The 57,369-nt window shown below is 63.3% G+C and carries 48 protein-coding genes, 1 other RNA gene and 1 pseudogene (1 of these 50 only partly in view); 35 read left to right on the top strand and 15 right to left on the bottom strand.

All coding sequences use genetic code 11. The features are described from left to right. The 18 genes from rsmI to lpxC form a co-directional block, all read left to right on the top strand. Window positions 1-343, top strand: partial view of a 16S rRNA (cytidine(1402)-2'-O)-methyltransferase gene (gene rsmI, locus RR51_RS06630; protein WP_039613000.1) — the 3' portion only. Its footprint begins 533 nt before the window's first position; the window shows 343 of its 876 coding nt (coding positions 534-876); its start codon lies beyond the left edge, outside the window; its stop codon occupies window positions 341-343. Between the two features lie 67 nt (window positions 344-410). Continuing rightward, an RNA gene (rnpB, locus tag RR51_RS28490) (RNase P RNA component class A) lies at window positions 411-770 on the top strand. 308 nt (window positions 771-1,078) lie between these two features. Continuing rightward, the gene (gene mraZ / locus RR51_RS06625; protein ID WP_004575120.1) at window positions 1,079-1,534 is read left to right on the top strand and encodes a division/cell wall cluster transcriptional repressor MraZ; all 456 of its coding nucleotides are present in this window, start codon (window positions 1,079-1,081) and stop codon (window positions 1,532-1,534) included. Further along, window positions 1,531-2,478: a 16S rRNA (cytosine(1402)-N(4))-methyltransferase RsmH gene (gene rsmH / locus RR51_RS06620; RefSeq protein ID WP_003260788.1), complete on the top strand. Its 948-nt coding sequence runs from the start codon at window positions 1,531-1,533 to the stop codon at window positions 2,476-2,478. The genes mraZ and rsmH overlap by 4 nt, the downstream gene beginning before the upstream one ends. Continuing rightward, window positions 2,475-2,768, top strand: a complete 294-nt coding sequence (gene ftsL, locus RR51_RS06615; RefSeq protein WP_003260787.1) for a cell division protein FtsL — start codon at window positions 2,475-2,477, stop codon at window positions 2,766-2,768. The genes rsmH and ftsL overlap by 4 nt, the downstream gene beginning before the upstream one ends. Further along, window positions 2,768-4,510: a peptidoglycan D,D-transpeptidase FtsI family protein gene (locus tag RR51_RS06610; protein ID WP_161551483.1), complete on the top strand. Its 1,743-nt coding sequence runs from the start codon at window positions 2,768-2,770 to the stop codon at window positions 4,508-4,510. The genes ftsL and RR51_RS06610 overlap by 1 nt, the downstream gene beginning before the upstream one ends. After that, on the top strand, window positions 4,507-5,997 hold the full coding sequence (locus RR51_RS06605; protein WP_177328645.1) for a UDP-N-acetylmuramoyl-L-alanyl-D-glutamate--2,6-diaminopimelate ligase: 1,491 nt from the start codon (window positions 4,507-4,509) through the stop codon (window positions 5,995-5,997). Before RR51_RS06610 ends, RR51_RS06605 begins: the two co-directional genes overlap by 4 nt. Next, window positions 5,990-7,357 carry a UDP-N-acetylmuramoyl-tripeptide--D-alanyl-D-alanine ligase gene (locus RR51_RS06600; RefSeq protein WP_039612999.1) on the top strand — a complete coding sequence of 456 codons (1,368 nt, stop codon included), beginning with the start codon at window positions 5,990-5,992 and terminating at the stop codon, window positions 7,355-7,357. Before RR51_RS06605 ends, RR51_RS06600 begins: the two co-directional genes overlap by 8 nt. Beyond that, a complete protein-coding gene (gene mraY, locus RR51_RS06595) occupies window positions 7,357-8,439 on the top strand; it encodes a phospho-N-acetylmuramoyl-pentapeptide-transferase (protein WP_023661969.1) in 1,083 nt (360 codons plus the stop codon). The genes RR51_RS06600 and mraY overlap by 1 nt, the downstream gene beginning before the upstream one ends. Window positions 8,440-8,445: 6 nt before the next feature. After that, on the top strand, window positions 8,446-9,792 hold the full coding sequence (gene murD, locus RR51_RS06590; protein WP_039613069.1) for a UDP-N-acetylmuramoyl-L-alanine--D-glutamate ligase: 1,347 nt from the start codon (window positions 8,446-8,448) through the stop codon (window positions 9,790-9,792). Beyond that, a complete protein-coding gene (gene ftsW / locus RR51_RS06585) occupies window positions 9,789-11,003 on the top strand; it encodes a putative lipid II flippase FtsW (protein ID WP_015271709.1) in 1,215 nt (404 codons plus the stop codon). Before murD ends, ftsW begins: the two co-directional genes overlap by 4 nt. Next, entirely contained in the window at window positions 10,993-12,072 is a 1,080-nt protein-coding gene (gene murG / locus RR51_RS06580) for an undecaprenyldiphospho-muramoylpentapeptide beta-N-acetylglucosaminyltransferase (protein ID WP_039612998.1), read from the top strand. Before ftsW ends, murG begins: the two co-directional genes overlap by 11 nt. After that, on the top strand, window positions 12,065-13,513 hold the full coding sequence (gene murC, locus RR51_RS06575; protein ID WP_003260781.1) for a UDP-N-acetylmuramate--L-alanine ligase: 1,449 nt from the start codon (window positions 12,065-12,067) through the stop codon (window positions 13,511-13,513). Before murG ends, murC begins: the two co-directional genes overlap by 8 nt. Further along, window positions 13,510-14,466, top strand: coding sequence for a D-alanine--D-alanine ligase (locus tag RR51_RS06570; RefSeq protein WP_015271707.1), 957 nt, complete (start codon window positions 13,510-13,512; stop codon window positions 14,464-14,466). Before murC ends, RR51_RS06570 begins: the two co-directional genes overlap by 4 nt. A 4-nt stretch (window positions 14,467-14,470) precedes the next feature. Continuing rightward, window positions 14,471-15,340 (top strand): cell division protein FtsQ/DivIB, encoded by an 870-nt coding sequence (locus RR51_RS06565; RefSeq protein ID WP_012274056.1) that lies wholly within the window; start codon window positions 14,471-14,473, stop codon window positions 15,338-15,340. Between the two features lie 14 nt (window positions 15,341-15,354). After that, window positions 15,355-16,611, top strand: coding sequence for a cell division protein FtsA (gene ftsA / locus RR51_RS06560; RefSeq protein ID WP_015271706.1), 1,257 nt, complete (start codon window positions 15,355-15,357; stop codon window positions 16,609-16,611). Between the two features lie 55 nt (window positions 16,612-16,666). Then, on the top strand, window positions 16,667-17,863 hold the full coding sequence (ftsZ, locus tag RR51_RS06555) for a cell division protein FtsZ (protein WP_003260772.1): 1,197 nt from the start codon (window positions 16,667-16,669) through the stop codon (window positions 17,861-17,863). A gap of 112 nt (window positions 17,864-17,975) precedes the next feature. Next, window positions 17,976-18,887, top strand: coding sequence for a UDP-3-O-acyl-N-acetylglucosamine deacetylase (lpxC, locus tag RR51_RS06550; protein WP_003260771.1), 912 nt, complete (start codon window positions 17,976-17,978; stop codon window positions 18,885-18,887). A gap of 47 nt (window positions 18,888-18,934) precedes the next feature. On the opposite strand, the gene RR51_RS06545 is transcribed toward lpxC, so the two are convergent. Further along, complete coding sequence (locus RR51_RS06545; RefSeq protein WP_023661964.1) at window positions 18,935-19,390, bottom strand: DUF721 domain-containing protein; 456 nt, start codon at window positions 19,388-19,390, stop codon at window positions 18,935-18,937. Window positions 19,391-19,780: 390 nt separating this feature from the next. On the opposite strand from RR51_RS06545, the gene secA reads away from it, so the two are divergent. The 4 genes from secA to RR51_RS06525 all read left to right on the top strand — a co-directional run bounded on the left by secA (window position 19,781) and on the right by RR51_RS06525 (window position 25,647). Then, on the top strand, window positions 19,781-22,516 hold the full coding sequence (secA, locus tag RR51_RS06540; RefSeq protein WP_039612997.1) for a preprotein translocase subunit SecA: 2,736 nt from the start codon (window positions 19,781-19,783) through the stop codon (window positions 22,514-22,516). 196 nt (window positions 22,517-22,712) lie between these two features. Next, window positions 22,713-23,930, top strand: coding sequence for a bifunctional glutamate N-acetyltransferase/amino-acid acetyltransferase ArgJ (gene argJ / locus RR51_RS06535; protein ID WP_023662147.1), 1,218 nt, complete (start codon window positions 22,713-22,715; stop codon window positions 23,928-23,930). 143 nt (window positions 23,931-24,073) lie between these two features. Continuing rightward, complete coding sequence (locus RR51_RS06530) at window positions 24,074-24,706, top strand: glutathione S-transferase family protein (protein WP_039612996.1); 633 nt, start codon at window positions 24,074-24,076, stop codon at window positions 24,704-24,706. Next, on the top strand, window positions 24,703-25,647 hold the full coding sequence (locus RR51_RS06525; protein WP_039612995.1) for a Nudix family hydrolase: 945 nt from the start codon (window positions 24,703-24,705) through the stop codon (window positions 25,645-25,647). Before RR51_RS06530 ends, RR51_RS06525 begins: the two co-directional genes overlap by 4 nt. 120 nt (window positions 25,648-25,767) lie before the next feature. Here RR51_RS06525 and RR51_RS06520 read toward each other — a convergent pair whose 3' ends face one another. Genes RR51_RS06520 through RR51_RS06510 form a run of 3 tightly spaced genes read right to left on the bottom strand, consistent with a single transcriptional unit; the run spans window position 25,768 to window position 29,322 of the window. Further along, window positions 25,768-26,334 carry a cob(I)yrinic acid a,c-diamide adenosyltransferase gene (locus RR51_RS06520; RefSeq protein ID WP_039612994.1) on the bottom strand — a complete coding sequence of 189 codons (567 nt, stop codon included), beginning with the start codon at window positions 26,332-26,334 and terminating at the stop codon, window positions 25,768-25,770. A gap of 1 nt (window position 26,335) precedes the next feature. Next, on the bottom strand, window positions 26,336-28,366 hold the full coding sequence (locus tag RR51_RS06515; RefSeq protein ID WP_039612993.1) for a sensor histidine kinase: 2,031 nt from the start codon (window positions 28,364-28,366) through the stop codon (window positions 26,336-26,338). Window positions 28,367-28,404: 38 nt separating this feature from the next. Then, window positions 28,405-29,322: a putative 2-dehydropantoate 2-reductase gene (locus RR51_RS06510; protein ID WP_003260762.1), complete on the bottom strand. Its 918-nt coding sequence runs from the start codon at window positions 29,320-29,322 to the stop codon at window positions 28,405-28,407. Between the two features lie 100 nt (window positions 29,323-29,422). Between RR51_RS06510 and RR51_RS06505 the strand changes: the two genes are divergently transcribed. The 3 genes and pseudogenes from RR51_RS06505 (at window position 29,423) to RR51_RS06495 (ending at window position 32,313) form a co-directional block, all read left to right on the top strand. After that, on the top strand, window positions 29,423-29,908 hold the full coding sequence (locus RR51_RS06505) for a YajQ family cyclic di-GMP-binding protein (RefSeq protein WP_013974099.1): 486 nt from the start codon (window positions 29,423-29,425) through the stop codon (window positions 29,906-29,908). Between the two features lie 114 nt (window positions 29,909-30,022). Beyond that, window positions 30,023-30,865 (top strand): mechanosensitive ion channel family protein, encoded by an 843-nt coding sequence (locus RR51_RS06500; protein WP_015271698.1) that lies wholly within the window; start codon window positions 30,023-30,025, stop codon window positions 30,863-30,865. Window positions 30,866-31,069: 204 nt separating this feature from the next. Continuing rightward, a pseudogene (locus RR51_RS06495) lies at window positions 31,070-32,313 on the top strand (MFS transporter). Between the two features lie 114 nt (window positions 32,314-32,427). On the opposite strand, the gene RR51_RS06490 reads toward RR51_RS06495, so the two are convergent. Beyond that, entirely contained in the window at window positions 32,428-33,975 is a 1,548-nt protein-coding gene (locus RR51_RS06490; RefSeq protein ID WP_013974096.1) for an AmpG family muropeptide MFS transporter, read from the bottom strand. A gap of 43 nt (window positions 33,976-34,018) precedes the next feature. Next, window positions 34,019-34,372 carry an MGMT family protein gene (locus RR51_RS06485; protein ID WP_039612992.1) on the bottom strand — a complete coding sequence of 118 codons (354 nt, stop codon included), beginning with the start codon at window positions 34,370-34,372 and terminating at the stop codon, window positions 34,019-34,021. Window positions 34,373-34,538: 166 nt separating this feature from the next. Between RR51_RS06485 and RR51_RS06480 the strand changes: the two genes are divergently transcribed. The 5 genes from RR51_RS06480 (at window position 34,539) to groL (ending at window position 39,307) form a co-directional block, all read left to right on the top strand. Beyond that, a complete protein-coding gene (locus RR51_RS06480; RefSeq protein ID WP_023662443.1) occupies window positions 34,539-35,549 on the top strand; it encodes a DUF481 domain-containing protein in 1,011 nt (336 codons plus the stop codon). Window positions 35,550-35,730: 181 nt separating this feature from the next. Further along, window positions 35,731-36,462 carry a HugZ family pyridoxamine 5'-phosphate oxidase gene (locus RR51_RS06475; RefSeq protein WP_039612991.1) on the top strand — a complete coding sequence of 244 codons (732 nt, stop codon included), beginning with the start codon at window positions 35,731-35,733 and terminating at the stop codon, window positions 36,460-36,462. Window positions 36,463-36,529: 67 nt separating this feature from the next. Further along, window positions 36,530-36,991, top strand: a complete 462-nt coding sequence (locus RR51_RS06470) for an FxsA family protein (RefSeq protein ID WP_039612990.1) — start codon at window positions 36,530-36,532, stop codon at window positions 36,989-36,991. A 333-nt stretch (window positions 36,992-37,324) separates the two neighbouring features. Continuing rightward, window positions 37,325-37,618: a co-chaperone GroES gene (locus tag RR51_RS06465; RefSeq protein WP_003260750.1), complete on the top strand. Its 294-nt coding sequence runs from the start codon at window positions 37,325-37,327 to the stop codon at window positions 37,616-37,618. A gap of 48 nt (window positions 37,619-37,666) precedes the next feature. Beyond that, window positions 37,667-39,307, top strand: a complete 1,641-nt coding sequence (groL, locus tag RR51_RS06460) for a chaperonin GroEL (RefSeq protein ID WP_013974091.1) — start codon at window positions 37,667-37,669, stop codon at window positions 39,305-39,307. 159 nt (window positions 39,308-39,466) lie between these two features. Here the strand turns inward: groL and RR51_RS06455 are convergent, their stop codons facing one another. Then, the gene (locus RR51_RS06455) at window positions 39,467-40,195 is read right to left on the bottom strand and encodes a phosphatase PAP2 family protein (protein ID WP_039612989.1); all 729 of its coding nucleotides are present in this window, start codon (window positions 40,193-40,195) and stop codon (window positions 39,467-39,469) included. 183 nt (window positions 40,196-40,378) lie between these two features. Here RR51_RS06455 and colR point away from each other — a divergent pair, with 183 nt between their 5' ends. The 5 genes from colR to RR51_RS06430 all read left to right on the top strand — a co-directional run bounded on the left by colR (window position 40,379) and on the right by RR51_RS06430 (window position 44,091). After that, window positions 40,379-41,062 carry a two-component system response regulator ColR gene (gene colR / locus RR51_RS06450; protein ID WP_003255215.1) on the top strand — a complete coding sequence of 228 codons (684 nt, stop codon included), beginning with the start codon at window positions 40,379-40,381 and terminating at the stop codon, window positions 41,060-41,062. Continuing rightward, complete coding sequence (locus RR51_RS06445) at window positions 41,052-42,362, top strand: sensor histidine kinase (protein WP_039612988.1); 1,311 nt, start codon at window positions 41,052-41,054, stop codon at window positions 42,360-42,362. Before colR ends, RR51_RS06445 begins: the two co-directional genes overlap by 11 nt. Window positions 42,363-42,469: 107 nt before the next feature. Further along, window positions 42,470-43,153, top strand: coding sequence for a class I SAM-dependent methyltransferase (locus RR51_RS06440; RefSeq protein ID WP_013974088.1), 684 nt, complete (start codon window positions 42,470-42,472; stop codon window positions 43,151-43,153). A 6-nt stretch (window positions 43,154-43,159) separates the two neighbouring features. Further along, window positions 43,160-43,861 carry a lipopolysaccharide kinase InaA family protein gene (locus RR51_RS06435; protein ID WP_013974087.1) on the top strand — a complete coding sequence of 234 codons (702 nt, stop codon included), beginning with the start codon at window positions 43,160-43,162 and terminating at the stop codon, window positions 43,859-43,861. Next, a complete protein-coding gene (locus tag RR51_RS06430) occupies window positions 43,858-44,091 on the top strand; it encodes a hypothetical protein (protein WP_025340525.1) in 234 nt (77 codons plus the stop codon). The genes RR51_RS06435 and RR51_RS06430 overlap by 4 nt, the downstream gene beginning before the upstream one ends. 168 nt (window positions 44,092-44,259) lie before the next feature. On the opposite strand, the gene RR51_RS06425 is transcribed toward RR51_RS06430, so the two are convergent. From RR51_RS06425 to RR51_RS06390, 8 genes are all read right to left on the bottom strand, one after another. Further along, on the bottom strand, window positions 44,260-47,304 hold the full coding sequence (locus tag RR51_RS06425) for a multidrug efflux RND transporter permease subunit (RefSeq protein WP_039612987.1): 3,045 nt from the start codon (window positions 47,302-47,304) through the stop codon (window positions 44,260-44,262). 12 nt (window positions 47,305-47,316) lie between these two features. Beyond that, a complete protein-coding gene (locus tag RR51_RS06420) occupies window positions 47,317-48,465 on the bottom strand; it encodes an efflux RND transporter periplasmic adaptor subunit (RefSeq protein ID WP_039612986.1) in 1,149 nt (382 codons plus the stop codon). 233 nt (window positions 48,466-48,698) lie between these two features. Beyond that, window positions 48,699-49,796 (bottom strand): DUF1513 domain-containing protein, encoded by a 1,098-nt coding sequence (locus RR51_RS06415; protein ID WP_013974083.1) that lies wholly within the window; start codon window positions 49,794-49,796, stop codon window positions 48,699-48,701. Window positions 49,797-49,798: 2 nt separating this feature from the next. Then, window positions 49,799-50,863 carry an imelysin family protein gene (locus tag RR51_RS06410; RefSeq protein ID WP_039612985.1) on the bottom strand — a complete coding sequence of 355 codons (1,065 nt, stop codon included), beginning with the start codon at window positions 50,861-50,863 and terminating at the stop codon, window positions 49,799-49,801. A gap of 20 nt (window positions 50,864-50,883) precedes the next feature. Further along, the gene (locus RR51_RS06405) at window positions 50,884-52,311 is read right to left on the bottom strand and encodes a di-heme oxidoreductase family protein (protein ID WP_039612984.1); all 1,428 of its coding nucleotides are present in this window, start codon (window positions 52,309-52,311) and stop codon (window positions 50,884-50,886) included. Between the two features lie 316 nt (window positions 52,312-52,627). Beyond that, window positions 52,628-53,965, bottom strand: a complete 1,338-nt coding sequence (locus RR51_RS06400; protein ID WP_013974080.1) for an imelysin family protein — start codon at window positions 53,963-53,965, stop codon at window positions 52,628-52,630. A gap of 158 nt (window positions 53,966-54,123) precedes the next feature. Next, window positions 54,124-56,178: a putative bifunctional diguanylate cyclase/phosphodiesterase gene (locus RR51_RS06395; protein WP_015271685.1), complete on the bottom strand. Its 2,055-nt coding sequence runs from the start codon at window positions 56,176-56,178 to the stop codon at window positions 54,124-54,126. A 351-nt stretch (window positions 56,179-56,529) separates the two neighbouring features. After that, window positions 56,530-57,126: a superoxide dismutase gene (locus RR51_RS06390; protein ID WP_039612983.1), complete on the bottom strand. Its 597-nt coding sequence runs from the start codon at window positions 57,124-57,126 to the stop codon at window positions 56,530-56,532. Between the last annotated feature and the right edge of the window lie 243 nt (window positions 57,127-57,369).

Raw genomic sequence — 57,369 nt, 5'->3', positions numbered from 1 at the left:
ATGCCTTGAAGACATGGAAGCGGTATTCGGTGGCGAGCGCCCGGCGCTGTTGGCGCGTGAACTGACCAAGACCTTCGAGACCCTCAAGGGCCTGCCCCTGGCCGAGCTTCGCGCCTTCGTTGCTGGTGACAGCAACCAGCAGCGCGGTGAGTGCGTGGTACTGGTTGGTGGCTGGAGTGCGCCGGAGGGCGAACAGGCGATCAGTGCCGAAGCGCAACGGGTGCTCGACCTGCTGCTGGCCGAGCTGCCACTCAAGCGGGCGGCGGCGCTGGCTGCGGAAATTACCGGGGTGCGCAAGAACCTGCTGTATCAACTTGCACTGGAAAAGCAGAAAACCGAATAGTGGCATATTGATATAAATGCCGGTATTGCTTGTTCTTGGGCGCGCGTGCCGTTAATCTTGGCGGTGGAGAGTCGATCGGACAGTCGCTGCCTGCTTTTGTTCCGCAACAGCAGGGGGAGGAAAGTCCGGGCTCCATAGGGCAGAGTGCCAGGTAACGCCTGGGAGGCGCGAGCCTACGGAAAGTGCCACAGAAAATAACCGCCTAAGCACTTCGGTGCCGGTAAGGGTGAAAAGGTGCGGTAAGAGCGCACCGCACGGCTGGCAACAGTTAGTGGCTAGGTAAACCCCACTCGGAGCAAGACCAAATAGGGTTCCATCAGGCGTGGCCCGCGTCGGAACCGGGTAGGTTGCTAGAGGCGTCCAGTGATGGCCGTCGTAGAGGAATGACTGTCCTCGACAAAACCCGGCTTACAGATCGACTCTCCACCTTTCCCTCCCTGCTTTATTCGATAGCAGATGCCCTCTGGTAATACCGAAAAAATCTTACTCTTAATAAATCACTTTAACTTCGAACTCCATTCGCCTGCGCGGGTTTGATTTTTCTCGTGTTTTTTTCTGCTCGGTAGTCCTTCCGCATTCCTTTATTGCGCTAAATCTCGGTCCTGTAAGGCTTTTCCTTCCGAACGTGCCTTGACGGTGCTGCGGGCGGATTCCTATAGTGTGCGCAAGTGGCAGAAAGTGGGATGAAGTGGGTTTTCTGGCACAAAAAAGCTAACATTGTGGGGAATCGCAGCCGTGTTCCGCGGAGCCAACGCCGTCAGCCTCGATGCCAAGGGCCGTCTCGCCATGCCGAGCCGGTACCGTGACGAGCTCGATTCGCGTTGCAATGGTCAGCTGATCGTGACCATCGACGCCGTTGACCCCTGCTTGTGTGTTTATCCCCTCGATGAGTGGGAACAGATAGAAGCCAAGTTGCGTGCCTTGCCATCGTTGCGTGAGGAAAACCGCCGCCTTCAGCGTTTGCTGATCGGTAACGCGGTTGACCTGGAGCTCGATGGCAGTGGGCGTTTCCTGGTACCGCCCCGTCTGCGTGAGTACGCCAAGCTCGACAAGAAGGCGATGCTGGTAGGGCAACTGAACAAATTCCAGCTGTGGGATGAAGATGCCTGGAACGCGGTTTCGGCAGCAGACCTTGCAGCTATTCAACAACCGGGCGCCATGCCCGACGAATTGCGTGACCTGATCCTGTGACCATAGATAGCGGCTTCAACCACATTACCGTCCTGCTCGACGAAGCTGTCGAGGCATTGGCCCTGCGCGCCGACGGTTGCTATCTGGACGGCACCTTTGGCCGTGGCGGGCACAGCCGGCTGATTCTCAGCAAGCTCGGGCCGCAAGGGCGGCTGCTGGGTTTCGACAAAGATCCACAGGCGATTGCCACGGGGCAAGCGCTGGCGGCCGAAGACGGCCGCTTTGTCATTGTGCAGCGCAGCTTTGCCGAGCTGGGCGCGGAAGTGGCCGAGCGTGGCCTGGATGGCAAGGTCAGCGGCGTATTGCTGGATCTGGGCGTTTCCTCGCCGCAGCTGGATGACCCCGAGCGGGGCTTCAGCTTCCTCAATGATGGCCCGCTGGACATGCGCATGAACCCGGACCAGGGCATCAGCGCCGCCGAGTTCATCGCCACTGCACCTGAAGAAGAAATAGCCCGTGTGTTCAAGGAGTACGGCGAAGAGCGTTTCGCCAAGCGCATGGCTCGCGCCGTGGTGCAGCGCCGCGAACAGCAACCGTTCACCCGCACCGGCGACCTCGCCGAGGTGCTGAAGGTGGCCAACCCGGCCTGGGAGAAGGGCAAGAACCCGGCGACCCGCGCCTTCCAGGGCCTGCGCATTCACGTCAACAACGAACTGGGTGATCTCGAGACAGGCCTGGAGGCCGCGATCGATGCGCTGGAAGTGGGCGGCCGCCTGGCAGTGATCAGCTTCCATTCTCTGGAAGACCGCATCGTCAAGCTGTTCATGCGCAAGCTGGCCAAGGGCGAGGCTGACAACCTGCCGCGCAACCTGCCGGTACAGCACAAGGTCTTCGAGCCGAAAATCAAGCTCATCGGCAAGGCTCAGTTCGCTTCCGACGCCGAGCTCAAGGCCAACCCGCGGGCGCGCAGCGCCGTTATGCGGGTGGCGGAGAAGCTGCGGTGAGCAGGCTGTTTGCCAAACCTTTGCCAGGCGGAAGCTTCCTGATGCTTCTGCTGTTCGTTGCCGTGCTGGTTTCGGCCATCGCCGTGTCCTACAGCGCGCACTGGAACCGTCAGTTGCTCAACACGCTGTACGGCGAATTGAACGAACGTGACAAGGCCCAGGCCGAATGGGGCCGGCTGATTCTCGAACAAAGCACCTGGACCGCCGCCAGTCGCATCGAGAACCTGGCTTCCGAGCAACTGAAGATGCGCGTACCTTCGGCTGACGAAGTGCGGATGGTGGCGCCATGATGAAGCTCGAAGGCGCACTCTACCCCTGGCGCTTCCGCGTGGTGATCGGCTTGCTGGCGCTGATGGTCGGTGCCATCTGCTGGCGCATCATCGACCTGCAGGTAGTCGACCGTGACTTCCTCAAGGGGCAGGGCGATGCGCGCAGCCTGCGTCACATCCCTATCCCGGCTCACCGCGGCCTGATCACCGACCGTAACGGTGAACCGTTGGCGGTCAGTACCCCGGTCACCACCCTGTGGGCCAACCCCAAGGAAATGCAGGCCTCCAAGGACCGCTGGCCGCAGCTGGCAGCAGCACTGGGGCAGAACCCGCAGCAGCTGACCGAGCGCCTGACCCAGCAGGCCAGCAAAGAGTTCATCTACCTGGTCCGCGGCCTGACCCCGGAGCAGGGCCAACATGTGCTCGACCTGAAAGTGCCGGGCGTGTATGGCCTGGAAGAATTCCGCCGCTTCTACCCGGCCGGTGATGTCACCGCGCACATGGTCGGCTTCACCGACCTTGACGACCACGGTCGCGAAGGGGTGGAGCTGGCCTATGACGAATGGCTGGCTGGCGTACCCGGCAAGCGGCAGGTGATCAAGGACCGGCGCGGCCGGCTGATCAAGGACATCCAGGTAACCAAGAACGCCAAGGCCGGGAAGACCTTGGCGTTGTCGATAGACCTGCGCCTGCAGTACCTGGCCACCCGCGAGCTGCGCAACGCCATTGCCGAACAGGATGCCAAGGCGGGCAGCCTGGTGATCATGGACGTCAAGACCGGTGAGGTCCTGGCCATGGTCAACCAGCCGACCTACAACCCCAACAACCGCCGCAGCATGTTCCCGGCCGCCATGCGTAACCGCGCGATCATCGACGTGTTCGAGCCGGGCTCCACGGTCAAGCCGATCTCCATGAGTGCGGCACTGGAAAGTGGCCGCTGGAAGCCGACCGACAAGGTCGAGGTGTACCCGGGCAGCCTGCAAATTGGTCGCTACACCATCAAGGACGTGTCCAGGAGCGAAGGCCCGATCCTCGACCTGACCGGTATCCTGATCAACTCCAGTAACGTCGGCATGAGCAAGATCGCCTTCGACATCGGCGGCGAGGCCATCTACCGGGTCATGTCCCAGGTCGGTCTGGGCCAGTACACCGGCCTTGGCTTCCCCGGCGAGCGCGTCGGCAACCTGCCCAACCATCGCGAGTGGCGCAAGGCCGAGACTGCGACCCTGTCCTATGGCTATGGCGTGTCGGTGACCGCCCTGCAGCTGGTGCATGCATACGCGGCGCTGGCCAACGACGGCAAGATGGTGCCGCTGTCGATCCTCAAGGTCGACAAGGCCCCGGAAGCGGTGCAGGCCATTCCGAAGGAAACCGCCGAAACCATTCAGGGCATGCTGCAACAGGTGATCGAAGCACCGCGCGGCGTGTTCCGCGCCCAGGTGCCGTTCTACCACGTGGCCGGCAAGTCAGGTACCGCCCGTAAGGCCACCGTCGGCTCCAAGGGCTACACCGAAAACGCCTACCGCTCGCTGTTCGCCGGCTTCGGGCCGATGAGCGACCCGCGCTACGCCATCGTCGTGGTGATCGATGAGCCTGGCAAGGGCGGTTACTTCGGTGGTCTGGTTTCGGCACCGGTATTCAGCAAGGTCATGTCCGGCACTCTGCGCCTGATGAACGTTCCGCCAGACAACCTGCCTCCACCGGCGCCCGTAGAACAATCGCAAGTCAATGCTGCTGCAACCGCCAAGGGAGGGCGTGGATGATGACAATGCCATTGAGCAAGCTTTTCGCTCACGCCAGCCGTGACCCGTTGATCCGTGAACTGACGCTGGACAGCCGCAATGTGCGCCCGGGTGATCTGTTCCTGGCTGTTCCGGGCGCCAAGGTCGATGGCCGCGAGCATATCGCCGATGCTCTGGCGCGTGGCGCTGCCGCCGTAGCCTATGAAGAGCAGGGCACGAGCGTCCTGCCAATCACCGATGTGCCGCTCATCCCGGTCAAGGGCCTGATCGCCCAGCTTTCGGATATCGCAGGTCGCTTCTATGGCGAACCGAGCCGCCAGCTGAACCTGGTGGGCGTTACCGGTACCAACGGCAAGACCAGCGTCACCCAGCTGGTGGCCCAGGCGCTGGACTTGCTTGGCCAGCGTTGTGGCCTGATCGGCACCTTGGGTACCGGCTTCTATGGTGAGCTGCAGAGTGGCCGCCTGACCACGCCCGACCCGATCGCCGTACAGTCGACCCTCAATGACCTCAAGAAAGGTGGCGCCAAAGCCGTGGCCATGGAGGTTTCCTCCCACGCGCTGGAGCAGGGCCGGGTCGCCGCTCTGGAATTCGACATCGCGGTCATGACCAACCTGTCCCGCGACCACCTGGACTACCACGGCAGCATGGAGGCCTATGAGGCCGCCAAGGCCAAGCTGTTCGCCTGGCCGAGCCTGCGTTGCCAGGTGGTCAACCTGGATGACGATTTCGGCCGTCGCCTGGCCGCCGATTTTGCCCGCCGCCCGAGTGTCGACCATATCGAGACCCGGTTGCTCAGCTACAGCCTGGAGAACCCGGAGGCCTCGCTGTTCTGCCGCGAAGCCGTGTTCAATGACGATGGCGTGCGCGCCACCCTGGTCACCGCCCAGGGCGAACGTACCCTGCGCAGCCAGTTGCTGGGCCGCTTCAACCTGAGCAACATGCTCGCCGCCGTGGCGACTCTGTTGGCGCTGGACTATGCGCTGGACGAAATCCTCAAGGTTACCCCGAAACTGCAGGGGCCTATCGGCCGTATGCAGCGCCTGGGTGGGGGCGACAAGCCGTTGGTGGTGGTCGACTATGCGCACACCCCGGACGCCCTCGAGAAAGTGCTCGAAGCCCTGCGCCCGCATGCGCACGGCAAGCTGCTGTGCCTGTTCGGCTGCGGCGGCGACCGAGACCGCGGCAAGCGCCCGCTGATGGCCGAAGTGGCCGAGCGCCTGGCCGACCGCGTGCTGGTCACCGACGACAACCCGCGTACTGAGGACCCGCTGCGCATCTTTGACGACATCCGCCCGGGTTTCGCCAAGCCTGCCGAGGTCGAGTTCGTTGCCGGTCGTGGCGAAGCCATAGCGCACCTGATTGCCACCGCCGCTGCCGACGATGTGATCGTGCTGGCCGGCAAGGGGCACGAGGATTACCAGGAGATCAATGGCGAGCGTCATGATTTCTCCGATTTGACCGAGGCCGAAAAGGCACTTGCAGGCTGGGAGGCTCCACATGCTTAAGCCGATGTCACTCAGCCAGCTGACCAAAGCGCTGGGTGGTCAACAAGTCGGTGCCGACGCCTCCTTCACCGGCGTCAGCATCGACAGCCGCAGTGTTGGCGCCGGGCAACTGTTCGTCGCCCTGGCCGGCCCGCGCTTCGATGGCCACGACTACCTGGCCGATGTGAAGGCCAAGGGCGCTGTCGCGGCCCTGGTCGAGCGTGAAGTGGCCGATGTCGACCTGCCGCAGTTGCTGGTCGCCGATTGCCGCCTGGCCCTCGGCCAGCTTGGCGCGCTGAACCGTGCTGCCTTCGACAAGCCGGTGGTGGCCATCACCGGTTCCAGCGGCAAGACCACGGTCAAGGAGATGCTCGCCAGCATCCTGCGCACCCGTGGCCTGGTGCACGCCACCCGCGGCAACCTGAACAACGACCTCGGCGCGCCGCTGACCCTGCTGGAGATCGCCCCCGAGCACAGCGCCGCGGTGATCGAGCTGGGCGCCTCGCGCATTGGCGAGATCCGCTACACCGTCGGCCTGACCCGGCCCCAGGTGGTCATCATCAACAACGCCGGCACCGCCCACGTTGGCGAGTTCGGCGGCCCGGAAAAGATCGTCGAAGCCAAGGGCGAGATTCTCGAAGGCCTGGGCGAGGGCGGTATCGCCATCCTCAACCTGGACGACAAGGCCTTTGATATATGGAAGGCACGTGCCGGCGCGCACAAGGTCTTCAGCTTTGCCCGCAACAATCCAATGGCCGACTTCCATGCCTCTGACATCGGCCGCGATGCCCGTGGTTGCCCGTCGTTCAAGCTCCATGGCGCTGGCGACACGGTAGACGTGCAACTCAATGTGCTCGGTGAGCACAACGTCAGCAATGCCCTGGCTGCCGCTGCGGCTGCCCATGCCGTTGGTCTGAGCCTGAGCGGCATCGCCGCAGGCCTGGCTGCCGTGCAACCGGTCAAGGGCCGTACCGTGGCGCAGATTGCGCCGAACGGCGTGCGGGTGATCGACGACAGTTACAACGCAAATCCCACCTCCATGTGCGCGGCCATTGATATACTCGCCGGCTTTTCCGGGCGCACCGTCTTGGTGCTTGGGGATATCGGCGAACTGGGGCAATGGGCGGAAGAAGGCCACCGTCAGGTGGGTGACTACGCGCGTGGCAAGGTCGACGCCCTGTACGCAGTGGGTTCCAACATGACACACGCGGTCAAGGCGTTCGGAGCCAATGGCCGCCATTTCGCTACTCAAGCTGAGCTGATCGACGCGGTTGGCGCCGAGAATGCCAGCGACACCACTATCTTGATCAAGGGCTCGCGCAGCGCTGCGATGGAAAACGTCGTGGCGGCATTGTGCGGTGCCAGCGGGGAGAAACATTAATGCTGCTGCTGTTGGCCGAGTATCTGCAACAGTTCCACAAAGGCTTCGCGGTCTTCCAGTACCTGTCCCTGCGCGGGATTCTGGGTGTGCTGACCGCGTTGTCCCTGGCGCTGTGGCTGGGGCCGTGGATGATCCGTACCCTGCAAATCCGCCAGATCGGCCAGGCCGTGCGTAACGACGGCCCGCAATCGCACTTGTCCAAGTCCGGCACCCCGACCATGGGTGGGGCGCTGATCCTGTCCGCCATCGCCGTCAGCACGCTGCTGTGGGCCGACCTGACCAACCGCTATGTGTGGGTGGTGCTGATCGTTACCCTGGCATTTGGTGCCATCGGCTGGGTCGATGACTACCGCAAGGTGATCGAAAAGAACTCGCGTGGCCTGCCAAGCCGCTGGAAGTACTTCTGGCAGTCGGTATTCGGCCTGGCTGCAGCCATCTTCCTGTACAAGACCGCGCCGACCAGCGTCGAAACCACGCTGATCCTGCCGTTCATCAAGGATGTCACCATTCCGCTGGGCATCGGCTTCGTCGTGCTGACCTACTTCGTCATTGTCGGTTCGAGCAACGCGGTCAACCTCACCGATGGCCTCGACGGCCTGGCGATCATGCCGACGGTGATGGTCGGCGGCGCCCTGGGCATCTTCTGTTACCTGTCGGGCAACGTTAAGTTCGCCGAATACCTGCTGATCCCCTATGTGCCGGGCTCGGGCGAGCTGATCGTGTTCTGCGGCGCGCTGATCGGTGCCGGCCTGGGCTTCCTGTGGTTCAACACCTACCCGGCGCAGGTATTCATGGGTGACGTCGGCGCGCTGGCGCTGGGCGCCGCGCTGGGCACCATCGCCGTGATCGTCCGCCAGGAAATCGTGCTGTTCATCATGGGCGGCGTGTTCGTCATGGAAACCCTGTCGGTGGTGATCCAGGTTGCCTCCTTCAAGCTGACCGGCAAGCGCGTGTTCCGCATGGCGCCGATCCACCACCACTTTGAACTCAAGGGCTGGCCAGAGCCACGGGTGATCGTCCGCTTCTGGATCATCACCGTGATCCTGGTGCTGATCGGCCTTGCAACCCTGAAACTGAGGTAGATGAGCGTGTCCTTGATCGCTTCCGACCAATTCCGCATCGTTGTCGGCCTCGGCAAGAGCGGCATGTCCCTGGTTCGCTTCCTGGCGAGCCGGGGCATTGCCTTTGCGGTCGCCGACACCCGCGAGCAACCGCCGGAACTGGACACCCTGCGCCGTGATTACCCGCAGGTGGAAGTGCGCTGTGGTGAACTGGACGTGGACTTCCTGTGCCGCGCCAACGAGCTGTACGTCAGCCCCGGCCTGGCCCTGGCCACCCCGGCCCTGCAGCAGGCGGCCGCGCGTGGGGTGAAGTTGTCCGGTGACATCGAACTGTTCGCCCGCCACGCCAAGGCCCCGATCATTGCCATCAGTGGCTCCAACGCCAAGAGCACCGTCACCACCCTGGTTGGCGAAATGGCCGCCAAGGCGGGCAAGCGCGTGGCGGTGGGCGGCAACCTCGGTACCCCGGCGCTGGACCTGCTGGCCGATGACGTCGAGCTTTACGTGCTGGAACTGTCCAGCTTCCAGCTGGAAACCACCGATCAGCTCAACGCCGAAGTGGCCACCGTGCTGAACATCAGCGAAGACCACATGGACCGCTACAGCGGCCTGCCGGCCTACCACCTGGCCAAGCACCGGATCTTCCGTGGTGCCCGCCAGGTCGTGGTCAACCGCCAGGACGCCCTGAGCCGGCCGCTGCCGGTGGAAGGCCGCCCATGCTGGACCTTCGGTCTCAACCAACCGGATTTCAAGGCCTTCGGCCTGCGCGAAGTGGACGGCGAGAAATACCTGGCGTTCGAGTTCCAGGCGCTGATGCCGGCGCGTGAGCTGAAGATTCGTGGCGCCCACAACCAGAGCAACGCCCTGGCGGCACTGGCCCTGGGGCATGCTGCCGGCCTGCCGTTCGAACCGATGCTCGAGGCGCTGCGCGAGTTCGGCGGCCTGGCCCACCGTTGCCAGTGGGTGCGCGAGCGCAACGGCGTGAACTGGTACGACGATTCCAAGGCCACCAACGTCGGTGCTGCCCTGGCCGCGATCGAAGGCCTGGGTGCCGACATCGAAGGCAAACTGGTGCTGATCGCCGGTGGCGACGGCAAGGGCGCCGACTTCGCCGCGTTGCGCGAGCCGGTCAAGCGCTTCTGCCGTGCCGTGGTACTGCTTGGCCGTGATGCCGAGCGCCTGGCCGAAGCCCTGGGTGACGGCGTGCAACTGGTCCGCGTCAAGACCCTTGACGACGCCGTGCAGCAATGCGCCGAACTGGCCCAGGCGGGTGATGCCGTGCTGCTGTCGCCGGCGTGCGCCAGCCTCGACATGTTCAAGAACTTCGAAGAGCGCGGGCGCCTGTTCGCCCAGGCAGCGGGAGGTCTTGCATGATCTTTGGCATCCTCAAGCCCTATCCGTCGCCGCTGATCAGCGGCCGTGGCATCGACCTGGACTTCGCGATGCTCGCCGGCTGCCTGGCTTTGCTGGGCCTGGGCCTGGTGATGATCACCTCGGCGTCCTCGGAAGTGGCTGCGGTGCAGTCTGGCAACCCGCTTTACCACATGTTCCGCCACTTGGTGTACGTGTTCCTTGGGCTGGTCGCCTGTGGCGCCACCATGCTGGTGCCGATCGCCACCTGGCAGCGTATGGGCTTCCTGATGCTCCTGGGGGCCTTCGGCCTGCTGGTGCTGGTGCTGGTGCCGGGTATCGGCCGCGAAGTGAACGGTTCCATGCGCTGGATCGGCTTCAGCTTCTTCAACGTGCAGCCTTCGGAAATAGCCAAGGTGTTCGTGGTCATCTACCTGGCCGGCTACCTGGTGCGCCGGCAGACCGAGGTACGCGAAACCTGGATGGGCTTCTTCAAGCCATTCATCGTGCTGCTGCCCATGGCTGCCCTGCTGCTGATGGAGCCGGACTTCGGTGCCACCGTGGTGATGATGGGCGCGGCGGCGGCCATGCTGTTCCTCGGCGGGGTGGGGCTGTTCCGCTTCAGCCTGATGGTGGTGTTGGCGGTGGTTGCGGTGTTCGTCCTGGTACAGGCGCAGCCTTACCGTATGGCTCGCCTGATTACCTTTACCGACCCGTGGTCCGACCAGTTCGGCTCGGGCTACCAGCTGACCCAGGCGCTGATTGCCTTCGGCCGTGGCGAGTGGTTCGGCGTTGGTCTGGGCAACAGCGTGCAGAAGCAGTTCTACCTGCCTGAAGCGCACACCGACTTCGTGTTCTCGGTACTGGCCGAAGAACTTGGCGTGGTCGGCTCGCTGCTGACTATCGCGCTGTTCGTATTCGTGACTGTGCGTGCCCTGTATATCGGCCTGTGGGCTGAAAAAGCCAAACAGTTCTTTGCCGCTTATGTTGCGTTCGGCCTGGCCTTCCTGTGGATCGGCCAGTTCCTGATCAACATCGGTGTGAACGTCGGCCTGCTGCCGACCAAGGGCCTGACCCTGCCGTTCCTCAGCTACGGGGGCAGCTCGCTGGTGATCTGCTGTGCCTGCGTGGGCCTGTTGCTGCGCATCGAGTGGGAAAGCCGTACGCACCTGGGTAGTGAGGAGCACGAATTCAGCGAAAGCGATTTTGCCGAGGAGACCAATCATGGCCGCTGACGGCAGGAACGTACTGATCATGGCGGGCGGCACCGGGGGCCACGTGTTCCCGGCCCTGGCCTGCGCCCGTGAATTCCAGGCGCGCGGTTACAGCGTGCACTGGCTGGGCACCCCGCGTGGCATCGAGAACGAACTGGTGCCCCAGGCCGGCCTGCCGTTGCATCTGATCCAGGTCAGCGGCCTTCGCGGCAAGGGCAAGCTGTCGTTGCTCAAGGCGCCGTTCACCCTGGTCAAGGCCGTGCTGCAGGCGCGGCGTATCGTGCGTGAGCTCAAGCCGGTATGCGTGGTCGGCTTCGGTGGCTATGTGACCGGCCCAGGCGGCGTGGCCGCGCGCCTGTGCAGCGTACCGCTGGTGATCCACGAGCAGAACGCCCGCGCCGGTACTACCAACCGCCTGCTGCTGCCGCTGGCTGCCCGCGTGTGCGAAGCCTTCCCGGCCACCTTCGCCGCCAGCGACAAACTGCGCACGACCGGCAACCCGGTGCGCCCGGAGCTGTTCATGGACGCCCTGCGCGCGCCGCTGGCCGAGCGCCGTGCGCGCCTGCTGGTGATGGGCGGCAGCCTGGGGGCGGAACCATTGAACAAATTGTTGCCTAAGGCCCTGTCCGAAGTGCCCCCCGCGCTGCGGCCAGAGGTCTTCCACCAGGCCGGCAAGCAACACGCGCCGGCCACCGCCGAGCGTTATCGCGAGGCGGGCGTCGAGGCTCAGGTAGAGCCTTTCATCAAGGACATGGCCCAAGCCTATGGCTGGGCCGACATTGTGGTGTGCCGGGCCGGCGCCTTGACCGTCAGTGAGCTGGCGGCAGCGGGCCTGCCTTCGATGCTGGTGCCATTGCCCCATGCGATCGACGACCACCAGACCCACAACGCCCAATATCTGGCCCGGGAAGGCGCTGCCTTCCTGATGCCACAAGCGACAACTGGCGCAGCGCAGCTCGCTGAACGCCTGAACGAGGTGCTGATGCAACCCGAGAAACTCAACGTCATGGCAGGCACCGCACGGCGCCTGGCCAAACCTGCCGCAACCAGCACCGTGGTCGATATCTGCCTGGAGGTGGCCCATGGTTGAAAGCCAGAAAGCCATGCCCCAGCCAAAGATGGGCCGTATCCGCCGTATCCACTTCGTCGGTATCGGCGGCGTGGGCATGTGCGGCATTGCCGAAGTGTTGCTGAACCTGGGCTATGAAGTGTCCGGTTCCGACCTGAAGGCTTCGCCGGTCACCGAGCGTCTGGAGTCGTTCGGCGCCGAGATTTTCGTCGGCCACCGCGCCGAGAACGCCGCCACTGCCGATGTGCTGGTGGTTTCCAGCGCTATCAACCCAGCCAACCCGGAAGTCGCCACCGCCCTCGAGCGGCGCATTCCGGTGGTGCCGCGTGCCGAGATGCTCGCCGAGCTGATGCGCTACCGGCATGGCGTGGCCGTTGCCGGCACTCATGGCAAGACCACCACCACCAGCCTGCTGGCCTCGGTGTTCGCCGCCGGTGGCCTGGACCCGACCTTCGTCATCGGTGGCCGCCTGACCGCTGCCGGCACCAATGCCCAGCTGGGTACCAGCCGCTACCTGATTGCCGAAGCAGACGAGAGCGATGCCAGCTTCCTGCACCTGCAGCCGATGGTGGCCGTGGTCACCAACATCGACGCCGACCACATGGCGACCTACGAAGGTGACTTCAACAAGTTGAAGAAAACCTTTGTCGAATTCCTGCACAACCTGCCGTTCTACGGCCTGGCCGTTATGTGCCTGGACGACCCGGTGGTGCGCGAGATCCTGCCACAGGTCAAGCGCCCGACCGTGACCTATGGCTTCAGCGACGAGGCTGACGTCCGCGCCATCAACGTTCGCCAGATGGGCATGCAGACCCACTTCACCGTGCTGCGTCGTGATCGCGAGCCGCTGGAGGTGTCGGTGAACATGCCCGGTAACCACAACGTGCTCAACGCCTTGGCCACCATCGCCATCGCCACCGACGAAGGCATCACTGACGAAGCCATCGTCCAGGGCCTGTCCGGGTTCCAGGGCGTCGGCCGCCGCTTCCAGGTGTACGGCGAACTGCCGGTCGAAGGCGGCAGCGTGATGCTGGTCGACGACTACGGCCACCACCCGACCGAAGTGGCTGCGGTGATCCAGGCCGTGCGCGGCGGTTGGCCAAGCCGCCGCCTGGTGATCGTCTACCAGCCGCACCGCTACAGCCGTACCCGCGACCTGTACGACGATTTCGTCCAGGTGCTGGGCGATGCCAACGTGCTGCTGCTGATGGAAGTCTACCCGGCTGGCGAAGAGCCGATCCCCGGCGCCGACAGCCGCCAGCTGTGCCACAGCATCCGCCAGCGCGGCAAGCTGGACCCGATCTACATCGAACGTGGTGTCGACCTTGCGCCACTGGTCAAGCCACTGCTGCGCGCTGGCGACATCCTGATCTGCCAAGGTGCCGGTGATGTCGGCGGCCTGGCCCCTCAATTGATGAAAAGCCCGCTGTTCGCTGGCGCCAAGCAGGAGAAGTCGAAATGACCAGCGCCTACGACAAACTGCACTCGACCCTGGACGTCAAGGCGTTCGGCCGCGTCGCGGTGCTGTACGGCGGCAAGAGCGCCGAGCGCGAAGTGTCGCTCAAGTCCGGCGCCGCAGTGATCGACGCGCTGACCACCGCCGGTGTCGACGTGGTCGCCATCGACGTGGGTGACGACCTGCTCGACCGCCTGCAAAGCGAAAAGATCGACCGCGCCTTCATCATCCTCCATGGCCGTGGCGGTGAAGACGGCAGCATGCAAGGCCTGCTCGAGTGCCTTGGCATTCCCTATACCGGCAGTGGCATCCTTGCCTCGGCACTGGCCATGGACAAGCTGCGCACCAAGCAAGTGTGGCAGAGCCTGGGCATTCCGACCCCGCGCCACGCGGTGCTGGCGAGCGAAAGCGATTGTTTGCAGGCCAGTACGGAACTGGGCTTCCCGCTTATCGTCAAACCCGCCCATGAAGGTTCCAGCATCGGCATGGCCAAGGTGAACAGCGCCCAGGAACTGGTCGCCGCCTGGCAGGATGCCGCCCGATACGATTCCCAGGTACTGGTGGAACAGTGGATCCACGGGCCGGAGTTCACCGTCGCGGTATTGCGCGGCCAGGTGCTGCCGCCGATCGCCCTGGGTACGCCGCACGTGTTCTACGACTACGACGCCAAGTACATCGCCAACGATACCCAGTATCGCATTCCCTGCGGCTTGGACAGCGTCAAGGAACAGGAACTGATCGACCTGACCGCGCGTGCCTGCGATGCCATCGGCATCGAAGGCTGGGGGCGGCTGGACGTGATGCAGGACGAGCAGGGCCGGTTCTGGCTGCTCGAAGTCAACACCGCACCCGGCATGACCGACCATAGCCTGGTGCCCATGGCGGCCCGCGCGGCCGGCCTGGACTTCCAGCAACTGGTGCTGGCGATCCTGGCCGAGAGCGTGGCGACGCGAGGTTAAAACCATGCAAGGCGCGATGATACGTCAGCAGCAACCCGTTACCGGCCGTAGCAAGCCGGTGCCGCGTGGTGCCAGCAGGCTGGTGGCCGACGAGCCCGTATCGGCGCGCCTGCCGCGGCCAAGCCTGGGTGGCCTCAAGCGCCTGTTGTGGCCGGTGCTGTTGGTGGCGGCCGGTTTTGGCGCCTACGAGGGCGCCATTCGCCTGATGCCATATGCCGACCGGCCGATCACCAAGATCGACGTGCAGGGCGACCTCAGCTACATCAGCCAGCAGTCGGTGCAGCAGCGTATCGCGCCCTATGTGGCAGCGAGCTTCTTCAGCGTCGACCTGCCGGCGATGCGCGCAGAACTCGAGCAGATGCCGTGGATCGCCCATGCAGAAGTGCGCCGGGTGTGGCCAGACGAGGTGGTGATCCGCCTGGAAGAACAGTTGCCGGTGGCGCGCTGGGGTGACGAAGCCTTGCTCAACAACCAGGGCCAGGCTTTCACCCCGCGCGAACTGGCCAACTACGAGCACCTGCCGCAGCTGGCCGGGCCGCAGCGTGCTCAGCAACAAGTCATGCAGCAGTATCAGGTATTGAGCCAGATGCTGCGCCCCCTGGGCTTTTCCATCGCTCGCCTGGAGCTGCGCGAGCGAGGCAGTTGGTTCCTGACCACGGGCGCGAGCAGCGCCGGGCCGGGCATCGAGCTGCTGTTGGGGCGCGACCATCTGGTGGAGAAGATGCGCCGTTTCATTGCCATTTACGACAAGACACTCAAAGACCAGATCACCACTATCGCCCGCATTGATCTGCGTTACTCCAACGGACTTGCCGTTGGTTGGCGGGAACCGATTGCACCGACGACGGCCCAACCCGCCGTTGCGAAGAATTAGAGAGAGGCAGGACCATGGCAAACGCGCATAGCGGCAAAATGATCGTCGGGCTGGACATCGGCACCTCCAAGGTGGTGGCGCTGGTGGGTGAAGTGGGCGAGGACGGCACCCTGGAAATCGTCGGGATCGGTACTCATCCGTCCCGCGGCCTGAAAAAAGGCGTGGTGGTGAACATCGAGTCCACCGTGCAGTCGATCCAGCGCGCCGTGGAAGAAGCGCAGCTGATGGCCGGCTGCCGCATCCACTCGGCCTTCGTCGGCGTGGCCGGCAACCACATCCGCAGCCTGAACTCCCACGGCATCGTCGCCATCCGCGACCGCGAGGTCAGCCTGGCCGACCTGGAGCGCGTACTCGACGCCGCCCAGGCCGTTGCCATCCCGGCCGACCAGCGCGTGCTGCACACCCTGCCGCAGGACTACGTGATCGACAACCAGGAAGGCGTGCGCGAGCCGCTGGGCATGTCTGGCGTACGTCTGGAAGCCAAGGTCCACGTGGTCACCTGCGCGGTCAACGCGGCGCAGAACATCGAGAAGTGCGTACGCCGTTGCGGCCTGGAAATCGACGACATCATCCTCGAGCAGTTGGCCTCGGCCTACTCGGTGCTGACCGACGATGAAAAAGAGCTGGGCGTGTGCCTGGTGGACATCGGCGGTGGCACTACCGACATCGCCATCTTCACCGAGGGCGCGATCCGTCACACCGCGGTGATCCCGATTGCCGGCGACCAGGTGACCAACGACATCGCCATGGCGCTGCGTACTCCGACCCAGTACGCCGAAGAAATCAAGATCCGCTACGCCTGCGCCCTGGCCAAACTGGCTGGCGCCGGCGAGACCATCAAGGTGCCGAGCGTGGGCGATCGCCCACCGCGCGAGCTGTCGCGCCAGGCCCTGGCCGAGGTGGTGGAGCCACGTTACGACGAGCTCTTCACCCTGATCCAGGCCGAACTGCGCCGCAGTGGTTATGAGGACCTGGTGCCGGCCGGCATCGTCCTCACCGGCGGCACCGCGAAGATGGAAGGCGCCGTGGAACTGGCCGAGGAGATCTTCCACATGCCGGTACGCCTGGGCGTACCGCACAGCGTTCGGGGGCTCAGCGACGTGGTTCGCAACCCGATCTATTCCACCGGCGTGGGCTTGCTCACCTACGGCCTGCAGAAGCAGACCGAAGACCTGCCCCTGACCGGTAACAGCAGCAACAACAGCTATGGCGATGAACCGAAGGCTCCAGTGCTTGAACGCTTCAAGCGCTGGGTCCAGGGCAATTTCTAAGTTTCAAAGCAGTAGTGGTAGGCGCGACAACTAGAGAACTGTAAGGAGAGGGAAAATGTTCGAGCTCGTAGACAACGTCCCGCAAAGCCCGGTCATCAAAGTGATCGGTGTTGGCGGTGGTGGCGGCAACGCCGTCAACCACATGGTCAAGAGCAGCATCGAAGGCGTGGAATTCATCTGCGCCAACACCGATGCCCAGGCGCTGAAGAACATCGGCGCGCGCACCATCCTGCAATTGGGCACTGGCGTGACCAAGGGCCTGGGTGCCGGTGCCAATCCGGAAGTCGGCCGTCAGGCCGCGCTGGAAGACCGTGAGCGCATCGCTGAAGTGCTGCAGGGCACCAACATGGTGTTCATCACCACTGGCATGGGCGGCGGTACCGGTACCGGTGCAGCGCCGATCATCGCCGAAGTGGCCAAGGAAATGGGCATTCTCACCGTTGCCGTGGTGACCCGTCCGTTCCCGTTCGAAGGCCGCAAGCGCATGCAGATCGCCGATGAAGGCATCCGCATGCTGGCCGAAAGCGTCGACTCGTTGATCACCATCCCCAACGAGAAGCTGCTGACCATCCTGGGCAAGGATGCCAGCCTGTTGTCCGCCTTCGCCAAGGCCGACGACGTACTGGCCGGTGCCGTGCGCGGTATCTCCGATATCATCAAGCGCCCGGGAATGATCAACGTCGACTTCGCCGACGTGCGTACCGTGATGGGTGAAATGGGCATGGCCATGATGGGTACTGGCTGCGCCAGCGGCCCGAACCGTGCACGTGAAGCCACCGAGGCAGCGATCCGCAACCCGCTGCTGGAAGACGTCAACCTGCAGGGCGCCCGCGGCATCCTGGTGAACATCACCGCAGGCCCTGACCTGTCGCTGGGCGAGTACTCCGATGTGGGTAGCATCATCGAAGCCTTCGCCTCCGACCACGCCATGGTCAAGGTCGGCACCGTGATTGACCCTGACATGCGTGACGAGCTGCACGTGACCGTAGTGGCCACTGGCTTGGGCGCGCGCATCGAGAAGCCTGTGAAGGTGGTCGACAACACCCTGCAGACTGCCCAGCAGGTGTACGAGGCCTCCAACCCGGCGCCGGTTCGCCAGGAGCAGCCTGCGGTCAACTACCGTGACCTGGAGCGCCCGACCGTAATGCGCAACCAGGCTCATGCAGGTGCTGCTGCAGCCGCTAAACTGAACCCTCAGGATGACCTGGACTACCTTGATATCCCGGCATTCCTGCGTCGTCAGGCTGATTAATGGAATTTATCAGGGGTATAAAGGTGATTGGTATTCATCAAAGGTTGGGTCTGTTATCATCCCCAGCCTTTGTTGATACCTGTTCGCAATTTGCGCTGAAGCGGCCAATGCCATGATTAAACAACGCACCCTGAAGAATACCATCCGTGCCACAGGTGTCGGTCTGCACTCCGGGGAGAAGGTTTACCTGACCCTCAAGCCTGCACCTGTTGACACCGGCATCGTCTTCCGCCGCGCCGACCTCGACCCTGTGGTCGAAATCCCGGCGCGCGCGGCCAACGTCGGCGAGACAACCATGTCGACGACGCTGGTCAACGGTGACGTCAAGGTCGATACGGTCGAGCACCTGCTCTCCGCCATGGCGGGCCTGGGCATCGATAACGCCTACGTCGAGCTCTCCGCCTCGGAAGTGCCGATCATGGATGGCAGCGCCGGACCCTTTGTATTCCTGATTCAGTCTGCCGGCCTGGAAGAACAGGACGCAGCCAAGAAGTTCATCCGCATCCTGCGTGAGGTAACCGTGGAAGAGGGCGACAAGCGCGCCACTTTCCTGCCTTTCGACGGCTTCAAGGTGAGCTTCGAGATCGACTTCGATCATCCGGTCCTCAAGGGCCAGACCCAGAGTGCGGTCGTCGACTTCTCCAGCACCTCGTTCGTGAAGGAAGTCAGCCGCGCCCGTACCTTCGGCTTCATGCGTGACATCGAGTACCTGCGCAAGCACAACCTTGCGCTGGGTGGCAGTGTCGAGAACGCCATCGTGGTCGACGAGACCGGTGTGCTCAACGAAGACGGCCTTCGTTCCGATGACGAATTCGTCAAGCACAAGATCCTCGACGCCATTGGCGACCTTTATCTGCTGGGCAACAGCCTGATCGGCGAGTTCAAGGGCTACAAGTCCGGCCACGCGCTGAACAACCAGCTGTTGCGCAAGCTGATTGCCGAAACCGATGCCTGGGAAGTGGTCACCTTCGAAGATGCCAGCACGGCACCGATCTCGTACATGCGCCCTGTTGCGGCCGTGTAAGTTCGAACACTCTCTAGTTCATTAAGGCCACCTTCGGGTGGCCTTTTTTATGGCTTGTCACGGGCGTGGGCGGCCAATCGTTCCAGTGCTGCACGCAGCTTGGGGTCAGTGATGCCCTCGGCGGTATCGCGCAGGCTCTCGGCTGCGTTATTGGACAGTTCTGCGGCATTGCCGCCACGCTTGGCTGGCACCAGCGGTGGCTGGACCTTGTACAGGATGCGCCTGAGGTTGGCGAATGCCTCCATGGCCTGTAATGCAGACATCAAGCGTTTCTGCTGATAGCGCAGGCGGGTTGCCCAATGGCCGTCGGTCACCACCAGCAACAATGTGCCATCGCGCCACGACGCCACATGGCAGTGCTCGCGGGCGGCCGGTTGCAGCTGGCTTTCCAGCAGGCGCTGCAGGTGCTCCAGGCGTTCGGCCTGGTTCAGCAGCAGGCGCAGCGGGCGGACCTGGCGGAGCAGGGCCGAGGGCGGCTGGGCGGGGGAGGGTTTGTAGGCCATGGGGGTACGCATGAGGTTACATGGTCCGCAGTCTAACATCTCTATAGCCTGCACTGGCCTCTTCGCGGGTGAACCCGCTCCCACAGGTACCGCACTGCCCTTGATGTGTAGGTGATCCTGTGGGAGCGGGTTTACCCGCGAAGTGGCCGGCACAGATAACAAAAGACAAGACTCATTCTCGATACGTTTCATCTTCCCGAACCTTGAACTCAGGGAAAATGCCCCTATCTAAAACAAGCCCCCGCCAAAACGCTGTCCAAGCATCGTGGAAATCCACCACTTTCCTCACCATCGTTTCCGGGTAGAATGCTCGTTCGCATGCGGCCTCAGGGCTGCACGGGCGACTCATGGGGCCGCCCTCCATCCCTACGTGTGGAAGATCCTGCCGATATGTTTGCGCCTTTGTTAAAGAAACTTTTTGGAAGCAAGAACGAGCGTGAAGTCAAACGCATGCTCAAGACGGTGAACATCGTCAATGCTCTCGAAGAGAAGATGGTGGCCCTCTCCGACGAGCAACTGCGGGGCAAGACCGCAGAGTTCAAGGAGCGCCTGGCCAAAGGCGAGACACTGGACCAGTTGCTGCCTGAAGCCTTCGCCGTGGCCCGTGAGGCCGGCAAGCGCGTGATGGGCATGCGCCACTTCGACGTGCAGCTGATCGGTGGCATGACCCTGCACGAGGGCATGATCGCAGAAATGCGTACCGGTGAAGGCAAGACCTTGGTCGGTACCCTGGCCGTGTATCTCAACGCATTGTCCGGCAAGGGCGTGCACGTGGTCACCGTCAACGACTACCTGGCCCGCCGCGACGCCAACTGGATGCGCCCGCTGTACGAGTTCCTCGGCCTGTCGGTCGGCATCGTCTCGGCCTTCCAGCCGCCGGAAGAAAAGCGTGCCGCCTACGCGTCCGACATCACCTACGGTACCAACAACGAATTCGGTTTCGACTACCTGCGCGACAACATGGCGTTCAGCCAGGAAGAGAAGTTCCAGCGTGAACTGAACTTCGCCGTGATCGACGAAGTCGACTCCATCCTCATCGACGAAGCGCGTACCCCGCTGATCATTTCCGGCCAGGCCGAGGACAGCTCCAAGCTGTACATCGAGATCAACCGTCTGATCCCGCGCCTTACCCAGCACATCGAGGAAGTGGAAGGCCAGGTCACCCAGGAAGGCCACTTCACCATTGACGAAAAGAGCCGTCAGGTCGAGCTGAACGAAGCCGGTCACCAGTTCATCGAAGAGATGCTCACCCAGTCCGGCCTGCTGGCCGAGGGCGAGAGCCTGTATTCGGCGCATAACCTGAGCCTGCTGACCCACGTCTATGCTGGCCTGCGCGCGCACAAGCTGTTCCACCGCAACATCGAGTACATCGTCCAGGACGGCCAGGTCCTGCTGATCGACGAGCACACCGGCCGTACCATGCCGGGCCGCCGTCTGTCCGAAGGCCTGCACCAGGCCATCGAAGCAAAAGAGAACCTGAACATCCAGGCCGAGAGCCAGACCCTGGCTTCGACTACCTTCCAGAACTACTTCCGCCTGTACACCAAGCTGTCCGGCATGACCGGTACCGCTGACACCGAAGCGTTCGAGTTCCAGTCGATCTATGGTCTCAACGTGATGGTCATTCCGCCGAACAAACCGTTGGCACGTAAAGACTTCAACGACCTGGTGTACCTGACCGCCGACGAGAAATACGCCGCGATCATCGCCGACATCAAGGAAAGCATGAAGCAGGGTCGCCCGGTGCTGGTGGGTACTGCGACCATCGAAACCTCCGAGCATATGTCCAACCTCCTGAAGAAGGAAGGTATCGACCACAAGGTGCTCAACGCCAAGTACCACGAGAAGGAAGCCGAGATCATCGCGCAAGCCGGTGCGCCAGGTGCCCTGACCATCGCCACCAACATGGCCGGCCGTGGTACCGACATCCTGCTGGGCGGTAACTGGGAAGCCGAAGTGGCAGCCCTGGAAAACCCGACCGCCGAGCAGATCGCCCAGATCAAGGCCGACTGGCAGAAGCGTCACCAGCAGGTGATCGAGTCGGGTGGCCTGCACGTGATCGCTTCCGAGCGCCACGAATCGCGCCGTATCGACAACCAGCTGCGTGGCCGTTCCGGCCGTCAGGGCGACCCGGGCTCCAGCCGCTTCTACCTGTCGCTGGAAGACAGCCTGATGCGTATCTTCGCCTCTGACCGGGTGAAGAACTTCATGAAGGCGCTGGGCATGCAGTCCGGCGAGGCCATCGAGCACCGCATGGTCACCAACGCCATCGAGAAGGCCCAGCGCAAGGTCGAAGGCCGCAACTTCGACATCCGCAAGCAGTTGCTGGAATACGACGACGTGGCCAACGAGCAGCGCAAGGTGATCTACCACATGCGCAACAGCCTGCTGGCCGCCGAGAACATCGGCGACACCATCGTCGAATTCCGCAAGGAAGTACTGGACGCTACCATCAGCCAGCACATTCCGCCGCAGTCGCTGCCCGAACAGTGGGACGTGGCCGGCCTGGAGGCTGCGCTGGCCAGCGATTTCGCCATGAAGCTGCCGATCCAGCAGTGGCTCGACGAGGACGATCACCTCTACGAAGAGACCCTGCGCGAGAAGCTGCTGAACGAAATCACCACCGCGTACACCGAGAAGGAAGACCAGGCCGGTATCGAAGCCCTGCGTACCTTCGAGAAGCAGATCCTGCTGCGTGTGCTGGATGACCTGTGGAAAGACCACCTGTCGACCATGGACCACCTGCGTCACGGTATCCACCTGCGTGGTTATGCGCAGAAAAACCCGAAGCAGGAGTACAAGCGCGAATCCTTCAGCCTGTTCCAGGAGCTGCTCGAGTCGATCAAGCGCGACACCATCCGTGTGCTGTCGCACGTTCAGGTACGCCGCGAAGACCCGGTCGAAGAGGAAGCCCGCCTGCGCCGCGAGGCCGAGGAACTGGCCAGCCGCATGCAGTTCCAGCATGCCGCTGCTCCGGGCCTGGAAAGCGAGCAGCTGAACGAGGAGGGCGCCGAAGTGGCCGTTGCCTCGGCACCGGTGCGCAACGAGCAGAAGCTGGGCCGCAACGAGCCGTGCTGGTGTGGTTCGGGCAAGAAGTTCAAGCATTGCCACGGGCAGATCGAGTGATCTGACCAGGCTGTTGTAACCTGAAACATCCGGGGCCGCTTTGCGGCCCATTCGCGGCACAAGGCCGCTCCTACAGGGACCGCGCCCGCCCCAATGGTTGCGATGTCCTTGTAGGAGCGGCCTTGTGCCGCGAATGGGGCGCGAAGCGGCCCCGCTCTTCCATCACCTGTTCACCGTATTTTCTAGGAGCGCTCTAATGGCTGTTGGTCTTGGTCCTTTGCCCACCCTGCACCCGGTTCCGGGTTTTGAACTCGGCATCGCTTCTGCCGGCATCAAGCGCCCTGGGCGCAAGGATGTGGTGGTCATGCGCTGCGCCGAAGGCTCCAGCGTGGCTGGCGTGTTCACCCTCAACGCCTTCTGCGCAGCGCCGGTGATCCTGTCCAAGCAGCGTGTGCAGGGCACCGTGCGCTATCTGCTGACCAACACTGGTAACGCCAACGCCGGCACCGGCGCGCCAGGCCTGGCCGCCGCCGAGCGCACCTGCGCCAAGCTGGCCGAACTGGCCGGCGTACCGGCCGAGTCGGTACTGCCATTCTCCACCGGCGTGATCGGCGAGCCGCTGCCGGTCGAGAAGATCGAAGGCGCACTGCAGGCCGCCCTCGACAACCTGTCGGAAAACCACTGGGCTGAAGCTGCCACCGGCATCATGACCACCGACACCCTGCCCAAGGGGGCCAGCCGCCAGTTCCAGCACGATGGCGTGACGGTTACCGTCACCGGCATCAGCAAGGGTGCAGGCATGATCCGCCCGAACATGGCCACCATGCTCGGCTACATCGCCACCGACGCCAAGGTTGCCCCGGCGGTGCTCAAGGACCTGATGCTGGACGGCGCCAACAAGTCGTTCAACCGCATCACCATCGATGGCGACACCTCGACCAACGACTGCTGCATGCTGATTGCCACTGGCAAGGCCAACCTGCCGGAAGTCACCGAAGCCAGCGGCGCACTGTTCGAAGCGCTGAAAAAGGCAGTGTTCGAAGTGTGCATGGAAGTGGCCCAAGCCATCGTCCGTGACGGCGAAGGCGCCACCAAGTTCGTTACCGTGCAGGTCAACGGCGGTGGCAACCACCAGGAATGCCTGGACGTCGGCTACGCCGTGGCCCACTCGCCGCTGATCAAGACTGCGCTGTTCGCTTCCGACCCCAACTGGGGCCGTATCCTCGCCGCCGTCGGCCGTGCCGGCGTACCGGAGCTGGACGTGAGCCTGATCGATGTGTACCTGGACAGCGTGTGCATTGCCAGCAAAGGCGGCCGTAGCCCGAGCTACACCGAAGACCAGGGCGCCAAGGTTATGGCCCAGGAAGAGATCACCATCCGTATCGAGCTGGGCCGTGGCCAGTGCAGCGAAACCATCTGGACCACCGACCTGTCCCACGAGTACGTGAAGATCAACGCCGAGTACCGTACCTGATGTAATTGGGGCCGCTTTGCGGCCCATCGCTACACAAGGCCGCTCCCACAAGGACCTGCGTACGCCGCCCCATGTGGGAGCGGCCTTGTGTCGCGAAAGGGCTGCAGAGCAGCCCCAGAATTCCCAAACGATGGAGCCGAACCATGAGCTATCACCTGATCATCGGCGACAAGCTGTATTCCTCCTGGTCGCTGCGTGGCGCCTTGGCCCTCGAGCTGGCTGGCGTGCCTTACGAAGAAACACTGATCAAGCTGAACCAGCCTGACACCCGTCAGCGCATCCTCGCCTTCTCGGCTACCGGCAAGGTACCGCTGCTCAAGACAGAGCACGGTGTGATCGCCGACTCGCTGGCCATTGCCGAATACCTCAACGAACGCCACCCCGACGCGCAGCTGTGGCCTGCCGACGTGGCGGCCCGGGCCCAGGCCCGTTCGGCCTGCGCGCAGATGCACGGCGGCTTCTTCGCCCTGCGCGGCGCGATGCCGTTCGACCTGTCCCGCGACCAGGCGCTGGACGGTGTGCCGCTGGAGGTTCAAATCGATATCGACCGTATCGTTGCACTGTGGTCGGAATGTCGCCTTGCGGCCAAGGACAGCGGCCCGTTCCTGTTCGGCAGGCCGAGCCTGGCTGATGCCTTCTTCGCCCCGGTGGCGGTGCGCCTGCGCACCTACCGTGTGGAAGTGCCTGCAGAGGCAGCGGCTTATATCGAAACCATTTATCAGTGGCCAGCCTTCCAGGCCTGGCAAAAGGCTGGCCTGGCGGAGCGTGAAGGGTGAAACGGATTCATGTTGTAGCTGCTGTCATCCGCGGTACTGACGGCCGTATTCTGATCGCACGGCGCGCCGATACCCAGCACCAGGGTGGTCTGTGGGAATTCCCGGGCGGCAAGGTAGAAGAGGGTGAGGGCGTCGAGGCGGCGCTGGCCCGCGAGCTGCGCGAGGAGCTGGGTATCGAGGTGAGCGGTTCGCGCGCGCTGATCAAGGTCAGCCACGATTACCCGGACAAGCAGGTGCTGCTGGATGTGCGCGAAGTCGAGGCATTCACCGGCGAGCCGCATGGCGCCGAAGGGCAGCCGCTGGAATGGGTTGCTCCACGCGATTTGCCCCAATACGAATTCCCCGAGGCCAACAAGCCGATCGTTGCAGCCGCGCGCCTGCCGGATCAGTACCTGATCACCCCCGATGGCCTGGAAGTGCCGCAGATGCTCAAGGGCATCCAGAAGGCAGTGGCCAGTGGCATTCGCCTGATCCAGTTGCGTGCCCCGGACATGTACGATCCCAAGTATCGCGATGTGGCGGTGGATGCGGTCGGCCTGTGCGCGGGCAAGGCGCAGCTGATGCTCAAGGGGCCGCTGGAGTGGCTGGGTGACTTCCCAGCCGCGGGTTGGCACCTGACGGCTGCACAACTGCGCAAATATGCCGCCAACGGCCGGCCGTTCCCCAAGGAGCGCTGGCTGGCGGCGTCCTGCCACAGTGCCGAAGAGCTGGCGTTGGCGGAGCAGATGGGCGTGGACTTCGTCACTTTGTCGCCGGTGCAGGCAACCCGGACACACCCGGAGGCGGTGCCGCTGGGGTGGGACGAGGCACAGCGGTTGATTGCCGGGTTCAACAAGCCGGTCTACCTGTTGGGTGGGGTAGGGCCGGGTGAGCGCGAGCAGGCCTGGGAAGCAGGGGCACAGGGTGTGGCCGGGATCCGGGCGTTCTGGCCTGAGATCTGAGTCGCCTGAAATTGGGGCCGCTTTGCGGCCCATTCGCGGGCTTGCCCACAGGATGAAACCTGTGCCGTACCTGTGGGAGCGGGCAAGCCCGCGAAGGGCTGCGCAGCAGCGCCTGCGATCTCAAGCCTCCGGTTTTGGGGCTGGCTGCCACAAAACCTCAGCCACCCCCTGCCGCCGCCCAATGATCCGCGCGGCCACGAACAGCAGATCCGAAAGCCGGTTGATATACGCCAACCCAACCCCCGCCAACGGCTCCAGCGCATTCAGCTGCTGGCACCGCCGCTCCGCACTGCGCGCCAGGCTCCGGCACACATGCGCCTGTGCCACCAGCGCCGAGCCACTGGGCAAGATGAAGTTTTTCAACGGCCCCAGCTCTTCATTCCACACATCGATCGCTGCCTCAAGCCGCTCCACCTCCGCCAGGTTCAACGCCTGATAACTGGGCATCGCCAGCTCACCGCCCAGGTCGAACAGGCGGTGCTGACACGGCGCCAACACCGCGCTCACTTCATCCAGCCCTTGTTCGGCCAGCCCCGCCAGCAGCAAACCCAGCTGGCTGTTCAGGCTGTCCACCTCGCCAATCGCCTCGATTCGCGGGTGGTCCTTGGGCACTCGGCGCCCGTCGCCCAGGCCGGTTTCGCCTTTGTCGCCGGTGCGGGTGTAGATCTTCGACAGGCGGTAGCCCATGTCATTTCTCCATTTTGGCCGGCGCCACCGTTGTCGGCTGGCCGAGGGGCAGGCGCAGGGTGAAGCAGGTGCCCTGGCCGGGCGTGGACTGCACTTCCATCTGCCCCTTGTGGTTGTTGGTGATGATGAAGTACGAGACCGACAGCCCCAGCCCGGTACCCTGGCCGATTTCCTTGGTGGTGAAGAACGGCTCGAAGGTGCGTTTGCGCACCCCTTCGGGCATGCCGACGCCGTTGTCCTCGACCTGGATTTCCGCCCATGGCGGGCTCAAGCGGGTGCGCAGGGTGATGCGCCCGGGCTCGCTCGGCTGTGGCCGCTGGTGGATGGCCTGGGCCGCGTTTTTCAGCAGGTTGAGCAGCACCTGCTCCAATTCGTTGGCGGTGCACGGCACCGGCCCCAGGTCGGGGTCGAACTGACGCACGATGGCCTGGCCCTTGAAATCGAAGCCTATGGCCAGGTCGAAGTCGTTGCTGGCAATTTCAACCGCCTGATCGATCAGCGCCGGCAGGTCGCACGGCGCCAGCTGACGGTTGCTGCGGCGGCTGAAGCTGAGCATGTGGGTGACGATCTTCGCTGCCCGGGCACCGGCCTGCTGGATGCCGTCGAGCAATTGTGGCACTTCGCGGCTCTCCAGGTAGCGGTTGACCGTGGGCAGGTCGATGCCCAGTTCCTCTGCCTGTTCCTGATTGCGCGGCAGTTCTGGTGACAGGCGCCGGCGGATGTTCTGCACGTTATGCAGGATCGCGCCCAGCGGGTTGTTGATCTCGTGGGCCATGCCGGCGGCCAGGCCGCCGACCGAAAGCATCTTTTCCGATTGCACCATCATTTCTTCCAGCGACAGGCGCTGGGTGATGTCGTCGATACGGATGACAACGCCACGGCCGCCGCCACCGGTCAGCGGGTAGAAGGTCAGGGCGTAGTGGCGCAGGTCGTCACCCTTGGGCCAGGTGACCCGCTCGATCTTTGCCACCCGGTGCTTTTCCACTGTTTCCTTCAGTTGCGGCAGGAACGGCTTGAGCGGTTCGAAGGCAATGAAGATCGGCTGATTCAGCGCCTCGTCCAGAGGCGTGCCGGAAAGTACCGTGGCTTCGTGGTTCCACTGGGTCACGTAGAGCTGTTCATCCAGGGCGATCAGCGCCGAGGGCATCGAGTCGATGATGCTGTTGAGGTAGTTCTGGAAGCCGGTGAGTTTTTTCTCGATCTTGCTGCGCACCTGGACTTCCAGTTCCAGCTTGCGGTTGGTGTGGCGGGTTTCCTCGGCCAGGCCCTGGGCCTGGTCGTAGGCCTCCTGAAACTCGTCGCGGGTGCGCTTGAGTTGCTGTTCGCGGGCTTCGATGCGCGAGAGCATGGTGTTGAACGCTTCGGCCAGGCTGCCGATTTCGTCGTCGTTACCGCGCTGCGCGCGCAAGGCATAGCTCTCTTCGCGGGTGACCTGGCGGCTGAGCTCTTCGAGCTGGTTGATCGGCTGGGTGATCAGGCGTTTTATCTGTCGGGCGATGACGATCCACAGCAGGATGCTGAACACCAGGATGCCCAGGCTGGCGCTGAGGGTGCCGGTATAGAAAGCCGTGGGCAGTTCACTGCTGGCCACCAGCAGCAGGTGTGCGGGCGGGTTGGCGTCACGTGGCATGCGGATCAGCTGGGTGTTGCGAAACTCCATCAGGCGCCAGCCGTCGATGTTGCGAAAACGCTTGGGCAGTGCCAGCGGCTCGCCATGCTGCAGCTGCGCCAACATGCGGCCATCGCCACCGTAGACGGCAGCGGCGCGCAGCGGCGTGTAGCTGTCCAGCTCTTTCAGCAGGGCGCTGGCGGTGTCCGGTGTATCGCCGGCGCGCTCCGCCAGTTGCGGGTTGGCCACCAGCCGGCCGATGGTGTGCAGCGCCTGTGGCGCCATGCTTTCCTGGGTGATCCAGTAGGCGGCGCTGATGAAGGTGAGGTTGGCCACCAACAGGATGGTCACCAGCAACACCAGCAGGGCTGCCAGCAGCTTCTGCCCGACCGGGAGGTTTTCCAGGCGTTGGCGCAAGGTCATGGGCTAGGCAATATCCGTATCCGGTTGAAAGGGCTGCGTCAGTCGCAGGGCAAACCACGCACACGCAGGTTATCGACCAGGTGCTGCAGCAGGCGTTCCAGCTCTGGCAGCTGCAGGCCATGACGGCCGGCGGCGCGGCAGGCATGGCCAAGCAGGTAGTGCACCTCGGTGCGGCGGCCTGCGCGTACATCCTGGTACATGGAAGAGTAGTTGGCCGCAGTGGCGAGGATCACCCGCTGCACTTCTTCGTTCAGCCCGTCTGCCGCTTCTGGCTGGCCACAGCGGCGCAGCAGTTGGGCCAGCTCGGCGCACAGCGCATCCACTTCGCCCAGGTGCCCCAGCAGCCCGCCGTTCTGGCAGTCGTGCAGCACGGTCAGCGGGTTGATGGCGCAATTGAGTGCCAGCTTGCGCCACAGACGGGTAAGGATATCCACCGTCCACTCGGCAGGGATGCCAGCCTGATGCAGGTCATCGAACCAGGCCGGGATCGTCGGGTTGCGTGGGTCACCCAGCCAGTTGAAGCCGTGGCCGGCAAAGCGTACCTGCCAATCCCCCTCGCGGAATGCGCCTTCGGTACTGGAGGCGAAGATGCAGCGTGCATGGGGCACCAGGTCGGCGACCTCGTCCTGGCTGCCCAGGCCGTTCTGCAGCAGAACCACCTCGGCGTCTTCGGCCAGGCGAGGTGCCACGCCGGCGATGGCCGGGGCGGCGTCGTAGGCCTTGCAGGCCACCAGCAGGCGATGGATCGGGCCGTGTGCCTGCGCGGTTTCGGCGGGGATGGCGTAGTGGCGGGACTGGTCCTGTTCGACCAGGGTCAGGCCGCCGGCCTGCTGGTAGGCCTGCAGCCGCTGCCCGTCACGCAGGATCAGGCGCACTGCCTTGCCCGCGCGCGCCAGGCGGCAAGCCCACAGGCTGCCCAGGCTACCGGCGCCGAGAATATGCCAGGTGCTGCTCATATGCGTTTCGCAACCCGTTATAATGAGCCCGCATTTTAACCGTCAAACCCAGCGCGCTCCATCTTCAGCCTGAGCGCGCTTTTATTTTGGGAGAACAACCATGCCTTCGTTCGACGTGGTATCGGAACTGGACAAGCACGAAGTGCAGAACGCGGTCGACAACGCCATCAAGGACCTGGACCGTCGCTACGACCTCAAGGGCAAGGGCACCTTCGAGTTCAAGGACAAAGAGCAGACCGTGATGCTCACCGCCGAGGAAGAGTTCCAGCTCGAAGCGATGCTGGAAATCCTGCGCCTGGCGCTGGTCAAGCGCAAGATCGACGTGAAGTGCCTGGAAACCAAGGACCCGTACGCCTCGGGCAAGGAAAAGAAACAGGAAGCCAAGTTCCGCGAAGGTATCGACAAGGATCTGGCGAAGAAGATCGTCGCCACCATCAAGGATGCCAAGCTGAAAGTGCAGGCCGCCATCCAGGGCGAGCAGGTACGCGTTACCGGCAAAAAGCGCGACGACCTGCAGGAAGCCATTGCGCTGCTGCGTACCAAGGAATTCGACATGCCATTGCAGTTCAATAACTTCCGCGACTGATGTGGGCATCGCCCGGAACCCCGATGGCCAAATGATGTCCATGGGGGCCGGGGCTGCGCCATCGCGCGTGGCCAGTTCTACCGTGTACTTGCCGCTCGGCATCAGGAGATGAATATGGATTTGAACGCTGAAGTCGATCAGCTGGTCCGCCAATCCCAGACCTGGATCCCCTTGATCATGGAATATGGCAGCCGTGTGCTGCTGGCGCTGCTGACCCTGGCGGTCGGCTGGTGGATCATCAACAAGGTCAGCGCCCGCCTGGGCAAGCTGGTTGGCCTGCGCAACGCCGACCTGGCGCTGCAGGGCTTCATCAGCACCTTGTCGAATATCGTGCTGAAGGTGCTGCTGTTCGTCAGCGTGGCGTCGATGATCGGTATCGAGACCACCTCGTTCGTTGCCGCCATCGGTGCCGCGGGCCTGGCCATCGGCCTGGCCTTGCAGGGCAGCCTGGCGAACTTCGCCGGCGGTGTGCTGATCCTGATGTTTCGCCCGTTCCGCATCGGTGACTGGATCGAGGCGCAAGGCGTGGCCGGCACCGTCGACAGCATCCAGATCTTCCACACCGTGCTGCGCACTGGTGACAACAAGACGGTGATCATGCCCAATGGCAGCCTGTCCAACGGCATCATCACCAACACCAACCGCCAGCCGACGCGCAAGGTGGTGTTCGATGTGGGTGTGGACTACGAGGCCGACCTGCAGAAGGCCCGCAACGTGCTGCTGGAGCTGGCGCAGGACCCGCGCGTGCTGCCCGACCCGGCGCCACAGGCGGTGGTCGCGACCCTGGGCGACAGCTCGATCACAGTGTCCTTGCGCTTGTGGACCAAGACTGCCGATTACTGGGATGTGATGTTCATGCTCAACGAGCATGCGCGTGACCGGTTGAAGGCCGAAGGGATCGACATTCCGTTCCCGCAGCGGGTGATTCGCGTGGTGCAGGAGACTGCAGCGCAGTAATACCGCGTTGTCATTGATTGGGGCCGCTTCGCGCCCCATCGCGACACAAGGCCGCTCCTACAGGGAATCGCGTAACCCTTGTAGGAGCGGCCTTGTGTCGCGATGGGGCGCGAAGCGGCCTCGGCTTTTTACACTTGTTCACAGCAATACCCCGCCATTTCTGGCATATAGCCTGACCCCACCTGCCACACCCGATACGCCATCATGAAACCACTGCTGTACATCACCCCCCTGCGCGCCTTGCTGTTCGGTCTGACCCTGGCCCTGTTCGAGCTGCTCACCTACCTGGCCAGCGACGCCGTCATGCCGGCCATGCCGGTGGTGGTCGGAGACCTGAATGCCAGCCCCGAATACATTCCCCACGCCCTCAACCTGTACCTGCTGGGGGCGTGGTGCTGCAATGGCTGATCGGCCCGCTGGCCGACCGCTATGGCCGGCGCCCGTTGCTGCTGATCGGCTGCGCGTTCTTCGGCCTGGTCTGCCTGGCCACCTTCTGGGTCCACGACATCGGCCTGTTCAACTTGCTGCGCCTGCTGCAGGGTATTGGCCTGGGCTTTGTGGTCACGGTCAGCTACCCGGCCCTGAACGAAGCCTTCAGCGAAGCCGACGCCGTGCGCATGATGGCCCTGCTGGCCAACATCGCCTTGCTCTCGCCACTGCTCGGGCCGCTGGTGGGCACCTTGCTGCTGCAGTGGCTGGACTGGCGTTGGCTGTTCGTGGCCTTCGCCATTGGTGCGGTTGTGGCCTGGCTGCTGCTGTACCGGCTGATGCCGGAGACCTTGGGCGTGGAGCGCCGTGACGGCTCGCGCCTGGCATTCACGCCGATCCACCTGCTGCCACTGCTGGCCGGCTACGGCCAATTGCTGGGCAACCGCCGCTTTGTCGCTGGCAGCGCGGCCCTGGGCCTGGTCGGTCTGCCGCTGATTGGCTGGATCGGCCTGTCGCCGGTGCTGCTGATCCACGACGAGGGGCTGAGCACCATGGAGTACGCCTTGTGGCAGTTGCCGGTGTTTGGCGGGCTGATCCTGGGCAACCTGATCATCAACCGCATTGCCGATCGCTATCCGTTGGCGGCGCTGGTGCGTGGTGCATTGTGGCCATACCTGGCCGGCCTGTGCCTGATGGGACTGGCGACATGGTACTGGCCGAGTGTGACCAGCGTGGTGGCGGGCATGTCGCTGTACGCGCTGGGGTTGGGCGTGGCCAACGCGGTGCTGTATCGCATGACGCTGTTCGCCAGCGAGCAGAGCAAGGGCCTGGTCTCGGCCATGCTGGGGATGATCACCATTGCCTTGCTGGGGTTGGGTGGGGCGCTGCTGGCGATGATTGGGGCCGGGGCCAGCTTGCTGCACTTTGCCCTGGCGGCGGGTGTGGCGGGGGCCTTGGCGCTGTGGCCGCTGTGGTTTGTGGTGGGTGGAAGGCCTGGTGAGGGGGCTGTTGCTCAGTAAACTTATTGCCTGTACCGGCCTCTTCGCAGCACAAGGCTGCTCCTACAGAGCTGTGGTGTATCTGTAGGAGCAGCCTTGTGCTGCGAAGAGGCCGCTACAGGCAATACAAACCTGTCAGGGCCGCTCGGCCGCCGAACCTTCCTCTGCAACCGGTTTGCCCGGCCCGGCCTCCTGGCGCCACTGCAGGGCAATCAGGATCAGGGTCGGCACGCCAAGGAGGGCAGTGATCAGGAAGAAGTCGTGGTAACCGAACTTCTCCACCATGACCCCCGAATAACCCCCGATCAGCCTTGGCAACAGCAGCATGATCGAGCTGAGCAACGCGTACTGGGTAGCCGAGAACTTCAGGTTGGTCAGGCTCGACAGGTAGGCAACGAAGGCCGAGGTGGCCAGGCCGGAGCTGAAGTTGTCCAGCGAGATGGTCACCACCAGCATTTGCAAGTTCGGGCCCATGTCGGCCAGCATCAGGAACAGGATGTTGGTGCCCGCGGAGGCCGCACCGCCGATGAACAGGATCGGCATGATGCCGAAGCGCACGATCAGCAGGCCGCCAACACCGGCGCCGACCAGGGTCATGATCAGGCCGAAGATCTTGCTGACGCTGGCGATCTGGTCCTTGGTGAAGCCCATGTCGATGTAGAACACGTTGGCCATCACGCCCATTACCGTGTCCGACATGCGATAGGTGGCGATCAGGCCGAGCAACAGCAGGGCCTGCCAGCGGTAGCGGGCGATGAAGTCGTTGACCGGGGTCAGCACCGGCGCGAGGCCGCGACGGCCCAGGCTCGACAGGCACGCCCAGGTCAGCAGCACATAGAGGATCAGGCGCAGGAAGGCGCGGTCTTCCAGCAGCAGGTCCAGTGGCGTTGCATCACCGGAGATGACGCTGGACCAGCCGGTATTGAACATCTGGGTGAAGCTGGCCGGTACCGATACCAGCAGGATTATCAGCACGAACACCGAGGCCAGCTGGTGCACCAGCCCATAGCGCGCTGCCGACAGCTGGGTACGCATGGGTACGGGCGGTTCGCGCATGATCAGGGTGGTGAACACGGCGGGCAGCATCATCACCGCGAACATGACGTAGGTGCCGGCCCAAGCCTTGTGCAGGTAGCTGAAACCGGTGGAGCCGAACCACTCTGCGAAGAACAGGGCACCAGCCGTGGCCAGCAGGGCCGCCACGCGGTAGCCGGCCATGTAGCTGGCGGCGAGTGCAGCCTGGCGCTGGTCGTCGGCGATTTCCAGGCGGTAGGCATCGACCGCGATGTCCTGGGTGGCCGAAGCGAAGGCCACCAGCACCGCCAGGGCGATCAGCCAAGACAGATGCTGCTGCGGGTCGCACAGGCTCATGCCAACCAGCCCGATCACCACCAGCGCTTGCGACAGCAGCAACCACGAACGCCGGCGCCCCAGGCTTCCGAGCAGCGGCAGGCGCCATTGGTCGAGCAGTGGCGACCACACCCACTTGAAGGCGTACGCCAGGCCGATCAGGCTGGCGTAACCAATGGTCTCGCGGGCCACGCCGGCTTCGCGCAACCACACCGAAAGGGTGGAGAACACCAGCATATAAGGCAGACCGGCAGCGAAGCCGAGCAGCAAAAGTACCAAGGTTGACGGGCTGGCATAGGCAGCAAGCGCAGCGCGCCAGGTTTTACGGGGCATGGGCCAACATCTGCCTCAAGTTTGCGAAAACAAAGCGCGCACTCTAACCGCTGTGCTCCATCGGGCGCCAGCCATGGCGCGTCATATCCACACGATTGTTGGTTACATTCACACCCTCCGCGCGCAGTCGCGCCCGTTGTTCATCCCCAGACGGGGTACCCAGTGCCAGGCTCAGGCGGCCGCCTGCGCCGAGCACCCGGTGCCAGGGCAGGCGAGTGTCCGCGGGCAGTTGCCCGAGGGTACGCCCGACCCAGCGTGCCGCCCGCCCAAGCCCTGCCAGTTCGGCCAGTTGGCCATAGCTGACCACCTTGCCGGCCGGAACTTGGCCAAGTACCGAATACAGCACCGTCCGTCGGCCCTCGGCGGAGTCGATGGCGTGCTCATATCCGTCAGACATCAGGCCCCCTCTGGGCTGCAGATGAAACCGGACCGGCGGTCTGGCAAATGAGAGTTGAACTCAACGGCATGCTCCCGGTCTTTTCTTGCTCTGGTCGTCGTTATCCGGATAATGCCCGGCTTTTTTCGCCAAATCGAACCTGTAGTCCGAAAATCATAGCCCGCTTATGTATTCTAGATCCTTGTTGTGCCTGCTTGCTGTTTCCCTCTGCGCCTCCCCGGTGTTCGCCGACACCGTATGGATGAAGAACGGTGACCGTCTCAGCGGCAAGATCAAAGTCTTCGACGGCGGCAAGCTGCTGCTGGAAACCCCCTATGGCGGTTCCATCGCCCTGGACTGGAAAGAGGTCCAGACTCTGGAGAGCGACCAGGAGATGCTGGTCAAGCAGGACGCTTACAGCGGTGAGCGCGCCAAGTCGCTGAAGGCCGCCGAGCCGGGCAAGGTGACCCTGGCCAATGGCGAGGCGCCGAAGACCGTGGAGCTGGCCAGCATTGAGCAGATCATGAAGCCCAAGCCCCTGGTCGAGGATTTCGTGTGGAAGGGCAACGTCGACGTGGCGCTGGACTACAAGCGCGCCGAGAACGACACCGACGACTACGACGTCGGCTTCAAGACCAGCGCGCGCCATGGCCGTTGGCGGCACAATGCCGAAGGCGAATACAACCGCGAGACCAAGGACGACGTCACCACCACAGACAACTGGAGTGCCGAGTATGCCCTGGACCGCTTCCTCACCGAGAAGTGGTTCTGGCAAGGGCGCATGGAGTACAAGCGCGATCGCATCGAAGACCTTGCTCGCCAGCGCACCGTGGGTACCGGCCCGGGTTACCAGTTCTGGGACAACGAACTGGGCGCGTTTTCGCTGGGGTCGCTGATCAACCGCACCGACTTCGAATACCAGGATGGCGCCAAGGACAACTTCTATTCTGCGGCGGTGAAGTGGGACTACACCCGCTACCTGATTGGCAAGAATGTGCAACTGTTCACCAACGGCGAGTTCGCCAAGCCGCTGGGTGGCGTGGCCGACTATGCGCTGGATGCCGAGGTTGGCCTGCGCTACAAGGTCACTGAATGGGCCTCGCTCAACCTCAAGGCGGAGAAGGACATCATCACCGGTACCCGTGAGAGTGACCTGGACAAGACCCGCTATACCGCAGGCTTCGGCGTTACCTGGTAAACCGCCGGGGGCGCGTTGCGCCCCTATCGCGACACAAGGCCGCTCCCACAAAGGCAAGATATACATCGGTCCATGTGGGAGCGGCCTTGTGTCGCGATGGGCTGCAAAGCAGCCCCATTGGCACTGGATCTGATAATGCTTATCTTGTCCCATCCAGCCCGATATCAGGAGCCGCCCCCAAGTGAGTACCAATGCCATCCGTCCCGCCCGGGAGCTGCTGCTCAAGGAATACCGCGGCGTGCTCTCGACCCATTCCAAGTCGATGCCCGGCTACCCCTTCGGCTCGGTCGTGCCGTACTGCCTGGACGCCCAGGGCAACCCGTTGATCCTCATCAGCCGCATCGCCCAGCACACGCACAACCTGCAGAAGGATCCCAAGTGCTCGCTGCTGGTAGGTGAGCGCGAAGCCGAGGACGTGCAGGCCGTGGGGCGCCTGACGGTGATGGCCGAGGCGCACAAGCTGGTGGAGGAGGCCGCCATCGAGGCTGCCGCCGAGCGTTACTACCGCTATTTCCCGGACGCGGCCAACTACCACAAGGCCCACGACTTCGACTTCTGGGTGCTGCAGCCGGTGCGCCACCGCTACATCGGCGGCTTCGGCGCGATCCACTGGCTCGATCAGGTGACCCTGGCCAACCCGTTCGCCGGCAAGGCCGAGACGAGCATGGTCGAGCACATGAACAACGACCACGCCAACGCCATCGCCCATTATGTGGAGCTGACCGATTTGCCACGCCATGCGCCAGCACAGATGGTCGGGGTGGACAGTGAAGGCATGCACCTGCGTATTGGCCAGGCGGTTTACTGGTTGCCCTTCCCAAGTACTTGCAACACGCCGACACAAGTCCGCGAAGCCCTGGTTTTGCTGGCTCGCGCCGACCAGTGGCCGGTTGCGACGGAAGTCGAGGGTTGAAAAGCCGAGCGCACGCATCCATCTGTTGGTCTTACAGGAAGGTTCTCTTCCGACGAGGAATGCTTTGATGCGTGCTTTTCTACTGCTGTTTCTCCTGTTTCCCGTGCTGGAGCTGTTCGTCTTCGTGAAGGTCAGTGCCGCCATCGGTTTCTTCCCGGCACTGCTGCTGATCATCGCCGGCTCCGCCCTGGGTGTGCTGGTGATGCGCGTGGCCGGGCTGGCAACCGCACTGCGCGCCCGTGAAAGCCTGCAGCGTGGCGAACTGCCCGCCGAGGACATGTTCCAGGGCATGATGCTGGCCGTTGGTGGTGGCCTGCTGTTGCTGCCAGGTTTCATCAGCGACGTGCTGGGCCTGCTGTGCCTGCTGCCATTCACCCGTCATCTGGCCGCGCGCAAGATGCGCGAGCGTGCCGAGGCCCAGGCCATGCGACAGCGCGCCTTCCAGGACGACCCGTTCCAGGCCCGGCCGCGTGATGGCGGGCATAGGCCGAATGTGATCGAAGGCGAGTACGAGCGCCGCGACAAGTAATAACCGGGGGCCGCTTTGCGGCCCTTTCGCGACACAAGGCCGCTCCCACAGGCAATGCATACCTTCTGTGGGAGCGGCCTTGTGTCGCGAAAGGGGCGCAAAGCGGCCCCAGCTTTTTGCGGGGCCAAGGCGCTAATGAAAAATTTTCTGAAGCAAGCCTTGTAATTGAATATGGCGGCCTCATGTATGTGGTCACCGCAAGGTTTCTGGTGGCAACACCAGGCATAACTCAGGTGGTTCGCCCATTGCGGGCCACCCCGGCAACGCCGGACAGCAACAACCCGCCGGTGTCGACACCGGCCGATGAAAACCACAATTTGGGAGAGATCGACAATGAAGCTTCGTCCTCTGCATGACCGCGTCGTTATCCGTCGCAGCGAAGAAGAATCGAAAACCGCTGGCGGTATCGTCCTGCCGGGTTCGGCCGCTGAAAAACCAAACCGCGGCGAAGTCGTCGCCGTCGGCACCGGTCGCATCCTGGACAACGGCGAAGTTCGCGCACTGGCCGTGAAAGTGGGTGACAAAGTGGTTTTCGGCCCTTACTCGGGCAGCAACACCGTGAAAGTCGATGGCGAAGACCTGCTGGTCATGGCCGAGAACGAAATCCTCGCCGTTATCGAAGGCTGATTTCCCCGACTTCCCGTTACTCCAAAGAATTCCAAGGATTAAACGATCATGGCTGCTAAAGACGTAAAATTTGGCGATTCCGCTCGTAAGAAAATGCTGGTTGGTGTCAACGTTCTGGCTGACGCGGTAAAAGCGACCCTGGGCCCGAAAGGCCGTAACGTGGTGCTGGCCAAGAGCTTCGGCGCTCCGACCATCACCAAGGACGGCGTTTCCGTCGCCAAGGAAATCGAGCTGAAAGACGCCTTCGAGAACATGGGCGCCCAACTGGTCAAGGAAGTTGCTTCCAAGGCCAACGACGCTGCCGGTGACGGCACCACCACCGCTACCGTCCTGGCTCAGGCCATCGTCAACGAAGGCCTGAAAGCCGTTGCTGCCGGCATGAACCCGATGGACCTGAAGCGCGGCATCGACAAGGCCACCGCTGCCGTCGTCGCCGAGCTGAAGAACCTGTCCAAGCCATGCGCCGACTCCAAGGCCATCGCCCAGGTAGGTACCATCTCCGCCAACTCCGACAACTCCATCGGTGAAATCATCGCCGAAGCCATGGAAAAAGTCGGTAAAGAAGGCGTGATCACCGTTGAAGAAGGCTCGGGCCTGGAAAACGAACTGTCGGTCGTTGAAGGCATGCAGTTCGACCGCGGCTACCTGTCCCCGTACTTCGTCAACAAGCCGGACACCATGGTTGCCGAGCTGGAAGGCCCGCTGCTGCTGCTGGTCGACAAGAAGATCTCCAACATCCGTGAGCTGCTGCCAGTTCTGGAAGCCGTTGCCAAGGCCGGCCGCCCACTGCTGATCGTTGCCGAAGACGTTGAAGGCGAAGCCCTGGCTACCCTGGTAGTCAACAACATGCGCGGCATCGTCAAGGTTGCTGCGGTCAAGGCTCCGGGCTTCGGCGACCGCCGCAAGGCCATGCTGCAGGACATCGCCGTCCTGACTGGCGGCCAGGTCATCTCCGAAGAAATCGGCCTGTCGCTGGAAACCGCTACCCTGGAGCACCTGGGTAACGCCAAGCGCGTCATCCTGTCCAAGGAAAACACCACCATCATCGACGGCGCTGGCGCCGACACCGAGATCGAAGCACGCGTCAAGCAGATCCGTGCCCAGATCGAAGAGACTTCCTCGGACTACGACCGTGAGAAGCTGCAAGAGCGTCTGGCCAAACTGGCTGGCGGTGTTGCCGTTATCAAGGTCGGTGCCGGCACCGAAGTTGAAATGAAAGAGAAGAAAGCCCGCGTTGAAGACGCCCTGCACGCTACCCGTGCAGCCGTTGAAGAAGGCGTGGTGCCTGGCGGTGGTGTAGCCCTGGTTCGCTCCCTGGCTGCCATTGCCAACCTCAAAGGCGACAACGAAGACCAGAACGTCGGTATCGCCCTGCTGCGTCGCGCTGTTGAAGCGCCGCTGCGCCAGATCACTGCCAACGCCGGCGACGAGCCAAGCGTTGTCGCTGACAAGGTCAAGCAAGGTTCGGGTAACTTCGGTTACAACGCTGCTACCGGCGAATACGGCGACATGATCGAGATGGGTATCCTGGACCCAGCTAAGGTCACCCGCTCGGCGCTGCAAGCTGCTGCTTCGATCGGCGGTCTGATGATCACCACCGAAGCCATGGTTGCCGACCTGCCGGAAGACAAGCCAGCTGCTGGCATGCCTGACATGGGCGGCATGGGTGGCATGGGCGGCATGATGTAAGCCAGCCTTACCCCCTGCACCATGAAAAGCCCCGGTTCGCGAGAACCGGGGCTTTTTTGTTTTCCTATGAGGGCCCTTTCGCAGCACAAGGCTGCTCCTACAGACGATCGCGTACTCTTGTAGGAGGTGCTGCGAAAGGGCCGCAAAGCGGCCCCTTGGTCAGGCGATGCTACGCTCGGCAGCAGGCACCTCAGCCATTCCCCTCCGATACAGGATCAGGTAATAGGACCCCAAGCCGATCAACCAGCAGAACACCGCCGTCCACACGTTGTGCGACAGGAAGTGCGCTCCCTGCATCATCCGCCCCAGCGACAGCACCGACCCGGCGACGAAGGCCACCGTCAACGCCACCCGCGCCAGCCGCGGCTTGCGATCACGCAACATGAAGAACAGCCCGAACAGGCAGAACCCGGTGGCGGCATGCCCGCCCGGCCAGCACAGCCCGGGCTTGTCGGTCGCCGGCCGCGGTTCCAGCAGCTTGCTGTAGGTTTCCTTCCCGCCAAACTGGGTCAGGCTCCACGGGCATTGCACCTGGGTCACTTTCTTCAGCGGTGTGACAAACGCCGTGGACAGGCCCAGTGCCAGTACCAGGCAGCCCAGCTCACGGCGCCAGCCGAACAGGCGCTTCCAGAAGAAGCTGGCAGCAAAGGTCACCAGTGACATCACTCCCAGCAGGATCACCCCCTGCTTGACCCTGTCATGCAGGATGTTCTCCAGCAAATAGCTGTGGCGGCCGATGAACTGCCCGGCAGCAGGGTCGAAGAACAGGTTGGCAATGTCCATGTCGACCGAGGTCAGTTCCAGCAGGATCAGGCCAAGCGCGGTCGCCAGGGGTAGCCCCAGGTACAGCCAGAAATTGATCGGGCGAGGGCGGGTTGGTTGCTGCATGACGGCTCCAGGGCGCGAAAAAGATCGGGCATTGTCGGCCGCCCGCTATCCTGTGTCCGTGAAGGATCAGTGAAAAAACCGTCAAGTGCGCTGAATTTTCCCTGGGGCTGGCACCCTGCAGGCATAGGCCTTAAGCTGCGCCTGCCGCGCACCACAGCGAGAAGCGCCGCACAGGAGAAACCGATGCGCATTCTTTTGGTTGAAGACAACCGCGATATCCTGGCCAACCTGGCCGATTACCTGGGCATGAAGGGCTACACCGTCGACTGTGCCCAGGATGGCCTGTCCGGCCTGCACCTGGCTGCCACCGAGCACTACGACCTGATCGTGCTCGACATCATGTTGCCGGGCATCGACGGCTACACCCTGTGCAAGCGCCTGCGCGAAGACGCCCGCCGCGATACGCCGGTGATCATGCTCACCGCCCGCGACCAACTGGACGACCGCCTGCAAGGCTTCCGCTCCGGTGCCGACGATTACCTGCTCAAGCCCTTCGCCCTGTCGGAGCTGGCCGCCCGCATCGAAGCGGTGCTGCGCAGGGCCCAGGGGGGCGGGCGCCGCACCTTGCAGGTGGCCGACCTCAGCTATGACCTGGACACCCTCGAAGTAACCCGCCAGGGCCGCCTGCTCAAGCTCAACCCTGTCGGCCTCAAGCTGCTGGCGGTGCTGATGCAGAAGAGTCCGCACGTATTGCGTCGCGAAGTGCTGGAAGAAGCCCTGTGGGGCGATGATTGCCCTGACAGCGACAGCCTGCGCAGCCACGTGCACCAGCTGCGCCAGGTGATCGACAAGCCGTTTGAAAAACCGCTGCTGCATACCGTCCATGGCGTCGGCTATCGCCTCGCCGAGGGCCGTGATGGAGTTTAAGCAAAGCCTTGCCCAGCGCATCATAATCGCCTTTGCCCTGATGAGCGCGCTGGTGGCCGGGGCCTTCGCCTTTGGCATCGTCGGCACCGTGCACCTGGTCGAAGAGCGGCTGATTTCGTCGGTGCTGGGCGGTGACCTGCAGCGCTTGCTGCGCATGGACAGCGTCAGTGACTGGAGCCACCGGCCACGCCCCGACCAGCTGTTCTACTTCAGCGGTGGGCGTGACGACTTCGAGCTGCCCAAGGACCTGCGCCACCTTGACCGCGGCTTCCACGAGGTATTCCGCGATCAACTGTCGTACCACGCCATGGTCGAGATCGTTGATGGCCGTCGCTATGTGCTGTTGCAGGACCAGAGCGACTTCGAAGAGCGCGAGCGCTTGCTGTTCGCGGTGGTGGTGGTGGGCTTCGTGCTCAGCCTGGTACTGGCGGTGATCCTCGGCTGGCTGGTGGCGCGCCGGGTGATGGCGCCGGTGATCCGCCTGGCGCGCCAGGTACGCCACCGTGACCAGTTGCTGGGCCTGGCCCCGCCGCTGGCACCGGACTATGCCGCGGACGAAGTCGGCCAGCTGGCGGTAGCCTTCGATGATACCTTGGGCCGCCTGCGCGATGCGCTGACCCGCGAACGGTTGTTCACCAGCGACGTCAGCCATGAATTGCGCACACCCTTGATGGTGCTGGCCACCTCGTGTGAGCTGCTGATGGAAAACCCGACGCTGGACGCCCGCTCGCGCAGCCAGGTGGAGCGCGTGGCGCGGGCCACGGAAGAAATGCGCGAGCTGGTCAAGACCTTCCTGATGCTGGCCCGGGCTCAGCGCGACGAGGGTGCGGTGGCATCGCGGGCCACCCTGCGGGAGGTGGCTGACGAACTGGTCGGGGTTTGGCGCGACACCATCGAGCAGAAGGGCCTGGCCTTGTATTACGATGGCCGCGTCAGTGCCAGCCCGGTACTGTACAACGCCACCTTCCTGCAGTCGGTAATGGGCAACCTGCTGCGTAATGCCGCGCACTACACCGACAGCGGCTACATCCGCCTGAGCCTGGAAGCCAACGGCTTCAGCGTGGAGGACAGTGGCGTGGGTATCCCGGAGGAACAGCGCGAGGCGATGTTCCGGCCGTTCGTGCGCGGCGATGAGCGGCGCGGTGAGGGCCTTGGCCTGGGCCTGTCGTTGGTACAGCGCATCTGCGATGACCAGGGGTGGCATGTAACCCTCACATCAACCTTGCCCCACGGCTGCCGTTTCGTGGTCGATCTGAGCAATACCGCGCTCAAGGGCGATCCGGAGGCTTTGGTCGAGTAATCTGTTGTTACAGGCCATTCGGCGCTCAACATATTTTTCACATCAGCATGACCTGATTCCTACGCTTGCTTACCTAATGTGGGCGGAATGGAGTCAGGAGATGCCCAATGCGTAGCCCCATCAAGCTTGAATTTTCCGAGAAGTACGACAAAGAACATGCCCGCGAGTACTTTCTCAAGCACCAGGATGGCCTGGCGCGACGCCTTTCCCACAAGCGTGATGAGCAGCTGGCGCGTCGTGCCTTGGCATTGGCTGGTGAGCCTGGGCTTGTCCTCGACCTGCCATGCGGTGCCGGCCGCTTCTGGCCGTTGCTGGCAGAAAAGCCCAACCGGGTGATCATCGGCGCCGACAACTCGGAAGCGATGATCGAGACAGCCTGTACCGCGCAAGCGCCAGAGGTGGTGGCACGGGTACGCCCTTTGCAGACTTCGGCATTTGCCATCGACTTGCCGGACAATTCGGTGGACAGCATCTTTTGCATGCGCTTGTTCCATCACATCGGCGAAGCGGCGCACAGAAAAACCATTCTTTCGGAATTTCAACGGGTTAGCCGTGATAGTGTGATCCTGTCATTGTGGGTGGATGGTAATTTCAAGGCGTGGCGCCGGAAAAAACTGGAACAGCGCCGCAGGTCCAGGAAGGGCGACCAGGACAATTACCAGAACCGTTTTGTGTTACCGGCCGACACGGTCGAAGAAGAATTCCGAGCCGCCGGCTTCAGAATCCAGGAACGCCTCGACTTCCTGCCGTTCTATGCCATGTGGCGGGTATATGTATTGCGTAAGGGGTAGTGTTTGATGGCTGTAGCCCAGAGCGGGGAGTCGCGGTTCGATTTTTACTGGCGCCAGCAGGGCGAGTGGGTCGAGGAGCCTAACCAGCGCCGTGGTGGCGAGAGCGGTGTGCAACGCCTCGACGATGGCAATGGCAAGCTGCTGTATGCCAAGCGCCAGGTCGGGCATATCTACCGTAGCCTGCTGCACCCTTTCGGCCGGCCGACCGTATTGCGTGAGCTCGATGCGTTGAACAGCTTCGAGCAACTGGGCGTGCGTGTACCGCGCATCGTCTTCTGTGGCGCCGAACGTGGTGCCGACAAGCAGTGGCGTGCGCTATTGGTGAGCGAAGCACTCGACGGTTTCGTCGAACTCGATACCTGGCATGCCGAAGGTGCCCGCGAGCGTTACCCGCAGGTGGTGCATGAGCGCATGCTCAAGGACCTGGCGGACAACCTGGCGCGCATGCACCTGGGGCATTGGCAGCACGGTTGCCTGTATGGCAAGCATGTGTTCGTCAAGGTGATTGGCGAGGGCGAGCAGGCCCGGGTCGAAGTCGCGCTGCTGGACCTGGAAAAATGCCGTCGGCGCATCAGCTGCCAGCGTGCGGCGGGCAATGACCTGCGCCAGCTGCGCCGCCATTCGTCGATGAATGACGCGGAATGGCAAACACTGCTCTACTTTTACCAGATGGCGTTTGGCAGCGCTGTCAAAGGGTTAGGGCAATGAAACTAGAAATAGCTCGAGCTTTGTTCCTGGTAGCTGGCCTGGCGGTGACCACCGTGGCGGTGGCTGCGTGGGAAGAGCCGAGGCCGACAGTGTTCAGCAAGGCCGAGCTGGCCGACCAGTGCGCGTTGCCGCGGGATGTGAAACCGCAGCAACAGGCCGAGGCCGCGCCGGATCAGGACCTGTTGCTGTTCCTGTTCGGCATGCGCCAGGGGTTGCGGCCGTTCGGTTGAACCCGGTGTAGATGGAAATGCCAGAGGCCTCGCGGTTGCGGGGCCTCTGGCATTTTTGCATTTGCCTCGCCGGCCTCTTCGCGGGTGAACCCGCTCCCACAGGTACTGCACCCATTCCGGATCCGGTGCCGTACCTGTGGGAGCGGGTTCACCCGCGAAGAGGCCGGTTCAGGCAACCGATGTTTCCCTGGCAACCGCCTTGTGCGCCAGCAACGTGTAGATACAAGGCAACACGAACAGGGTAAACAGCGTGCCGATCGACATCCCGGTGGCAATCACCGTACCGATGTCAAAGCGGCTGACTGCCCCCGCACCAGTCGCCAGGATCAGCGGTACCATGCCAAATACCATCGCTGCCGTAGTCATCAGCACCGGCCGCAGGCGAATCGCCGCGGCTTCCTCGATCGCCTCGCGCACACTCATGCCGCGCTCCTCACGTAACTGGTTGGCGAACTCGACAATCAGGATGCCGTGCTTGCTGATCAGCCCAATCAGTGTCACCAGCCCGACCTGGGTGTAGATGTTCATGCTCGATACGCCAAGGAACAGTGGCAGCAGCGCGCCACAGATCGACAACGGCACCGTCACCAGTATTACCAGTGGGTCGCGGAAGCTTTCGAACTGCGCCGCCAGCACCAGGAAGATGATCGCCAATGCCAGGCCGAAGGTCACCCACAGCGCGCTGCCTTCCTGCACGTACTGGCGCGCCACGCCGGCATAGTCGAAGGCGAAACCTTCCGGAGCCTCCTCGCGGGCGATGCCCTGTACGGTCTGCAGCGCCTCGCCCAGGCTGACCATGGGCACGCCCTGGATGATCGCCGAGTTCAGCTGCTGGAACTGGTTGAGCTGGCGCGGGCGGGCGCGGTCGGTGAGGGTGATCAGGGTGGATAGCGGCAGCAGTTGGCCCTGGTCGTTCTTCACGTAGTAGTTGTTCAGCCAGCCGGGGTTGTCGCGGTAAGGCCGCTCGACCTGAGCAATCACTTTGTAGCTGCGGCCTTCGAGGGTGAAGCGGTTGATTTCCGCCTCGCCCAGCAAGGTCGCCAGGGTGCTGCCCAAGGTGTCCATCGACACCCCCATCTGCGCCGCCTTGGCCCGGTCGATATCCACCACCACCTCGGGCTTGTCGAAGGCAAGGTCGATGTCGAGGAAGGCGAACTTGCCGGATTCCTGGGCGCGGGCCTTGATGCGCTGGGCCACATCCAGCAGTGCCGGGTAGTCGCCAGCGCTGTTGATCACGAACTGGAATGGCAGGCCCTCGCCGGTGCCGGGCAGCGACGGCAGGTTGAAGCCGAAGATCTGCAGGCCACTGATTTCTTCGAGCTTGCTCTGCACCAGCGGCAGCAGCTCCATCTGCGTGCGCTCGCGCTCGTTCCAGGGCTTGAGCAGGAAGCCGCCGATGCCGGTCTGCACGCCATTGAAACCGTTGATCTGGAACGATGAGTAGTACTCGGGAAAAGCCTTGAACAGCGGGGTGAATTCGTCGGTATAGGCGTTGAGGTAATCAAGGTTGGCCGGCTGCGGCGAACTGCTCATCATGAAAATCACCCCCTGGTCCTCGTTGGGCGCCAGTTCGTTCTGGGTGAACTTCAGCAGTACCGGAATCAGGCACAGGATGATCACGGCAAACACCAGCACGACGGGCCGGCTGTCGAGGGTGGTGTGCAGCAGGCGCTGGTAGCGCACCTTCAGGCGTTCGAACAGCACGTCCAGGCGGTGGGCCAGGCCGCTGGGGTTCTGTTCCTGGCGCAGCAGCAGCGCGCACATCATCGGTGACAGGGTGAGGGCAACGATGCCGGATATGATCACCGCACCGGCCAGGGTCAGGGCAAATTCCTTGAACAATGCGCCGGTCAGCCCGGTGAGGAAGCCGATCGGTGCATACACCGCCGCCAGGGTGATCGTCATCGACACCACCGGCATGGCGATTTCGCGGGCGCCCTCGAGAGCGGCGTCGAACGGCGACTTGCCTTCTTCCATGTGCCGGTGGATGTTCTCCACCACGACGATCGCGTCGTCCACCACAAGCCCGATGGCCAGCACCATTGCCAGCAGGGTCAGCAGATTGAGCGAATAGCCCATCATCTGCATGAAGAACAGCACGCCGATCATCGACAGCGGAATGGTCACCACCGGAATCAGCACCGAACGCAGGGCACCGAGGAACAGGAACACCACCACGATGACGATCAGTACCGCTTCGCCGAGGGTCTTGATCACTTCGTCGATGGAGGCCTGGATGAAAAGCGTGGCGTCATAGGCGATCGATACCTTCAGCGCCGAGGGCAGCTGGCTTTCCAGCTCGGGCATGATGCGCCTCACTTCCTTGATGACGTCCAGCGGGTTGGCGGCTGGTGTGGCCTTGATGCCGATGTACACCGATGGGGTGCCGTCGAACGAGCTGACCGTATCGTAGTTTTCCGCCCCCATCTCGACCCGCGCCACATCGCCAAGCAGCACGCGGCTGTCGCCACTGGTCTTGACCGGCAGGGCGGCGAACGCCTCGGCCGACTTCAGCTCGGTGCTGGCGTTGATGCTGGTGACCACGTATTCACCCTTCACCTCGCCGGCCGCGGAAAGGAAGTTGTAGCGGCGCACGGCATTGGTCACGTCGATGGCAGACAGGCCATAGCCCGCCAGTTTCACCGGGTCGATCCAGATGCGCATGGCGAACACCTGGTTGCCGAGGATTTCCGCTTCGGCCATGCCCGGCAGGGTCGCCAGCTTGGGCTGGATCACCCGCGACAGGTAGTCGGTGATTTGCGGATTGCTCATCTCTTTGCTGTAGAAACTGATGTACATAAGCGCCGAAGCATCGGCGGCTTCCTTGCTCAGTACCGGGTCTTCCGAGTCCTGGGGCAGCTTGTTGCGCACTTCGTTGGCCTTGGCCAGCAGTTCGGTGAACAACCGGTCGCTGTCGGCGCCGATGCGGGCGTAGATGGAAATGATCGAGAAGTTCTGTCTGCTCACCGAGGTCATGTAGTCGATGCCTTCGGCGCTGGCCAGGCTTTGCTGCAGCGGCTGGGTGATATAGCCCTGGATGGTCTCGGCGTTGGCGCCGGGGTAGGCGGTGGTTACCGTGATCAGGGCATTTTCCATTTGCGGATACTGGCGGATCTGCAGCTTGTTCCAGGCCTGGAAGCCCAGCAGCAGGATCAGCAGGCTCACCACGCTGGCCAGCACCGGGCGGCGGATGAACGGGTCAGTGAACGCCATGCCAGCCTCCTGTCAGTCCTTGCCCGGCGTGCCCTGTGCGGGCTTCAGGGCTTTGTCCTGGCCGATGCGGATCGCGGCGCCGGGGGTGAGCTTCAGTTGGCCGGCGGTGATCACCTGTTCCCCGGCCTGCAGGCCCTTGCTGACCACCACCACGCCGTCACGGCGCTCGCCGGTCTGCACCGCGCGTTGCTCGGCGGTGAGCTGCGGCTGGCCCTTGTCGTCGTGTAGTGGCTTGCCGTCCTTGTCCTTTTTCGGCGTTGCGACATACACCGAGTTGCCATACAGGGTGTAGGTGATGGCGCTTTCCGGCACCACCACTTGTGGCTGCGGGTTGGGTAGCAGGATCAGCAGGCTGGCGAACATGCCCGGCAGCAGCTTGCTGTCCGGGTTGGCCATGGTTGCGCGCACCAGCAGGTTGCGCGTGGTTTCCTCGACCTTGGGGTTGATGGCGCTGAGGCTGGCGGGGAAGGTCTGGCCCGGGTAGGCGGCCACCTGCACCAGCACCTGCTGGCCCAGGCTGAGGTGCGGCAGGGCCTGTTCCGGTACGTTGAAGTCGACGTAGAGGCTGGATGTGTCCTGCAGGGTGGCGATCACCGTGCCGGCGGCCAGATAGTCGCCGACGTCCACTTGGCGAATGCCGATGGTACCGCTGAACGGAGCGCTGATGCTCTTCTTGGTCTTCGATGCCTTGAGCTGGTCGACCACCGCCTGGTTGCGCCGGTACTGGGCGGTGAGGCGGTCGAATTCGCCGCGGGAGATGGCTGAGTCGCCGACCAGCTGGCTGCCACGGCCGAAATCTACCTTGGCCAGGCCCAGGTCGGCCTGGGCGGTGCCGAGCAGGGCGGTTTCCTGGTCGTCGTTGAGTTGCAGCAACAGTTGCCCGGCCTTGACCTGCTGGCCCGAGTCGAAATGCAGGGCCTTGACGATGCCTTCCACTTCCAGGCTCAGCTCAACGCCCTGTAGCGCCTTGAGGCTGCCGACAGCGGGCAGGCGCTCTTGCCACGAGCGCTGTTCGGCCAAGGCGGCCGCCACGGTGATGGGCGGCTTGGGGGCAGTGAACATCTGGATCTGCTGGTAGATCGAAAAGGCTTTGTAGCCCCCCAGGGCCAGCACGATCAGCAGAACCACGGCCAACATGATGAGCATGCGGCGGCGCAGCATAGGTCCGGTTCCTTGGATGCGGTTGTTATTCGCTTAGACACGACAACGGGCGATCCTGCCCACGTGTGGATGGGGGAAGTATTGACTGTTTTTTGGGGGAAGGGGAGTGGAGTGCCTGGGCCGGCCCCTTCGCGGCTAAAGCCGCTCCCACAGGGACCGCGCAGTCAACGGGTTGCGCTATTCCTGTGGGAGCGGCTTTAGCCGCGAAGGGGCCAGTACAGCCAACCCGAAAATCAGACGAGATGCAGGTGGTTGTCCCAGAAACCGGACGGCAGGTTCATCGGTTGCCCGACCAGCTCGGCCTTGCGGCAATCATAGAACCGGCAACGGCCCTGCCCGGAGGTGACGACAAAGCCGTCCTGTACCGCGCCCACCCCCGCGCAATCGGGCATTGGCGCATCCAGCCGCACCGCGCCGCTGTCCAGGTCCCAGACGAACAGGCGGTTGGCCCGTGGCGCGGTCAGCGCGACCAGCCGCAGCTCGCTGTGGATAGCTACGCTGGCGGTGTACTGGGCCATGGCCTGCAACTGCCGCTCCGGCACCGGGAAGGCCTTGAACGGCTCGCCCGGGCGCTTGATCGCCAGCAGTTCGGCGGTTTCATCGGCATCGCCCATGAACTGTTGGCAGGCGGCGATGGTGCCATCGCTGCCCACCGCCAGGTGGCGCACGCTATTCATCTGCTGGGCCAGGGTTTCCTTGCTCAGCAGGGTACCGTCGCGCTGCATCAGCACCAGGCTCGGTTCCATGGCGTCGAGGTTCATCTCCACCCGGCTTTCGGCTTCGGTGCGGATACCGCCGTTGGCCACGATCAGCGTTTCGCCGTCCGGCAGCCAGGCCACTTCGTGCGGGCCGATGCCGTGGGTCGGAATCTCCCCGCTGTGCACCAGGCGCTCGCCTTCGAAGCGGTACACGCCGAGTACGCCACGCCCCGGGTCGGTGGTGTCGTTCTCGGTGGCATACAGCCATTCGCCACCTTTGTGAATGACCGCGTGGCCGTAGAAGTGCCGGTTCGGCTGCGAGGTGACGGTTTGCAGCAGGCGCCCGTCGCGCAGGTCGACCAGGTAGCTTTCGGTGCCGGGACGGCGGGCGACGAACAGGGCGATCGGCAGGTCCGGGTGATGGATGATGGCATGGCAACGTTGGGCGACCTGGGTGCTGAACACCTGGGTGCCGTCCAGGCGGAACCCGACCGCATAGTGCTTGCCGTCGCCGTCGTCACGCGCCGACAGCAGCAGGGGCTCGCTGCCTTTGTTGCGGAACAGGCTCCAGCCGCCCAGGGTGAGGGCGCTGAGCAATACGCTACCGAGTTTGAGGGCCTGGCGTCGCAGCATGATCAGTCACCGTCGTTGGCATTGAAGCCCAGCTGAATGTTCAACGCCTTGGCCAGCTCGCCTTCGTGCAGGCGGTGGACGACGTTGAGGCTGTCGTAGATCTGGTTCAGGGTTTGCTGGCCAGCGTCGTCGGCCAGCAACTCGCCCAAGGTTTTCTGGTTGTCGGCCAGCAGCTTGAGCGAGGCAGCGTAGGCGGCGTCGATCTTGTCTGCCAGGGCTTTCTGATCGCTGGACAGCAAGCCGCGCAGGCCTTGGTTGTCGACCCCGACCCAGACCGCTTCGGCGGCCTTGAGGCTGGCCTCCAGGCTCTTGAGCGAGCTGTGGCTGCGCCAGGCTTCGGCCTGCAGTGGCTGCGGAATGCCCTTGCTCTGGCGGCCCATCGGCGCACCGAGCTTTTTCTTCAGGCTGTCCAGTGCGGTGACCTGGGCGCGCAGCAGGTCGGCGATGGCCTCGTGGGAGTCGGCGTAGCGCTGGTTGGGGAACTTGGTCATCTGCGAGAGCATGCCGTCGGCGCTGTTCCAGCCCTTGAGGATCTCTTCGGCCAGGGTTTTCTGATGTTCACCGATGGCCACCAGCAACGGGCAGTAGCGGGCTTTCTGCTCGGCAGTGGCGATGTCCGGCTTGCTGTCGAACAGGATGTACTCGTAGGCCGACAGGCCACGTACCACCACGCTGGCCTTGCCCAAGGCCGCGGCATCGACCGGCTGGTCTGCGTTGACCAGCTGCTCGACCTGGCGGCCGACCAGGTTCTTCTTGTCGGGCCAGAACTGTACTTGCCAGGCGCGGTTGCCTTCGGCCAGCGGGCCGACCAGCAGCGGTTGCAGCTCGGCCCAGGCCTTTTGCGCGTTGAGGAAGTCGGCACGGGCCTTGTCCAGGGTTTCCTTGCCTTCGCAGTAGGCCAGGGCGCTGGCGGCCAGCGTGCGGTCGGCTTCGACCCAGCGGCTGTAGGTGGGCAGGATCACCTGCTTGGCGATGGCAGCGGAGGTCACGGCTTGCGGGTCCTGCGGCGAGCAGGCGCCGAGGGCGAGTGCGGCGAGGCTGGTGAACAACAGTTTGGGTCGGAACATGCCCGGCTCCTTTGCGCTTTTTAAAGTGAGTTCAGGAAAGCCAGCAACGCGGCACGCTGCTCGGCATTGAAAGTGAGTACGAAATTGCGTGCCGACTCGGCTTCGCCACCGTGCCAGAGCACGGCTTCGAGCAGGTTGCGGGCGCGGCCGTCGTGCAGGAACTGGCTGTGGCCACTGACTGTTTCGCTCAGGCCGATGCCCCACAGTGGCGGGGTGCGCCAGTCCTGGCCGTTGGCGGCGAATTCGGTGCGCTCGTCGGCCAGGCCCGGGCCCATGTCATGCAACAGCAGGTCGCTGTAAGGGCGGATCAACTGGTTGGCCAGCTCCGGCTCGGCGGCATTGGCGGCTGTGGTGAACTGCGGTGTATGGCAGCCCTGGCAGCCGGCCTGGTAGAACAGGTTCTTGCCCGCCAGCACCTGCGGCGAGCCAACATCGCGGCGGGCCGGCACGGCCAGGTTGCGGGTGTAGAAAGTGACCAGGCGCAGGATATTATCGCTGACTTCCTTCTCGCCATCGGCACCGTCGCCGTTGGGCGCGGCCAGGCAGTCGGACTGCGCCTGGGTGCAGTCATCGTTGGGCTGCAGGGTGGTGGTCAGGCCCATGTCGCCGGCAAAGGCATGCACGTTCTGCTGGTTGACGTTGGGCTGCCCGGCCTTCCAGCCGAAGCGGCCGACCACGGTTTTGCCCTGGGCGTCATCCCACACCCGGTTGGCCCGGCCGCGGATGCCGTCGCGGTTGCGGTCGTCGGGATCCTCGTTGGCCAGCAGGTCGGCTTCGGGGATGGCTTCGAGCAGGCCCAAGCCGATCATCGGCGGCGCCACCCGCGCCGAAAAGCGCGTGTCGGGGTGCATCACGCCATAGCCGAGCTGGGTGATCTGCAGGGCCGGCTTGCGCAGCTCGACCTGGTGGCCATCCTCGAACGACACCGTTTCGCTGGTGTAGCTCACCCGCACCTTGCCTTCCGGCGTCACGCCGGGGATGGCCATGTCCTGCAGCTGGGTGCCATAGACCGGCTCCGGCACCACGCCGAGGCGTTCGACCACCTTGGCCAGGTAGGGCTGGTCGGGGATCGACAGGCGTACCAGCATCGATACGGCGTTGCTGTCGCCCGGTTCTGGCGGGTGGCCGCGGCCGTCGCGCACATGGCAGTTCTGGCAGGCATTGGTGTTGAACAGCGGGCCCAGGCCGTCACGGGCGGTGGTAGTGGAGGGGGCGATCACCCAGGGGTTGCGGAAGAAACTGTTGCCTACGGCGAAATCCAGGCGCCGCTCGGGCGTGAGGTTGGCCGAGGGCAGGGAATAGGCATTGCGGTCAGTACGCTGCACGGTGGCTTTGCCGCCCGACAACGCTTCGCCGGGCTCGGCCTGGGTGAAACGCGGGGCGTCGTCGCAGGCGGCAAGGGCAAAGGCCAGCAGCAGGGGGGAGAGTCGGGACAGCGACAAGGACATCGAAAATCCTGGGCGTGAGCGAAAAACCGGCGTGCAAGCTTAGCAGGGTGAGTGAGTTTGAATAAGAGCAATTTGCAATTGCTGGATGAAATCGGTGTCAGTTGGCCATGTCGGCATGCTCGGTCTCTTGTGGGAGCGGCCTTGTGTCGCGAAAGGGCTGCAAAGCAGCCCCAGGATTTCGGCACCGATGCAAACAATGCCGGGGGGGCCGCTTTGCGGCCCTTTCGCGACACAAGGCCGCTCCTACAAGGGGGTGTGTTGCCTGAACGAAAAAGGCGACCCGAAGGCCGCCTCTTTCAGAACCGCTACAGCAGGATCAGAACTCGTGATCCGCGGTATCCGGGTTCAGGTTGGCAATGCCCAGCTTGCCCGCGGCCTGCTCGATCGCACCGGTCTGCTTGACCAGGGAGGCGATGGCGTCACGCACGATCTGGTTGCCGGCTGCGTTGTCGGCAGCGATCAGCTGGTCGTAGTGCTCGCCCTTGAGCGCGTGGTCGACGATCACCTGGATCTTGGCTTCGGTGGCTTCCAGGTCGGCCTTGAGGGTGGCGTCGGCGGCCGGGTCTACCTTGGCCACCAGCGACGACAGGCTCGGGCCGGTCACCTTGCTGCCGTCCGGGCGGGTGTACTCGCCCAGGTAGACGTTACGGATGCCCTTGGCATCGTAGAAGTGCGAGTAGTGGGTGTTGTCGCTGAAGCAGTCGTGCTCGTCTTCCGGCGAGTTGGCCTCCAGCGAAACCTTCATGCGCTCGCCAGCCAGTTCGCCCAGCGACAGGCTGCCCATGCCGAACAGCATCTTGCGCAGGCCGTCGTTGACCGACTCGGCTTCCAGCTTGGCGCGGTAGTTGTCGGCAACGTTCGGTGCCCAGTTGCCGACCATCTCTTCGAGGTCCTTGACCAGCAGGTCGGTGACCGCTTTCAGGTAGGCACGGCGGCGGTCGTTGTGGCCACCGGTGGCGCCCTTGCCTTCCAGGTAGTCCGACGCCGGACGGTTGCCCGCGCCCGGGCCGGTGCCGTTCAGGTCCTGGCCCCAGAGCAGGAACTCGATAGCGTGGTAGCCGGTGGCGACGTTGGCTTCAGAGCCGCCCAGTTCGTTCAGGCTGGCCAGCTTCTCGGGAGTGATGTCCTTGACGTCGATCTTCTCTTCGCCCACCTGGATCTCGGTGTTGGCGATGATGTTGGCGTTGGCCGCCGGGTTGCCCAGGGCGTGCTCATAGCTCTTGTCGACGTAGTCGATCAGGCCTTCGTCCAGCGGCCAAGCGTTCACCTGGCCTTCCCAGTCGTCGATGATGGTGTTGCCGAAGCGGAATACTTCGCTCTGCAGGTACGGTACGCGCGAGGCGACCCAGGCTTCCCTGGCTGCTTTCAGAGTTTCGTCGTTCGGCTTGGCCAGGAACGCGTCGACTGCGGTCTGCAGGGTCTTGGCGGTGCTCAGCGAGTCGCTGTACACGGCGTAGACCAGCTCGGCGTAATGCTTGACCACGGCTTTGCCGGCGGCTTCGTCGACAGCCCCGGGCGCTGCAGCGGTGGTGCTGGCGGCAGCAGGTGCCTGGGCTTGCGGCGCGGCGGCCTTGTCGTCCTTGCCTTCACCGCAACCGGCGAGAGCGATGGCAATGGCCAGCAGACTGGCGGAGGCCAGAGGCATTCGAATCATTGTTGGTTTTCCTGCATCGTGTGGTTGGATCAAGGGGTGGACCGTGCGCCGTGGCACGCGAAACCGCAACATCATGCGAAAGATTTGCATTTGCTGTAAAGGGGGCGGGCATGCAATTCGTGTAAATGCCGGTCACGGGCTGTAATCGGGCAGGCGGCTCAGAACATCGAAACCTGGTTTCGCTGTGCCTGCTTGAGGAAGTTGGTCAGCTCACGGGCCGACAGCGGCTTGCTGTAGTGGTAGCCCTGGCCCTCGTGGCAGCCCTGGGCGACGATATAGGTTTCTTGTTCCGCAGTTTCCACGCCTTCGGCGATTACCTGCATCCCCAGGCTCTTGCCCAGCTGGATGATGGCGCGGACGATGGTGGCGTCGTCATCGTCGTCCAGCAGGTCCTGGACGAAGCTCTTGTCGATCTTGATCTTGTCCAGCGGCAGCGATTTCAGGTAGCTGAGCGACGAGTAGCCGGTGCCGAAGTCGTCGATGGCAATCAGTGCTCCGGAGCGGCGCAGGCTCAGCAGGTGCTGGGCAGCGGTGCTGATGTCTTCCATCAGGCCGGTCTCGGTGACTTCCAGCTCCAGGCTGCGTGGTGGCAGGCGGTAGGCCTGCAGCAGGTTGTTGACCACCCGCGGCAGCTCGTTGTGGTGCAGCTGCACGGTGGACAGGTTGACCGCCATGCGCAGGTCGCTGAAGCCCATGTCGTGCCATTCGCGCAATTGCCGGCAGGCCTGGTCGAGCACCCATTCGCCGATGCCGATGATGCTGCCGTTCTGTTCGGCCAGGGGGATGAACTGGTCCGGGGGCACCATGCCCAGCTCCGGATGTTGCCAGCGCAGCAGTGCTTCGACACCGACCACGCGGTGGTCGCGGTAGCTGATCTGTGGCTGATACACCAGGTACAGCTGGTTGCGTGGCAGGGCTTCGCGCAGGTCCTTTTCCAGTTCGCGACGGCGGCGCATCTCGCTGTCGACGCTGGCGATGTAGAACTGGTAGCGGTTGCGCGAACGGGCCTTGGCCAAGGTCATGGTCTGTTCGGCTTTTTGCAGCAGCTTCTCGGTGCTGTCGCCGTCTTCCGGGAACAGGGTGATGCCGATGGTGGCGCGCAGGCGGATCTGCTGGTGGTGGTCGAGGTCGAACGGCACTTCCAGGTCGTCGAGGATACTCTGCGCCAGTTCGGCGGCCTCGTAGGGCTGCTCGATATTGGCCTGCACCAGGGCGAACTGGTCACCACCCAGGCGTGCCAGGGCGCCCAGTCGGCCGCTGTGGGCGCGCAGTCGGTCGGCCAGGGCCAGCAGCAACTGGTCGCCGACCTGGTAGCTGAACTGCTCGTTGATGCCCTTGAAGTCGTCCAGGCCTACGCATAGCACCGCCACGCGGTGTTGCAGGCGGCCACCATCGACGAGGATCTTGTCCAGTTGCTGCTGCAGTTGCTGGCGGTTGGGCAGGCCGGTGAGGAAGTCGTACTGGGCCATGCGTTGCAGGCTGTTTTCCGCCTCGTGACGCAGGTGGGTGTTGCGCTCGATCGAAGCCAGCAGCTGGTTGGCGGTATTTACCCACAGGCCCAGCTCGTTCTTCTCGTGGCCCTTGAGCAGCGGCAGCTGATGCTGGCTGGGGCGGTCGGGGTTGATCTGGGTGAGGTGCTCGATGATCTTCGACAGCGGTTTGGTCAGCAGCCAGTGGTAGACCAGATACAGCACCAGGCCCATGGCCAGGGCCCGCAGCACGCCGGAAATGAAGATGATCACGGCGTTGATCAGGAAATCTTCGCCGTAGGACGAGGTGTCGAGGGTGATGCTCAGGTCGCCGTAGTATTCGCTGTAGGGGCCGCGGCCGACCAGTTGCGTGCTGTAGGTACGTTCCTGGCCGAGGATCAGGTCGGTCAGCCAGCGCATGGACATGTCCTGCAGCGGGCGGGACTTTTCTGCGAGCATGGTTTCGTTGGGGTGGCCAATGGAGGCCATGCGTACCGATTCGTCCTGGAACAGGCCTTCAATCACCTGCATGCCCATTTCGCGGTCGAGGCTATATACCGCCTGGGTCGAGGGGTCGCGGAACATGTCGAGGATGCGTTGGGCATCGCTGTTCACGGCTTGGCGGGTCTTGTAGGTGTCGTAGACGATTTGCGCACAGCTGAGCACGACACCGACCGCTAGCGCCGACAGCAGCACGACCCTGAGCAACTTGACCGACAAGCTGTTCCGCAATTCCAGCTTCAATGGGGTTTCCTTAATCCATGCGCATGGCATCATTTTGCCATCAACGATGACGATACACTATCGGCCGACCATCAATAGTGTATCGGTTGCCTGACCCCGCAACTTGAATGCGCTGTAACAATCTTCCAGAGGTTTGATGTTAGCGTGCTATGCGGGCTGAGCAAGCCTTTGCTGGTGGGTTGAAGGTGAAATCTGTGCTGACCCCTTCGCGGGCACGCCCGCTCCCACAGGTAGGGCGCCGCCTGTGGACCTGATGCTATCCCTGTGGGAGCGGGCGTGCCCGCGAAGAGGCCGGTACAGGCATAAAAAAACCCGGCACCGGGCCGGGTTTTTCGTTCAGGGCTGAATGACTCAGGCCTTGAAGGTCTTGCCTTCGAACTGTTCGGCAACGAAGGCCCAGTTGACCAGGTTCCAGAACGCCTCGACGTACTTCGGACGCAGGTTGCGGTAGTCGATGTAGTAGGCGTGTTCCCAGACGTCGCAGGTCAGCAGCGGGGTGTCGCCGCTGGTCAGCGGGCAGCCGGCGCCGATGGTGCTGGCCAGGGCCAGGGAACCGTCAGCCTTCTTCACCAGCCAGCCCCAGCCGGAACCGAAGGTGCCAACCGAAGTCTTGGTGAACTCTTCCTTGAACTTGTCGAAGGAACCGAAAGCGGCGTTAATGGCGTCAGCCAGGGCACCGGTCGGCTGGCCACCGGCGTTTGGTGCCAGGCAGTTCCAGTAGAAGGTGTGGTTCCAGACTTGAGCGGCGTTGTTGAAGATGCCGCCCGAAGAGGTCTTGACGATCTCTTCCAGGGTCTTGCCTTCGAATTCGGTGCCTGGGACCAGGTTGTTCAGGTTCACGACATAGGTGTTGTGGTGTTTGTCGTGGTGATACTCCAGGGTTTCCTTGGAGATGTGCGGCTGCAGGGCATCGTGGGCGTACGGCAGCGGCGGCAATTCAAAAGCCATGGTGGATCTCCTGATTCAGGTCTGTTTGCGGTTTGCGCAAGGCCGATCACGGGCGGCCCGATGAGCGTCGGCGAGTTTGTACTCTTTGCGACGCAAGGGCTGGATCATAGCACCGGGCTTGGCGCATAACCACGCAACAAAGATAGGGAATAGAGGTTCCAGAGCGGTTGGGGTGTGCCGACCGGTGGTGTTCGGCTTAACGCTTGTAGCGCCTGTGAGATCGAGCGCCGCCCGCGGCGGCGC

It is taken from the genome of Pseudomonas sp. C5pp (assembly GCF_000814065.1).
GTDB classification, from domain to species: Bacteria; Pseudomonadota; Gammaproteobacteria; order Pseudomonadales; family Pseudomonadaceae; genus Aquipseudomonas; species Aquipseudomonas asiatica.
Note: the sequence above shows the minus strand (reverse complement) of the source record. Positions and strands in the feature narration are given on the sequence as shown.

What these genes read in the sequence shown, in the direction of transcription:
- RR51_RS06570 (WP_015271707.1), top strand. Translation starts at nt 13,510, where the DNA reads ATGACCAGCGCCTACGACAAACTGCACTCGACCCTGGACGTCAAGGCG.
- RR51_RS06465 (WP_003260750.1), top strand. Translation starts at nt 37,325, where the DNA reads ATGAAGCTTCGTCCTCTGCATGACCGCGTCGTTATCCGTCGCAGCGAA.
- RR51_RS06490 (WP_013974096.1), bottom strand. Translation starts at nt 33,975, where the DNA reads ATGCCCCGTAAAACCTGGCGCGCTGCGCTTGCTGCCTATGCCAGCCCG.
- RR51_RS06530 (WP_039612996.1), top strand. Translation starts at nt 24,074, where the DNA reads ATGAGCTATCACCTGATCATCGGCGACAAGCTGTATTCCTCCTGGTCG.
- RR51_RS06505 (WP_013974099.1), top strand. Translation starts at nt 29,423, where the DNA reads ATGCCTTCGTTCGACGTGGTATCGGAACTGGACAAGCACGAAGTGCAG.
- argJ (WP_023662147.1), top strand. Translation starts at nt 22,713, where the DNA reads ATGGCTGTTGGTCTTGGTCCTTTGCCCACCCTGCACCCGGTTCCGGGT.
- RR51_RS06440 (WP_013974088.1), top strand. Translation starts at nt 42,470, where the DNA reads ATGCGTAGCCCCATCAAGCTTGAATTTTCCGAGAAGTACGACAAAGAA.
- secA (WP_039612997.1), top strand. Translation starts at nt 19,781, where the DNA reads ATGTTTGCGCCTTTGTTAAAGAAACTTTTTGGAAGCAAGAACGAGCGT.
- RR51_RS06470 (WP_039612990.1), top strand. Translation starts at nt 36,530, where the DNA reads ATGCGTGCTTTTCTACTGCTGTTTCTCCTGTTTCCCGTGCTGGAGCTG.
- RR51_RS06455 (WP_039612989.1), bottom strand. Translation starts at nt 40,195, where the DNA reads ATGCAGCAACCAACCCGCCCTCGCCCGATCAATTTCTGGCTGTACCTG.
- RR51_RS06410 (WP_039612985.1), bottom strand. Translation starts at nt 50,863, where the DNA reads ATGTTCCGACCCAAACTGTTGTTCACCAGCCTCGCCGCACTCGCCCTC.
- RR51_RS06400 (WP_013974080.1), bottom strand. Translation starts at nt 53,965, where the DNA reads ATGATTCGAATGCCTCTGGCCTCCGCCAGTCTGCTGGCCATTGCCATC.
- lpxC (WP_003260771.1), top strand. Translation starts at nt 17,976, where the DNA reads ATGATTAAACAACGCACCCTGAAGAATACCATCCGTGCCACAGGTGTC.
- RR51_RS06485 (WP_039612992.1), bottom strand. Translation starts at nt 34,372, where the DNA reads ATGTCTGACGGATATGAGCACGCCATCGACTCCGCCGAGGGCCGACGG.
- RR51_RS06500 (WP_015271698.1), top strand. Translation starts at nt 30,023, where the DNA reads ATGGATTTGAACGCTGAAGTCGATCAGCTGGTCCGCCAATCCCAGACC.
- ftsA (WP_015271706.1), top strand. Translation starts at nt 15,355, where the DNA reads ATGGCAAACGCGCATAGCGGCAAAATGATCGTCGGGCTGGACATCGGC.
- RR51_RS06480 (WP_023662443.1), top strand. Translation starts at nt 34,539, where the DNA reads ATGTATTCTAGATCCTTGTTGTGCCTGCTTGCTGTTTCCCTCTGCGCC.
- RR51_RS06415 (WP_013974083.1), bottom strand. Translation starts at nt 49,796, where the DNA reads ATGCTGCGACGCCAGGCCCTCAAACTCGGTAGCGTATTGCTCAGCGCC.
- ftsZ (WP_003260772.1), top strand. Translation starts at nt 16,667, where the DNA reads ATGTTCGAGCTCGTAGACAACGTCCCGCAAAGCCCGGTCATCAAAGTG.
- ftsW (WP_015271709.1), top strand. Translation starts at nt 9,789, where the DNA reads ATGATCTTTGGCATCCTCAAGCCCTATCCGTCGCCGCTGATCAGCGGC.
- RR51_RS06435 (WP_013974087.1), top strand. Translation starts at nt 43,160, where the DNA reads ATGGCTGTAGCCCAGAGCGGGGAGTCGCGGTTCGATTTTTACTGGCGC.
- RR51_RS06600 (WP_039612999.1), top strand. Translation starts at nt 5,990, where the DNA reads ATGCTTAAGCCGATGTCACTCAGCCAGCTGACCAAAGCGCTGGGTGGT.
- RR51_RS06445 (WP_039612988.1), top strand. Translation starts at nt 41,052, where the DNA reads ATGGAGTTTAAGCAAAGCCTTGCCCAGCGCATCATAATCGCCTTTGCC.
- groL (WP_013974091.1), top strand. Translation starts at nt 37,667, where the DNA reads ATGGCTGCTAAAGACGTAAAATTTGGCGATTCCGCTCGTAAGAAAATG.
- RR51_RS06390 (WP_039612983.1), bottom strand. Translation starts at nt 57,126, where the DNA reads ATGGCTTTTGAATTGCCGCCGCTGCCGTACGCCCACGATGCCCTGCAG.
- RR51_RS06425 (WP_039612987.1), bottom strand. Translation starts at nt 47,304, where the DNA reads ATGGCGTTCACTGACCCGTTCATCCGCCGCCCGGTGCTGGCCAGCGTG.
- colR (WP_003255215.1), top strand. Translation starts at nt 40,379, where the DNA reads ATGCGCATTCTTTTGGTTGAAGACAACCGCGATATCCTGGCCAACCTG.
- murC (WP_003260781.1), top strand. Translation starts at nt 12,065, where the DNA reads ATGGTTGAAAGCCAGAAAGCCATGCCCCAGCCAAAGATGGGCCGTATC.
- mraY (WP_023661969.1), top strand. Translation starts at nt 7,357, where the DNA reads ATGCTGCTGCTGTTGGCCGAGTATCTGCAACAGTTCCACAAAGGCTTC.
- RR51_RS06420 (WP_039612986.1), bottom strand. Translation starts at nt 48,465, where the DNA reads ATGCTGCGCCGCCGCATGCTCATCATGTTGGCCGTGGTTCTGCTGATC.
- RR51_RS06430 (WP_025340525.1), top strand. Translation starts at nt 43,858, where the DNA reads ATGAAACTAGAAATAGCTCGAGCTTTGTTCCTGGTAGCTGGCCTGGCG.
- RR51_RS06515 (WP_039612993.1), bottom strand. Translation starts at nt 28,366, where the DNA reads ATGACCTTGCGCCAACGCCTGGAAAACCTCCCGGTCGGGCAGAAGCTG.
- RR51_RS06405 (WP_039612984.1), bottom strand. Translation starts at nt 52,311, where the DNA reads ATGTCCTTGTCGCTGTCCCGACTCTCCCCCCTGCTGCTGGCCTTTGCC.
- murG (WP_039612998.1), top strand. Translation starts at nt 10,993, where the DNA reads ATGGCCGCTGACGGCAGGAACGTACTGATCATGGCGGGCGGCACCGGG.
- RR51_RS06605 (WP_177328645.1), top strand. Translation starts at nt 4,507, where the DNA reads ATGATGACAATGCCATTGAGCAAGCTTTTCGCTCACGCCAGCCGTGAC.
- RR51_RS06520 (WP_039612994.1), bottom strand. Translation starts at nt 26,334, where the DNA reads ATGGGCTACCGCCTGTCGAAGATCTACACCCGCACCGGCGACAAAGGC.
- RR51_RS06510 (WP_003260762.1), bottom strand. Translation starts at nt 29,322, where the DNA reads ATGAGCAGCACCTGGCATATTCTCGGCGCCGGTAGCCTGGGCAGCCTG.
- RR51_RS06610 (WP_161551483.1), top strand. Translation starts at nt 2,768, where the DNA reads ATGAAGCTCGAAGGCGCACTCTACCCCTGGCGCTTCCGCGTGGTGATC.
- RR51_RS06545 (WP_023661964.1), bottom strand. Translation starts at nt 19,390, where the DNA reads ATGGCCTACAAACCCTCCCCCGCCCAGCCGCCCTCGGCCCTGCTCCGC.
- RR51_RS06565 (WP_012274056.1), top strand. Translation starts at nt 14,471, where the DNA reads ATGCAAGGCGCGATGATACGTCAGCAGCAACCCGTTACCGGCCGTAGC.